Below are 55,132 nucleotides of genomic sequence, written 5' to 3'. Positions count from 1 at the left end.
TCGAGACCATCGTCCGCGAGGAAATGAACGCTGCCGGCGCCCTGGAAGTGCTGATGCCGGCGGTGCAGCCGGCCGAGCTGTGGCAGGAGTCGGGGCGCTGGGAGCAATACGGCCCTGAGCTGCTGCGCCTGAAGGACCGCCACGAGCGCGAATTCTGCGTAGGCCCGACCCACGAAGAAGTGATCACCGACCTCGCGCGCAACGAGCTGAACAGCTACAAGCAACTGCCGATCAACTTCTATCAGATCCAGACCAAGTTCCGCGATGAGATCCGCCCGCGCTTCGGCCTGATGCGCGGACGCGAATTCATCATGAAGGATGCCTATTCCTTCCACCTGAGCCAGGACTCGCTGCAGCAGACCTACGACGGGATGTACCAGGCGTACAGCAAGATATTCTCCCGCCTCGGCCTGGATTTCCGTCCCGTGCAAGCCGACAACGGCTCCATCGGCGGCAGCGGCTCCCATGAGTTCCACGTGCTGGCCAACTCCGGCGAGGACGATATCGTCTTCAGCGACAGCTCCGACTACGCCGCGAACATCGAGAAGGCCGAAGCCGTGCCGCGCGAGAGCGCCCGCGGCAGCGCCACCGAGGACATGCGCCTGGTCGACACGCCCAACACCAAGACCATCACGGCCCTGGTGGACGGCTTCCAGCTACCGATCGAGAAAACCATCAAGACCCTGGTGGTGCATGGCGCCGAAGAAGGCACCCTGGTCGCCCTGATCGTCCGCGGCGATCACGAACTCAACGAAATCAAGGCCGCCAACCAGCCGCTGGTCGCCAGCCCGCTGGTATTCGCGTCGGAGGCCGAGATCCGTGCCGCCATCGGCGCCGGCCCCGGCTCGCTGGGCCCGGTCAACCTGCCGATCGCCTGCATCGTCGACCGCTCCGTCGCCCTGATGAGCGATTTCGCCGCTGGCGCCAACATCGAGGACAAGCACTACTTCGGCGTGAACTGGGAGCGCGACCTGCCGCTGCCCGAGGTCGCCGACCTGCGCAATGTCGTCGAAGGCGACCCCAGCCCGGACGGCAAGGGCACCCTGGTGATCAAGCGCGGCATCGAGGTCGGTCATATCTTCCAGCTTGGTACCAAGTACAGCGAAGCGATGAAGCTGAACGTCCTGAGCGAACAGGGCAAGCCGGTCAACCTGATCATGGGCTGCTACGGCATCGGCGTATCCCGCGTGGTCGCCGCCGCCATCGAACAGAACCATGACGAGCGTGGCATTCTCTGGCCAAGCGCACTGGCGCCGTTCCAGATCGCCCTGGTACCGCTGAAGTACGAAACCGAGAGCGTCAAGCAGGCGACCGACAAGCTCTATGCCGAGCTGACCGCAGCCGGTTTCGAAGTGCTGCTGGACGATCGCGACAAGAAGACCAGCCCCGGGGTGAAATTCGCCGACATGGAGCTGATCGGCATTCCCCACCGCATCGTGATCAGCGACCGCGGCCTCAACGAAGGCGTCCTGGAATACAAGGGCCGCCGTGACAGCGAGTCGCAGAACCTGCCGATCGGCGAACTGATGTCGTTCATCACCGAAAAACTCAGCCGCTGAGCGTAACGATGCCCACCGGAAGACCCCTGCGCCTATTCGCCGCCGCCCTGTGCGGCGGCCTTCTGCTGAGCGGCTGCGCCAACCAGTTGCCGCAGCGTAGCGAGCATGAGGAGCGCGTCGAGCGGAAGCTGCTCGAACATACCCTGCAAGTCGATGTCGGCCAGCCCGATGTGCTCGAACTACCGCAGCGCCGGGTCCGGATCAACGACCAGAAGTCCTTCGAGGTCACCGAGTTCGAGGTGACGCGCCGTTACGACCGCTATACGCCGTACCAGGCCTGGCGGGAGATCTACGAGATCCCGTTGGGCGCGGTGGCGCTGGTGGCCGGCGTCGGAGCGAACATCGTCAACGTGGTGACCTTCGGCAGCGTACCGGACAACATCACCCACGGCTGGATCAACTATGGGCTGGCCGGGGTGAATCCGTTCATGAACGTGGAATCCAACGGTCGCGCCGAACAGAATCTCGCGAGCATCGACGAGAAACAGCGCGACAAGCGCCTGGAGTACTCCAGCCTGCCCTGGGCGGAGCGTCCGGTCATGGTCAGTTCCGGCAAGGAACTCAACGAACTGCTTACCGACCGTCATGGCGTGCTGCGCCTCAACCTGCTTGACAGCCCCTTCGCCGAACAGGACATCAGCCGCATCTCGCAGATACATCTTTCGGTGAGCGACCCGCAGGATGGTACCCGCGCCGATGCCAGCCTCCGCGTCAGCCGCAGCCTGCGCGGCAAGCTCCTGGAAGCTCACGCCCTGATCTATGACGACCTGGAAGGCGATGACGTCCACCACTGGGTCCATCGGGTGAAACGCCTCGCGGAGCTGGGCCTGGAAGAAGAAGCCAGCGAACTGGAACAGAGCCTGATCGAACTCACGCGCAACGACCCCGAACTGCAGCAGCAGTTCATGCATGCCCTGCTCCGGGATGCCGGACGCCTGGCCGCGGACCCTGGCGAGACGCCCTGACGGCGAACTCGCCTCGTCAGCGACGGACGACGAAGCCAGCGATCCCCTGCAGCGGCATTTGCTCGACCTCGACCGCAGAGACCTCCGCGTGCCGCGGGCCCCGCCCCAGCCATCGCTCCAGGGCTTTCGCCCGGTCCTCCTCGCCCTCCCAGACGACCTCGACACGCCCGTCATCCAGGTTGCGCACCCAACCGTCGAGTTCGAGGCGATCAGCCTCTTCCCGGGTCGCCTGGCGGAAACCGACGCCCTGTACCCGGCCGCCGACATAGGCATGCAAGCAGATCCTCGCCATCAGCGTCCCTCCCGCAAAGCCTCGAGCTGTTTCAATATGCCATCGGCCGTCTGCTCGCCCAGCAGACGCTGACGCATTTCCCCCCGAGCATCGACGATATAGGTGACAGGCAACGCTTCGCTGCGAGGGAGCTTGAAGCGAGGCGCCGGATCATCGGCCAGCACGGTGAAGCGAATCCCCATGCCATCGGCCGACTTCTTCAACTCGGCATCGCGCAGGCCATCGAAATTCACGCCAATGACGCGCCCGCCCTGCCCTTCCAGCACCTGCGCAAGGCGATTCATCTCCGGAATCTCGGTCCGGCAGGGCGCGCACCAGTCAGCCCAGTAATTGACCACCAGCCAATGCCCGTCCAACTGCTCCGCAGCGACAGGACGCCCGTCCTGGTCGACTCCGTAATCCGCCGAACAGCCCGCGAGAAACAACACCGCAGCAGCGCCCAGCGGGCGTAGCCAACTCCCCATGTCAGGAACCTCTCGAGTCAGGAAAACTTCGGCCGGACCAGGGCAACCCGGCGCGGCACTATGGCGAGACCTTACTGGAAGCCATCCACCTCTGCAAAACCGAGTGGAGACGAATATGGGAAGAAGAAGCCCCGATACTTCCTACAAGGCACAAAGTGCGAGAAGAGTCACGACAATCGCCGTCGAACCGCACAGTTTGACGCAAAGGACCACCCCTATAATCCGCGTGCCACACACGACGCGACGACTCAACCGGCCGTATGCCCAGGCATCGGCAGGATCGACTTGGGGAGAAGTCGAGAGCGACGAGTCCGAAGCCCTTTTTAACGGACACACTGCTGCTTATGAAAGACCATCTGATCGGAAGCGTCCCCCCACACCTGGTGGATGCCGCACGCCCGACCCTGACAGCCCACGAGGGCCTGGTCGCGGACTACAACATTGCCGCCTGGCTACATCTTCCGGATGCCTGCGACCTGCTGGTGTCACTGGTGGTCAGCTATCTGGATGGCGGGCGCCAACGCGAAGTGGCGGTGGATCACGGACGAATCGACCGCCAGCAACGCATCCTGCTTTCCGGCATTGCCCGCCTGCCCGTACGGCAGAAAGTGGAGAACATGCAGGTACGCCTGAAGTCGGCGACGGCCTTTTCCCGACTGGTCGTGGAGGAGTTCTTCGTACAAGCGGTGGAGCAGGAAAACAGGTCACAGCAGGTGTCCGAAGCTTGAGCCGGATCGCTCAGCCCTGGCGTACCTGATCGAGCAGGGGTTCGTCCCGCTCTTTCTCAGGCGACGGTTCGCTGACGCTACGCGCCGGCACCAGCGACTCCGGCCAACTGCTGAACTGCAGCCCGGTAATCCGGTTCAAACGCTCAAGCGCTGCCTGCTCATCCTTGTGATGCAAATGGACGACCTTGTTCGACATTGGGAGCATGAACGGGAACCTCGGCGGAACTACGGAGTGAAACGACTGTCACACGAGGGTTTGCCAGAAGCGTGCCAACAGCGCTTTCCCTGCGCTTGCTGGGATTCCTCCGGCAGAATGCAGCGCCTCATGCACATCGTTCGCCGCAAACTGACACTTTACGTCACCTTCGCTCCCGAGGTTCCGTCCGCCAGCCAGTGGGCCAGGCTTTCTCCGAACAGCGCCTCCTGCTCCACCTGCAAGCGCTCCATGGCCTGCTGGAACGGCGGATACCACGCCTCGTCCAGATTCGCAGGCATGCGCTCTCGGCTAGGCATGGGCCAGGGGCAGCGATTCAGCAAGCGGTGCACACTGTAGGCGCCAAGATCCCGGCACAGCACCCACTCACCTCCGCCGGCGCGGCAGACGAACTGCTCCTTCTCGAGAAAGTCCAGCAGTTCCTCCCACTCATCCTCGGGCAACAGCCAACCCGCACGATGCAAGTGGGTCAGGCGTAGCGACTGTCCAAGCTGCTGGCGCTGGTGGAACACCCTCAGCACGCCGAGCAGAACGATCAGCTTGGGCAGCGAGCGCCGCCGCCAGAGACGGGAAGAAGAGAGATTGCAGACCAGCACCGCGCCGAACAGAACGATCATCCAGGAAAGATAGATCCACAGCAGGAAGATAGGCACGGTGGCGAAGGCACCGTAGATCAACTGGTAGCCGGGAAACAGGCTTACGTACAGCCCGAACAGGGTTTTCGCGGCTTCGAACAGTACCGCGGTGAACACGCCGCCCATCAGGGCATGGCGCACCGGGACCCGGGCGTTCGGGACCGCCGAATAGAGCAGGGTGAAGGCCGCCACGCTGAACGCCAGCGGCATCAGCCCTAGCAGCGTCTCCGCGCCCGGCAACGCGTCCGGGCCATGGAGCAGCGACAGCGAAGTGATGTAGGTGGTCACGGCGAAGCCGGCCCCCAGCAACAATGGGCCCAGGCTGAGGATCGCCCAGTAGAGGAGGAACCGCCCGACACCCCGGCGTGGCTGGCGAACCCGCCAGATCTCGTTGAAGGCTTTCTCGATGGTCACCAGCATGGTGAAGGCGGTGACTGCCAGAAAGACCACCCCGACCCAGGTCAGGTGCCGGGCCTGGGTGGTGAAACTCTTCAGGTAGGTTTCCACCGCTTCTCCAGCGGAAGGCACGAAATTGCGAAAGATGAAAGTCTGGATCGACTCGCCCATGCCATGGAATGCCGGAATCAGCGAAAGCATGGAAAACATCACCGTCATCATCGGCACTACCGCGAACAACGTGGTGTAGGTCAGCGCCGCCGCGCTGTTGGGAGCCTTGTCGGTGACGAAGCGATGAGCGAGGAAGCGAGCGAACTCGACCCCATCGTTGAAATGTTCGCGCATGCCCTCTCCTTGAAGTCGCGCCGGTTCTTCGCCTCTCGGGGCGGTACTTCGCGCCGACGGGTTCAGTCCTGGTCGACGAGGCGGTTAGAATAGCCGTCACTTCACCGGCCATGCGACCCCTGACATGAGCGAACTGATCCTGTTGCACAATCCGCGCTGCTCGAAATCCCGCGCAGCGCTCGAACTGCTCGAAGCCCGCGGCCTGGAACCGCAAGTGGTGCGCTATCTGGAGTCCCCGCCGAGCGCCGCCGAGCTGAAAGCGATCCTGGCCAAGCTCGGCATTCCCGCCCGCCAGTTGCTGCGGACCGGGGAGGACGAATACAAGGCCCTCGGCCTGGATGAGCCCAGTCTTGGCGAAGAGGCCATCATCGAGGCAATGGCCAGACATCCGAAGCTGATCGAGCGCCCGGTGCTGGTCGCGGGTGACAAGGCGGTGGTTGGCCGGCCTCCGGAAAGAGTCCTGGAGATCCTCGCTTGAGCAGTCCCTACATCCTGGTGCTGTACTACAGTCGCCATGGCGCTACCGCGGAAATGGCCCGGCAGATCGCCCGTGGCGTCGAACAGGGCGGCTTCGAGGCGCGCGTACGCACGGTTCCCGCGGTATCCACCGAATGCGAAGCGGTCGCCCCGGAGATCCCCGCGGAGGGGGCGCTGTACGCAACCCTGGAGGACCTGAAGAACTGCGCGGGCCTGGCCCTCGGCAGCCCGACCCGCTTCGGCAACATGGCTTCCCCGCTGAAATACTTCCTCGACGGTACCAGTAGCCTGTGGCTGACCGGCGGCCTGGTCGGCAAGCCGGCAGCGGTCTTCACCTCCACCGCCAGCCTGCACGGCGGCCAGGAGACCACTCAGTTATCGATGCTGTTGCCGTTGCTGCACCACGGCATGCTGGTCCTGGGCATTCCCTACAGCGAACCCGCCCTGCTGGAAACCCGCGGCGGCGGCACGCCTTACGGCGCCAGCCACTTCGCCGGCGCCGATGGCAAGCGCAGCCTCGATGAGCACGAACTGACCCTGTGTCGCGCGCTGGGCAAACGCCTGGCGGAAACCGCCGGCAAGCTGGGGAGTTGAAATGGCCCGCAAGAACAAACCGCTGCCCGAAGTAGCGTGGCTGCAGCCGCGCCTGGCGCTCAGCCGCGCCATCAGCCTGGGAAGCTTCGTCGGCCTGGTCCTGCTCATCCTCATTCGCGACCTGATCTACGCGGACGCCCATGGTGCAGCGAGCTGGGTGCCCTGGCTGGTCCTCGCCTTCAAGCTGCTGCCGCTGCTGGTGGTGGCCCCCGGACTGCTCATGGGCAGCGCGCGCGGGCATGCCTGGGCCTGCTACGTGGTCAACCTGTATTTCATCCTCGGCGTACTCGCCGCCTTCGATCCCACGCAGCGCCTGTTCGGCTGGGCCGAAGTGCTACTCAGCGTGACCTTGTTCTGCGCCGCGCTGCTCTATACGCGCTGGCGATTCCAGTACGACCGAAGGGTCGCCGGGGAACGCTGATGGTAAGGCAGGAGCCCCCTCCTGCCCTGCCTGCGCCGCTTTCCAGTGCCGACCGCCGGTAAGCCTGCGGACAACCAGCGCTCCGGTATTGCCGGCGCATGGATGGAGAGACGGATAGAAGGCGGTCACTTCCTGCTGCAAGCGAAACCCAAGGACTGCGGCACGGCCATGCGGGAGTTCGCCGACGGACTGTCGACGCTTACCAGCCGAGGGTTTCCTTGAGGAAAGGAATGGTCAGCTTGCGCTGAGCCTGGAGCGAAGCGCGATCCAGTTGCTCCAGCAGATCGAACAGAGAGTTCATGCTGCGCGAACCGCGGTTGAGGATGAAACGACCGACTTCATCGGTCAGATGCAAGCCACGACGGGATGCCCGCAGTTGCAGGGCACGAAGCTTGTCCTCGTCGGAAAGACCGTGCAACTGGAAGATCAGCGCCATGGTGAGGCGGGACTTCAGGTCCGGCAGCTTGACCTGCAGCTCCCGGGGCGACTTCGATGCCGCCAGCAGCAGGCGCCGACCGGTATCGCGCAGTCGATTGAACAGGTGGAACAGCCCCTCTTCCCACTCTCGCTTGCCAACCAGCACATCCAGGTCGTCGATGCAGACCAGCTCGCACTGCTCGAGATCGTCGAAGATTTCCGGGCCGTACTGCACCAGATCTGCCATCGGCAGGTAGATGGTTCGCTCTTCGAACTGCTCGAAACGCAAGCAGGCCGCCTGCAACAGGTGGCTGCGACCGACGCCGTCGTGTCCCCAGAGGTAGATGAGGCTTTCCGCCCAGCCAGCCTCGGCTTCGCACAAACGCTCGACATATCCCAGTGCCGCGGCATTGGCACCGGGATAGTAGTTGGCGAAGGTGGCGTCGTCGCGCAGACGCACACTGAGGGGAAGCTGAATAGGTTTCATGCCAGGCTGGGCGGACAATCCGAAAACGCCGCAGGAGTCACCGTAAAGGCTGCAAAGTTTATACGCCTCGGCAAGGCCGCACAATGAGCAACTAGGCAAGCAAAATCAAAGGTTTGCCGATAGCCGAGGCTCCTTGCCCAGAGCATCGGCCGGTCGCGCGCCGGCCCGCTCCGTTGCATAGGAGCGGATCGGCGCGCCGACTCACTGCCAGCGGAAATTCAGTTGGGACGACGACGGCACCGCCGCGCTGGGCGCTGCGGGCTGGCCAGAGGCATCCAGCGGTACGCTGTCGGCCGGGATTTCCTGCAACTGCGCCAGGCCCAGCTGGGCACGTAATTGCTCGGGACTGGCCTTCACGGAATAGTCGAGGCGATCGCCCCGCACGCCTACCAGACGCGCGCCGAACGGATCGAGCAGGCGTTGCAACTCGGCATAGCGTGCCAGTGTCGCGCCCTGGACCTGGAGGGTCAGGCCGGTCGCCGCTCCCGGCGTGGCAACGAAACGGGTAGACAGGCGGTTGCCGACGGCCAGCATCACGCTGTCTGCCAACGCGTCGGGCGTAGCGCCTTCAGCCTGGCCTTGCTCCCGCGAATCGCCCATCCACAGCCGCCATTGCGCCTGCCATTTGCCGTCCGCCTCCTTGGCGTCCACTGCCAGCAAGGCATCGGCGGCATAACGCTCGGAGGCTGCGCGCAGGGCATCGGGTTGGGCGGCGGTGAGGTTCTCCGGGGTACCGACGATCTGTTCGTCGAGATCCGCCAGAGGCAGGCGCAACGGCAAGCCGCGGTTCTGCGCCGCACGCTTGAGCGGTTCGGCCGAGGCCTGGTTGTCACCGACCAGGGTGCTGCCATCGGCGCTTTCGTTCAGCCACCAGGCCAGCACCGCCGGGCGGTTGGCGCCCCAGCTCGGCAGGCCGGCGGCACGCAGCGCATTACCGGTGGCGGTTGGATCGAAATCGACCACCAGCGCCAGCGGCGGACCATTTTCGAAGGCGTACTGGCTGATCAGTTGCTGCGGATCCTTCAGGTACCCCGCCAATGCCGGGTTCTGCGGCGCCTGCGGATTGCCGGTCAGGCGCACCAGCAGGGTCTGCAGGGCTCGCACCAGTCCGGCATCGCGCTCCCCGGGCTGCTGCGACGAAACCGGCTCGTGGACCTGGTAGAGATTGGGGACCGTTGCCGCGAAGACGGGCAAGCCTAGCAGGGAAAAACAGAGAACGAAGAGTCGGGCTATGCGCATGGAGGGCTCTCGACGAACGGATGGGAACGGCGGCGACGAGCTGTGAGGGCCGCGCAAGTGGACCTATACCTTAAACAGCAGTCCGTCCAGCGGCAACCGAGATGGCCGCTGCGTGGCAAGCCTGATAAAATCGCGCGCCTTCAAAACCGGCAAACAGCGTTGCACGCCTGGGCGGCCGGCCGATCTCCGAATTACCCCTATAGGCCTGGATTTATGAGCAGCAAGCAACCCTCGTTGAGCTACAAGGACGCTGGTGTGGACATCGACGCCGGCGAAGCCCTGGTGGAACGCATCAAAGGCGTGGCCAAGCGCACCGCACGCCCGGAAGTGATGGGCGGCCTCGGCGGCTTCGGCGCCCTCTGCGAAATCCCGGCCGGCTACAAGCAGCCGGTGCTGGTATCCGGCACCGACGGGGTGGGCACCAAGCTGCGCCTGGCGCTCAACCTGAACAAGCACGACAGCATCGGCCAGGACCTGGTGGCGATGTGCGTCAACGACCTGGTGGTCTGCGGCGCCGAGCCGCTGTTCTTTCTCGACTACTACGCCACCGGCAAGCTCAACGTCGACGTCGCCGCCACCGTAGTCACCGGCATCGGTGCCGGTTGCGAACTGGCGGGCTGTTCCCTGGTCGGCGGCGAGACCGCCGAAATGCCCGGCATGTACGAAGGCGAAGACTATGACCTGGCCGGCTTCTGCGTCGGCGTCGTGGAAAAGGCCGAGATCATCGACGGCTCCAGGGTCCAGGCCGGCGACGCGCTTATCGCCCTGCCCTCCTCCGGCCCGCACTCCAACGGCTACTCCCTGATCCGCAAGATCATCGAGGTTTCCGGCGCCGACATCGAGCAGGTCCAACTCGACGGCAAGCCGCTGGCCGACCTGCTGATGGCGCCGACCCGCATCTACGTCAAGCCGCTGTTGCAACTGATCAAGCAGACCGGCGCGGTCAAGGCCATGGCTCACATTACCGGCGGCGGCCTGCTGGACAACATCCCGCGCGTCCTGCCGGACAACGCCCAGGCCGTGATCGATGTCGCCAGCTGGAACCGTCCGGCGGTATTCGACTGGCTGCAGGAACAGGGCAACGTCGACGAGACCGAGATGCATCGCGTACTCAACTGCGGCGTCGGCATGGTCATCTGCGTGGCCCAGAGCGACGCCGAGAAAGCCCTGGAAGTCCTGCGTGCCGCCGGCGAGCAACCCTGGCAGATCGGTCGCATCGAAACCTGCGGCGCGGACGCCGAGCGCGTGGTCCTGAACAATCTGAAAAACCACTGATGCCGAAACTCTGCAATGTCGTGGTGCTGATTTCCGGCTCCGGCAGCAACCTGCAGGCGCTGATCGACAGCCTCCGGGAGGGCGCCACGCCGGCCCGGATCCGCGCGGTGATCTCCAACCGCGCGGACGCCTATGGCCTGGAACGCGCGCGCCAGGCCGGCATCCAGACCGAGGTGCTCGATCACAAGGCCTATGCCGATCGCGAAAGCTTCGACCAGGCCCTGGCACAACGGATCGATGCCCATGAACCGCACCTGGTGATCCTTGCCGGGTTCATGCGCATCCTCAGCGCCGATTTCGTTCGCCATTACCAGGGGCGACTGCTGAATATCCATCCCTCGTTGCTGCCGCGCCACAAAGGGCTGCATACCCATCAACGCGCCCTCGAAGCCGGCGACCGCGAGCACGGTTGCAGCGTGCACTTCGTGACGGAGGAACTCGATGGGGGGCCACTGGTCGTACAGGCAGTAATCCCGGTAGAGTCGCAAGATACGCCGGAACGCCTGGCCAGACGGGTTCACGAGGAAGAACACCGGATCTACCCGCTGGCCATGCGCTGGTTCGCCGAGGGCCGCTTGCGCCTGGGCGAACAGGGCGCCCTGCTGGATGGCCAGGCCCTGCCTGCCACCGGCCATCAGATTCGCACCAAGGAGATTCGCAATGCGTAAAGCCATGCTGTTCCTGCTGACGCTGCTGACCCTGCCGGCCTATGCCTTCGAGCTGAAGCCGTTCACCGCCAGCTATACCGCCGACTGGAAACAGATGCCCATCAGCGGCAATGCCTCCCGCAGCCTGAAGGCTCTCGGCGACGGCCGCTGGCAACTGGACTTCGAGGCCTCCATGCTGCTGGCCAGTCTCAACGAAGTCAGCACCTTCAAGGTCGAGAACGACACCTTCCTGCCACAGACCTACCGCTTCGCCCGCCAAGGTCTGGGCAAAGGCAAGCAGATCGAACTGGACTTCGACTGGTCGCAGAAGCAGGTGCTCGGCAGCGACCGCGGCGATGCGGTGCGGCAACCCCTGAATCGCGGTCAACTGGACAAGTCCACCTATCAACTGGTCCTGCAGCATGACGTTGCCGACGGCAAGAAGAGCATGAGCTACCAGATCATCGAGGGCGAGGATGTCGATACCTACGACTTCCGGGTTCTCGGCGAGGAAAAGGTACGCACCCAGGCCGGCCTGATCAACGCGATCAAGGTCGAGCGCGTGCGTGATCCGGGCAAGAGCAACCGCAAGACCATCCTCTGGTTCGCCAAGGACTGGGACTATCTGCTGGTCCGCCTGTACCAGATGGAAACCGACGGCAAGGAATACCAGATCATGCTCAAGGAAGGCACCATCGACGGCAAGACCGTCACTGGCGAAAAGAGCTGACCCCCTCTCCCACGAAAAGCCGGGCCATTGCCCGGTTTTTTATTGCCCGCGGGTCAGCCGCAGGCCTGGTGCTCGCGGCAGATCAGCTCGGCATCGACAGCGCTCAACGGCTCCCCGGTTAGACCGCAGAAGGGCGAACCCGCACGCCGTTGATGGAACCGGCAGGACCGACAAAGGCCGAAACCAGGCACATCCTCCTGACGCTGGATGACGACCAGAAGATCACGCAACAAGCCTTGCAAGTGTTCGCCCTTCTCGCCCAGTGCCGTGACGGCCTGCTCGAGGAACTGCGGCGGAATCACCGCCTCGATCAGCGCGCGCCCCGCATCGGTCAGCCGCAGATGAACGCTGCGCCGATCCCGCGCATCCGGCAGCTTGCTGATCAGCCCCCGCCCTTCCAGCACCTTGAGCGATTGCGACACTGTGCCCTTGGTCAAGCCGAGGTATTCGGTCACGCCCAGCGGAGTATCCGAATAGCGATTACAACGCGCCAGGTAATGCAAGGCGCTCAACTGCACCGGCTGCAGCTCAGCCACCAGCGGCTGCTCGCGGGACCAGGCACGCATCAGGCTGGTCAGCCTTTCCAGGTAATCGTAAAGGGCGATGGCGGACATGGGATACCTCCTTGCCAATATAGTATCGACTAAAAACATGTTTGACAAAGAGGTCACCTCTTGTTTAGGCTGAAAAAGTATCGTATCGATACTAAATTCCTACAGGAGAATCAGCATGACCAAAGCCATCTACTACCACGCCGGCTGCGCAATCTGTGTCGAAGCCGAACGTTCCTTGCTGCCATTGCTCGATCGCAAGCAGGTGGACATCGAAGTGGTCCATCTCGCCGAACAATCGGCACGCATCGCCGAGGCGGAAAAGGCCGGGGTCAAGTCGGTTCCTGCCCTGGTTGTCGATGGACAGGTACTGCACCTTAACTTCGGTGCGGCGCTCAGCGATCTGAAATAAGGAGAACGGCCATGGAGGTGAAGATCTTCGACACCCATGTGCGAACCCGCGACGGCCGCTACCTGCACTTCGATGTCCTGGTCACGGAGGAGCTGGGGGCTCGCGCCGGCGAGTTCGCTCGACGCTGGCTCGCCGGAAGAGGCATAGACGAGGCCGATATCAGCCAGGGGCATTGCAGCTACTGCCATAGCGAGATTGCGACAGCAGAGGTTGCCGAAGCCATTCGGCTCCATGGCCATTACATCCTTCCCCTGGAAGGCTGTTGAGGCCAATGGACAGCTACCACCCGATCGCCTGCGATCTCCATGACTACCTGGAGATCGCCTGCCTCTACCGCTACCGGTTGCTCCTCGAACTCGAGGATGGTGTTCGCTTCGAAGCCGAGGCGCGCACGACGCATACCCGGGCCGTTCGGCCAGGCGGCGGCAAGGAGGAATACCTTGAGGTGGCCGTCGAAGGAGCGACTCTGCTGCTGCGCCTGGATCGCCTGTTGGCGATTACCGCCCTCACGGAAGCGGCCTTGTTCGGCCGCATACGCCTGAGGGAAGAGGCCTGTTCCAGAGCATCCGGCATGCCACCTTCACACCTTGGAAACTGAAAAGGTTTTTCTCAATTCCAGGACTATTTGATTAGCCTGCTATTGAAATAGGCTGGATTTGCCTTGATGCAGATCAACCCTGGAGCAGAAAAGATGAGTGTGACAGTGACCGAGCGTGACGATGACCACAAATCCCGCGAGCTGCGTGCGCTTGGCCGCCGCTGCTGGGACGTGCATCAGCAGGGACTGCTGGTTGGCGTCTTCCATAACGAGGATGACGCCCACGCCTATCGGATCAAACTGGAGAAAGAAGAAGAACTGCGGCAGATAGGTAAATCGGCCTGAACCATGCGCCCCCGCGTACTTCGGGGGCGCACCTTTGGTCCCAGGTCCCGGAAAGGCTCCGGTCGAGGCTGACGACTCCCGGCGGCAGGCTATCTTCCTGTACCCGTTGCCGTGGGGCACGCAACATCGCCCGAACCAGAGCCACCAGCACGCCGAGCGCCAGCCCACCCAGGAGGCCCAAGGCCACCACCAGGGCCTTGCGTGGCTTGATCGGCCTCAGAGGCGTTGCAGCTTTCTGGTCGACCCGTACCAGTTCGATCTTAAGGTCACTTGCCCTCAAGGTCTGTAGACGCGCCTGCTCTCCACGCAGCTTGTCGATGTTTTCGAAGAAACGCTCCTCGCCCTTTCGAGCCTGCAGGTATTGCACTTCACGGTTGTTCTCCAGTTGCTTCAGCTCCTGCTGGATCTTCGCCACGCGGGGCTCGGTGAAGTCATCGCCCTTGCGCTTGAGCAAGGTATCGCGCTCGGCGGTCAAGGCATCGACACCCATGAAATACAGGGGAATCTGCTGGTTATTCACCTCGGTGCGGAAAACGCTGCGCGAGCCATCCTGCCCGACCTCTCCCAGTGCGCCCGGGGTCGTCGGCTTGACGATCCCCAGCCGCGTGGCGATCTGGATGGCTTCGTTGAGCTGCTGGATACGCGAGTCGCGCACCATCTTCAGCCGCCCGCGCAACGCCCTGAGCTCATCCTCCAAGCCAGCCCGCCGGATGCTGTCCGCTTCCAGCAACCGGGCGATCTTGCCTTCCTTGCTAGCCTGGTAACTGGCACGCTTGCCTTCGATATCCTGCTCGAGGAATTGCAGGCGGCCGTCGATACGTGCCTGGAGGTCGTCCAGGATTCGCTGGCGCTCGTTCTCGATGGTCGACGCGAGCATGCCGTTGAGAATGGCGGCACCATCCATGCCCTGGGGATACTGCATGGACAAGCGGAAGAAAGGCGCCGCCTGGGGGTCCTTCTTCAAGTCCGTCTGCTGCATGCTGAAGGCATCCTGGTTGAACTTCCAGAAAGCCTGCTCGGGGGACAGGCCCTCGGCGTTCAATTGCTGGAATAGCTCTGGATGGGCTTCGAAATACTCCAGCCTGCCGGAGTAGGCTGCCAGCTCGTTGCCGACGCGCTCCAACGCTTCCCGCGGAGTCATGGCGTAAAGACCTTCGATGTTGACAGCCTCCAGGGCCTTGGTCTGGATCGGCCGCAACAGGACATCCACCTGGTAGGTCGGAACGACCAACAGCGCATAGGCGAGCGCAGCGGCGGTCGCCAAGGCCGCGATCAGCGCTATCAGCCACTTCGACGCCCACAATTGCTGGAACAGCTGAACGATATCGATCTCCGAGGGCGAAGCCCCCGGAAGCTGTGAGGAAGGCATACCAACGTCCTTTTCGATAGGCGGCTAGCCCACAGATGCACGCAAAGGCAGCCGTAGGAGATTTCTGAGGAAAGGCATTATGCTATCGAAACGAAATCATCGGTAGTTATTTTAGAACTGCTTCGCATTCCAGAATTGGTAGTTGACCGGCATCCGTACCGGTCAAGCGACACTCCGGATGCGGACCTCACCACATGAGATCGTCGGGCACCACATAGTCCTTGTAGGGATCGTCTTCGTCCGGCTCCTGGCTCTGTACGTTGAGCAGCACCACCCGCCGCGGATCGCGCTCCTGGATCTTCACCGCCGCATCCCGGGGCACGATCTCGTAGCGTCCGTCATAGCTGACGATAGCCAGGCTGCCTCGGCTCAGCTTGTCGCGGATCAGGTCGTTGACCGCGATCCGCTTGACCTTCTTGGCGTCGACGAAATTGTAGTAGTCGTCGCTTTCCAGCTTGGGCAGGCGCGTCCCTTCGATAAGTTGCTTGATCTGCGCGGCCTTGGCCTTCTTCTCGGCTTTTTCCTGCTGCTGGCGGTTCAATTCCTGGTCGCGCGCCAGCTTTTCCGCCTTGGCCTGCTCCGCCGCCTGGCGCTGGGAGTCGTCCTTGTCGACCTGGTTCTTGTGCTCCAGGCGCTGCTGTTTCTGTTTCTGCTTGGTGGCCTGCTTGGCCTGTTTCTCATTGACCAGCCCGGCTTTCAGCAACTGGTCACGCAATGACATGCTCATTCGTCAACGACTCGCTCGCGTGGCACGCCCGGTGGGGTGCGGCATAATCTTCCAGCCGACTGGGGTTCAGCCGGCCCTCGCAGGGGGTATAATCCTCCAGCCTCAGCCGCCTCAACGCAAGTCTCGGCGGCTCGCAAACTGCCACGCATGCCCTGGAGACCCCTCCCTACCGTCCCGAGCACCCGCAGGCACTCCTCCCGGCCCCTGATATCGAAGGCATGGAAAGCAAGGCATGAGCGTTTCTCTCCTGGTAAAAGTCACTCTGGTGGGCCTGTTCGTCGCCAGCGTCCTGTTCGTCCATTTCCGTGGGCGCGCGCGCTTGCCCTTCCTGCGTCAACTGGTCAACCACTCCGCCTGGTTCGCCCCCTACAACTCGCTGATGTACCTGTTCTCCAGCGTCCCCTCGAAGCCCTATCTGGATCGCAGCCGTTTTCCGGAGCTGGACGAACTGAAGAACAATTGGCAAACCATCCGCGAAGAAGCCCTCAACCTGTTCGACGAGGGTTATATCCGGGCTGCCCTGAACAACAACGAAGCCGGCTTCGGCTCGTTCTTCAAGAAAGGCTGGAAGCGCTTCTACCTGACCTGGTACGACGGCCCGCTGCCCTCCGCCCAGCAGCTCTGCCCGAAGACCGTAGAGCTGGTGAGCCGCATCCCCAACGTCAAGGGCGCGATGTTCACCCTGCTTCCCGGCGGCAGCCACCTGAATCCGCACCGCGACCCCTTCGGCGGCTCGCTGCGCTATCACCTCGGCCTGTCCACGCCGAATTCGGACAACTGCCGCATCTACGTCGACGGCCAGCCCTACGCGTGGCGTGATGGCGAAGACGTGATGTTCGACGAAACCTTCGTCCACTGGGTGAAGAACGAGACCGAGCAGACCCGGGTGATTCTCTTCTGCGATATCGAGCGGCCGCTCCGTTCCCGCCTGCTGACCCGGCTCAATCGCTGGATCAGCGGCATTCTCGGGCGTGCGACCGCACCGCAGAACGTCGAAGGCGAACGCGTCGGCAGCATCAACCAGGCCTACTCGGTCGCCATTCGCGGCGGCAATGCCATCGGCGCCCAGGTGAAGCGCTTCAAACGCGCCTACCCGAAGGCCTACCGAATCCTCCGCCCGGTGCTGGCGGTGATCCTGCTGGTCATCCTCTATCGTTGGATCTTCGGCTGATTCAGATGCCGTGGCAGCCCGGCTGCCACGGTAATTTTCCCCATCAACAGCCAGGCGCGCTCCTCTCCGCTTTCTTGGCCTCGCCCCAGAGGCTGTCCAGTTCCTCCAGCGAACATTCTTCGGCTTTCCGGCCGGCTTCGCGCAGGTTCCGCTCGATGAATCGGAAGCGCCGCTCGAACTTGCCGTTGGCCTGGCGCAGAGCAGCCTCCGGATCGACCTTGAGATGCCGGGCCAGGTTGACCACGACGAACAGCAGGTCGCCAACCTCCTCGCCCACGGCACCCTCGTCACCCTCTGCCATCGCCTCGAGGACTTCGTCCAGCTCCTCGCGAACCTTGTCCACCACCGGCAGCGCTTCCGGCCAGTCGAAACCGACCTGCGCCGCGCGCTTCTGCAGCTTCGCCGCCCGTGACAACGCCGGCAGGGCGACAGGAACGTCATCCAGCAGCGACAACTGCTGCGGCTCCTTGGCCTTGGCGGCACGCTCCTCGGCCTTCAGTTCTTCCCAGCGCTGCTTGACCGCCGCTTCGGCGAGCTTCGCCGCATCGGGCTTGCCATAGAGATCGCCATCGAGGAATACGTGGGGATGTCGACGGATCAGCTTGCGGGTGATGCCGTCCACCACCTCGTCGAAAGCGAAGCGATCCTCTTCGCGAGCCAACTGGCTGTAATAGACCACCTGGAACAGCAGGTCGCCCAGTTCCTCGCGCAATTGCGGGAAATCCCCCTGCTCTATGGCGTCCGCTACTTCGTAGGCTTCTTCCAGGGTGTGCGGGACGATGGTCGCGTAGCTCTGCTGGAGATCCCAGGGGCAGCCGAATTCGGGATCGCGCAGGCGCGCCATGAGGTGGAGCAGGTCGTCGAGTCGGTACATGGGTATCTCGGGTCTTCAGTGAACGGTCCGGGCATTCTGCCCTTTCCGGAAACGAAAAGGCCACGGGCAGCCTGCGAGCGCCCGTGGCCTGTTTCCGCCTCGCCTCAAGGCGTACGGTTGCGCCGCGCCTCGATGATGTTGGGCAGTTGCGAAACGCGCGCCAGCAGGCGTCCAAGAGCGTCCAGACCGGGAATCTCGATGGTCAGTTGCATGGTCGCGGTGTTGTCTTCCTTGTTCGAACGGGTATTCACCGCCAGAACGTTGATCCGCTCGTTGAGCAGCACCTGGGACACGTCGCGCAACAGGCCGGAACGATCATAGGCACGGATCGCGATATCCACCGGATAGGTGCGAACCGGCTCCGGCCCCCAGCTGACCTGGATCATCCGCTCCGGTTCGCGTCCCGCCAGTTGCAGCGCGGTGGCGCAATCCTGGCGGTGGATGGTGACCCCACGGCCCAGCGTGATGTAGCCGACGATGGGATCTCCCGGCAGCGGCTGGCAGCAGCCGGCCATCTGCGTCAGGAGGTTGCCGACGCCCTGGATCTGCACGTCGCCGCGCTTGCCGTGGCCGATCTTGCTCGGCTTGCGCGGGATCAGTTCGAGTTGCTCGCTGTCGCGGTCCGGCTCGACCAGTTGCTGGGCATAGTTGACCAGGTGCGCCAAGCGCAGGTCGCCGGCGCCGAGAGCGGCGAACATATCCTCGGCGGTACGCACGTTGGCCTTCTCCGCCAGCCGGTCGAAATCCACCGGCGGCAGCGCCAGGCGCGACAGTTCGCGTTCGATCAGGGCCTTGCCGGCAGCGACGTTCTGGTCCCGCGCCTGCAGCTTGAACCAATGGACGATCTTCGCCCGCGCCCGGGAGGTGGTGACGTAGCCCAGGTTGCTGTTCAGCCAGTCACGGCTCGGACCGCTGTGCTTGCCGGTGATGATCTCGACCTGCTCGCCGGTCTGCAGGCTGTAGTTCAGCGGCACGATGCGTCCGTTGATCTTCGCCCCGCGGCAGTTGTGCCCGACCTCAGTGTGGACCCGATAGGCGAAATCCAGCGGGGTCGCGCCCTTGGGCAGGTCGATGGCGTGGCCGTCGGGAGTGAAGACGTAGACCCTGTCCGGCTCGATATCGACCCGCAGTTGCTCCGCCAGGCCACCGATGTCGCCCAGTTCCTCGTGCCATTCGAGCACCTGGCGCAGCCAGGAGATCTTTTCCTCGTAATGGTTGGAGCTGGCCTTGACGTCGGTCCCCTTGTAGCGCCAGTGCGCGCAGACCCCGAGTTCCGCCTCTTCGTGCATGGAGTGGGTACGGATCTGTACTTCCAGCACCTTCCCCTCGGGGCCGATCACTGCGGTGTGCAGCGAGCGATAGCCGTTTTCCTTGGGGTTGGCGATGTAGTCGTCGAATTCCTTGGGAATGTGCCGCCAGAGGGTATGCACGATGCCCAGCGCGGTGTAGCAGTCGCGCATCTCCGGAACGAGCACGCGCACGGCGCGAACGTCGTAGATCTGGCTGAAGTCCAGGCCCTTGCGCTGCATCTTGCGCCAGATCGAATAGATGTGTTTCGCCCGCCCGCTGAGATCGGCCTGTACGCCGGTGGCCGCGAGAGCTTCCTTCAACTGGCTCATCACGTTGGCGATGTACTGCTCGCGATCCAGCCGGCGCTCGTGCAGCAGCTTGGCGATCTGCTTGTACTGGTCGGGCTCGAGGTAGCGGAAGGACAGGTCCTCCAGCTCCCACTTGATATGTCCGATGCCCAGGCGGTGGGCCAGCGGCGCGTAGATATCGAAGACTTCCCGGGCGACGCGGTGGCGCTTTTCCTCGTCGGCGTTCTTCACCGCGCGGATGGCGCAGGTGCGCTCGGCCAGCTTGATCAGGGCGACGCGAACGTCGTCGACCATCGCCACCAGCATCTTGCGCAGGTTCTCCACCTGCGCCTGGGTACCCAGCACCATGGAATGGCGCGGATTGAGGCTGGCGCTGATCGCGGCCATGCGCAGCACGCCCTCGATCAGCTTGGCCACCACCGGCCCGAAATGCTTGTTGACCGCTTCCAGGGTGATCTTGCCTTCCCGCACGCCTCGATAGATGACCGCGGCGACCAGGGACTCCTGATCCAGCTTGAGGTCCGCGAGGATCTCGGCGATTTCCAGTCCGGTCTGGAAGCTGGACGTGCCTTCTGCCCAGGAGTTCTGTGCGGCGATCGCTCGCTGCTCGGATTCGCGAGCGAACTCGCAAGCCTCCAGCAAGCCCTGACGATCGAGCCCGGGGACGAGGTTCTGGACGTGGTCCAGCCAGGCCTCGAGGTTGATACTGCCGTCGGTGTTGACCGGCTGGTGCGCTCTCACCTGTACCATCTTGCCTACCCTTTACCACGGTGCGCGTAGCCCACCGATGACTGCGCCAGCCTTCGAACGGGCTGGTCGGATTACGCAGGCATCCTAGCCTGCCTCGAACAAAGCCATGGCCTCGACATGTGCGGTCTGCGGAAACATATCGAGGATTCCGGCGCGCTTCAGACGATAGCCCTGCCTGGCCATTTCGCCAGCATCGCGCGCCAGGGTCGCCGGATTGCAGGATACATAGACTACCCTCCGGGCACCCAGAGAACTCATTTCGCGTACCGCCTCGAACGCGCCGTCGCGCGGCGGATCGAGCAGCACAGCGGTAAAACCTTGCTCCGCCCAGGGCGCTTCGGCAAGCGCTTTGGACAGGTCGGCCTGGAAAAAGTGCGCGTTGCCAAGGCCATTGGCCAGCGCGTTGGCGCCTGCCCGCTCGACCATCGCCGCCACGCCCTCCACCCCGACTACCCGCGCCACCCGGCGCGCCAGCGGCAGGGAGAAATTGCCCAGCCCGCAGAACAGGTCGAGGACCCGCTCGTCGGCGGTCGGTGCCAGCCAGTCAAGGGCCTGGCGGATCATCGACTCGTTCACCGGCGCATTGACCTGGACGAAGTCTCCGGGTCGGTACGCCAGAGTCAGTTGCCAGTCACTCAAGGAGTAGCCCAGTTCGGCGGCCGGCTCCACCGGCAAGGGCTGTTCCGCACCTTGCAGCCAGAGCTGGGCCTGGTGTGCGGAACAGAAAGCGGCCAGGCGCTGGCGATCCTCGTCGACCAGGGCAGTCGTATGCCGCAACAGCAATGCACTGGCCGTGCCATGGAAGAGTTCCACGTGGCCGATGCTTTCCGGCTTGCGGAAGTCCTGCAGAAGAGCAGGCAGGGCACGGGCAATCGTTTGCAAAGGCGGCACCAGGACCAGGCACTCATCGAAGGGGACGATCTCCTGGCTGGCCGAGGCACGGAAGCCGACATCCAGACGCCGCGCCCTGGCATCCCAGCGCACGGCGATCCGAGCGCGGCGCCGATAGCCGAATTCGGGCCCGACCAGGGGGGCGGCCCATTCTTCCGGCTCGATCCCGGCGAAACGCTGCAACTGCTCCTGCAAGGTACGCTGCTTCAGGGCCAACTGCTCGCCGTGTTCCAGGTGCTGCAGGGTGCAGCCGCCGCAGCGACCCGCTACAGTGCAGGGCTCGCGGCGACGCAGGTCGCTACTGCTGAACAGGCGCTCGCTGCGCGCGTCGACCACCTTGCTTCGCGCGCCCAGCACCCGGGCCTCAAGTTCCTCGCCAGGCAGCCCGCCGCTGACGAACCAGGTCATCCCCGCCTCGTGGGCGATACCTCGGCCGTCATGGGCCAGGCGCTCGATGGTCAGGCGCTGCTTCTTGCCTACCGGTATCGCGGGACCGCGCGCACCACCGCTGGGCTGGAAGCGCAGCCCGCCCTTATTTCTGGCCATGGACATGCTCAGCGCGGGTCATAGACGCCGGAAGACAGGTAGCGGTCGCCGCGGTCGCAGATGATCGCCACCAGCACGGCATTCTCCAGTTCGCGGGACAGGCGCAGCATCGCCGCCACCGCCCCGCCGGAGGACACGCCGCAGAAGATGCCTTCCTCGCGGGCCAGCCGGCGCATGATGTCCTCGGCTTCGTCCTGGTGCATGTCGACGACCCGGTCGACGCGACTGGCGTCATAGATCTTCGGCAGGTATTCCTGCGGCCAGCGTCGGATTCCCGGGATGGCCGAGCCCTCCATGGGTTGCAGGCCGACGATCTGCACCGCCGGGTTCTGCTCCTTGAGGTAGCGCGATACGCCCATGATGGTCCCGGTGGTGCCCATGGAGCTGACGAAATGGGTGATGCTGCCGCCGGTCTGCTGCCAGATTTCCGGGCCGGTGCTGTGGTAATGGGCTTCCGGGTTGTCGCCATTGGCGAACTGGTCGAGGACCTTGCCGCGGCCTTCGCGCTGCAGCTTGTCGGCCAGATCGCGCGCGCCCTCCATGCCCTCTTCCTTGCTGACCAGAATAAGCTCGGCGCCATAGGCGGTCATCGCCGCCTTGCGTTCAGCCGTGGAGTTGTCCGGCATGATCAGGATCATCTTGTAACCCTTGATCGCCGCCGCCATGGCCAGGGCGATGCCGGTGTTGCCGGAAGTAGCCTCGATCAGCGTATCGCCGGGGCGGATGTCGCCGCGCAGTTCGGCACGGCTGATCATCGACAGGGCCGGGCGGTCCTTCACCGATCCCGCGGGGTTGTTGCCTTCGAGCTTCACCAGCAGGGTATTGGAGGTTTCCCCGGGAAGGCGCTGCAGACGCACCAGAGGGGTATTGCCAACGCAGTCGGCGATAGTCGGGTACTGCACGGTCATGGAGGCACTCGTTCGGCACTGACGGTAAAGGCTGAGCATGATACCGGGAAACTGGGGCCGGACCCTAGCACCGCAATATCCGGTCATGCATGCCGATTCAGCCGAAAGACCGCCCGAAACGGCATGCGATGCGATGACCAGAGGCGTCCGAAGAGAAAACCTGGCGTTGGACAGCCGATGCCTGACCAACGCCAAAGAAAGGTCCGACAGGCGTTGCGCCTGCCGGTGAAAGCGCGTTGGCCGCGGCGATCAGAACGAGGTGGTCATCGAAACGTAGTAGGCGCGACCCGGCTCGTTGTAGGTTGCCGCGCCGGCGTCGAAGGAGTTGCCCTGGCGGTACAGGCGCTTGTCGAAGAGGTTGCTTACCCCGCCCCGTACGCTCAGGTTCTCGCTGAAGGTGTAGCCGGCGCTGACGCCCCAGATGCCATAGGTACCCACCTCTTTTCGCGAGACCACCGGCGTGTTGCGGCTGGTGCCATGCTTCGGCGGCTCCTGGCGGCCGTAGATGGTGCTGGTCAGTTGGGTGGAAAGACGCTCGCTGGCCTGCCAGTCCAGGGTCGAGTTCAGGGTGTACTCGGGGATCACCGAAAGCGGGTTGCCGGTGTCCTTGTCCTTGGATTGCAGCATATAGGTCAGGTTGGTGCTCCAGCTCAGGTCCTCGTGCAGGGGGACCAGCAGGTTGCCTTCCAGGCCTTCGACCACCGCCTTCTTCGCGTTGCTCCATTGCAGGATGTTGTTACCGGTCCCGGTCTGTCCCATGACATCCAGCGGCGCGACGATCTTGTTCTTGTAGTCGTTGCGGAAGTAGGTGAGCCCGGCGACCCAGCCATCGCGCCGGAACTCGATGCCCAGTTCCTTGTTGACGCTGGTCTCGGCGTCCAGGTTCTCGTTGCCGACCAGGTAGCAGCCGCCGCTGCTGGTCTGGATCGGGCAGCCGTTGCCACGGGTATAGAGCAGGTAGTTCGGGTTGCTCTGGTACAGGTTGGGCGCCTTGAAGGCCCGTGCGATACCGGCCTTGACCGTGAAGTATTCGCCGAGCGTCTGGGAAGCGTTCAGGCTCGGGCTCCAGTTCAGGCCGAAGTCGCTGTGATCGTCCAGGCGCAGCCCGGGGGTGAGCATGGTGCCGGGGCGCAGTTCGATATTGTCCTCCACGTACAGCGCCCGGATCTCCGCCTTGCTTTTCGGGCTTCGCGAGCCGGCCGCGGGGGTCCCCGGCAAGCTATCGCTTCCCACGAAGCCCTGCTTGAGCGAGGACGGGTCGTTGAGGGTTTCCTTGTTCCACTCCGCGCCCACCGTCAGCACCTGCTCGAACAACGCATGCAACGGAAGGTTGAGTTCGCCGCTGAGGCGATAGTTCTCCAGCTTGCTGGTGCTGAACGAACGGTCGGCGCCGATCTGCCCCTCGACGGAACCGGCCAGCCCCTCCTCCAGACGGTTGTTGCGGGTGGAGTCGTACTGGGCGACGAACCTGGAAGTACCGAACGACCAGGTCCCGTTGTGGGTGATGGCGTAGTTCTCGCGATACATGCGGTTGGTCTCCGCACCGTCGTCGGCGAGTCCCTGGGTATTGGCGGTGCCGTTGTTGTTCTGGGTATCGCCGGCATAGATGTTGCCCTGTCGGCTGAAGCCCGCTTCGAAATCGACGACCTGGTCGGGGGTCACCTGCCACGACAGCATCCCGCTGAGATCGCGATTGCGTACCCCTTCGCGTCCGGCCACGGTACGGCTCGGGTTGACGGTATGTCCGAGGTTGATGTCGGTATCGTCCGAATCGATCTTGTTCGCGCTGCCGTACGCGCGGAAGCTCAAGGCTTCGGTCAGCGGCCCGCTGAGGCTGAAGTTGGCGCGGCGCGTGGCGCCATCCTTGGAGCTTTCCGGAATGTTGGTGAACACCGTCATGGAGCCACGCAAACGATCGGTCGGGCGCTTGGTGATGATGTTGACTACCCCGCCCGCCGCGCCGGAACCGTAGCGTGCCGCCGCGGGCCCACGGAGGACCTCGATGCGCTCGACCTCCTCCGGCGGCACCCAGTTGCTGTCGCCGCGGGTGTCGCGTTCGCCACGCCAGCCGTAGCGTACCGAGTTGCGCGAGCTGACCGGCTTGCCGTCGACCAGGATCAGGGTGTTCTCCGGCCCCATGCCGCGAATGTCGATCTGCCGGTTGTTGCCGCGCTGGCCGCTGGAACTGTTGCCGGTGAGGTTGACCCCGGGCATGGTGCGGATGATCTCGGAGAGATCGTTCACCGGCGGGCGCTTCCTGATGTCCTCGGCGGTGATGATGGATACCCCCGGTGCCTGCTTGAGCTCCTGTTCGGCGGTGCCCAGCACCACCTCGTCACCCAGCTGGACCACCGATTCGGCGCGTTCGTCCAGTTCTTCCAGGCGCTCGTCCTCGGCCAGGGCCTGCCCGCCCAGCAGGTTCGATGAAGCGAAAAGGACGGCAGCGGCGAGATGGCCGCGACGGAATTGGGGGTACATGCGTGACTACTCCTGTCGAGGGAAAACGGGTAGCAGGCGAGCCACGAGGGATACGTTGACGTTTTTTCTGAAGCCTGGGTCGCCGGCGTTGCGCGGGTGACGTCTCGGCACGGGTAGGACAGGGCGCAGACCCGGAACAAGGCCGGCCGAGGAGATCGGCACGGATGATAATCATTCACAAAGGAGAGTAAAGATCATTTACATCTAGGTAAAATGTAAAGGCACCTGCGCCTCGCTAGGCAGAAGGCAGCACCAGGCACAGGCGCAGCCCCGGATCGGCGGCTTCCGCCCATAGGCGGCCGCCCTGGAGCACCACGGCGCGACGGGCAATGCTCAGTCCCAGGCCGAAGCCCTTGCCGGTACGTGCCGAAGACAGTCGGGTGAACGGGCGGAAGATGGTCTCCAACTGGTGCTCGGCCACACCCTCGCCTTGGTCTTCCAGGCAAAGCCACCAGCAACTTCCTTCGCGCCGACCATGCAGGCGGATCACGCCGCCCTCCGGCGAATGCCGGATGGCGTTGCGCAGCAGGTTCTCCAGGGCCTGGGCAAGTGCATTGAGGTTGCCACGCACGACACAATCCTCGGGCAGATCGCTGCGGAACCGCTCGGCGGCCCAGCCGCTTTCGAAGCGTGCGTTCTCCACCAGCAGGTCCCATAACGCCGGGATGGAAATGTCCTCCAGCGCCAATACCGGGCGTTCGGTGTCCATCCAGGCCAGCTCCAGGGTGTTGTCCACCAGTTGCTGCATGCCCTGTACCTCCTGCTCCAGGCGCTCGCGCAGGAGCTGCGCGGACAGCGTGCCCTCTGCCGCCACCTGCAGGCGCGCCAGCGGCGTGCGCAGCTCGTGGGAGAGATCGCGGAGCAGTTGGCGCTGCAACACCATGTGCTCGTCGAGTCGCTCGGCCATATGGTCGAACGCCCGCCCCAGATCGCCCAGCTCGTCGCTGCGCCGGCTGATCTCTGCCTGCGTACGCGCCGTCAGGTCGTTGCCGCGCAGGGCATTGGCCTGCGCTCGCAGGCGTCCCAGCGGCACTACCCAGCGCCGATACAGCAACACTCCCAGCAGCAGGGCCAGCCCGGCCGGCACCAGGCCGTGGGTGACCAGGCGCTTGGCCGGCGACAAGCCGGGAGGGACGAACTCGGCGGGAAGACGCAGGACCACCCTGCCTTGCTCCGGATGTTCGGGGAAGCGCAGGTTGATGAATGGCCGCGACAGCGAGCGGGAACTCATCGGCCAGTCGACGCCCCGCAGGAAAGTCAGGCGCTCGGCTTCCTCCGTGGTGAGCGGACGACTGCCCAGCGATTGCAGCCGTCCGTCGAGCACGACCACCCAGTCCAGCGCCTGCTGGCGCGGCTCGGCCAGCCAACGGTCGATGCCCTCGCGGCCATCGTCGAGCCAGGCACGCTCGGCTCGCCGCGCATAATCCGCCAAGGCGGAGCGGGCTTCGGCGGACAGGTAGTAACCCTTCAGTTCGGCACTACGTCCCCAGGTCCAGGACAGCCATACCGATAGCAGGAAGAACGCCACCAGCACCAGGGCCAGGCGCCAGAACAGCGAATGGCGGTTGGGCATCATGGCGCCGGTGTCAGGACGTAACCCTTGCCCCAGACGGTATGCAACTGGTGACCGGCGTAACCGAGGCGTTGCAGCTTGCGCCGCAGGTGACTGACGTGCATGTCCAGGCTGCGATCATGCTGGGTATGACCGCGGTGCAGGACATGCTGGTAAAGGAAGGCCTTGGTCAGGGTCTCGCCTTCCGCGGCGAGGAAGGTTTCCAGCAGGCGGTATTCGGTCGGCGTCAGGCCGGCGAACCGCTCGCCAAGGCTGACATCGCAGACATCGGCAGAGAATTGCAGCGAGGGCCGCGCCAGCGGTTCGGCGCAGCGGCCCGGCGCGCCCCCCCGCTCCAGGGCGATCCGGCGCAGGATGGCATCGATGCGTACCCGCAGCTCGGCCAGGCTGAAAGGCTTCGGCAGATAATCGTCGGCGCCCTGGCTGAACCCGGCGATGCGGTCCTGCTCGGCGCCCAGGGCCGACATCAGGATCACCGGCAGCGCCTGCTCCTGGCGGAGTTGGCGAAGAATCTCGAGGCCATCGCGCCCCGGCAGCATGATGTCCATCAGGATCAGGTCATAGGCGCCGCTGCGCGCAGCCGCCAACCCCTCTTCCCCGTCTCGGCACCAGGTCACCTCGAAACCGCTGCCATTGAGGTGCTGGAACAGATGTGCGCCCAGTGTCGGATCGTCCTCGATGGCCAGCAGTCGGGGGTCGGGCGTCAGGGATGGGAACATGGCAGCCAAATAAGATTGATTAGCAATCGTGCCAGTATTCACGATCTTTCCGCTTCGTCGCAAGCCGAATCCGCCGGGCTGCGCACATCGGTGCAGATTCCCCTTCCGCGACCCGCTAAACTGCGCGGGGTAAACGTATGGCCGGGGAGCGTCGGCCATCCCGATCTGGCTCGACGGAGAGACGTGTGTTCAAGGATCTCGGCATCAAGGGGCGCGTACTGCTGCTCACCCTGCTCCCCACCAGCCTGCTGGCGATGGTGCTTGGCGGTTACTTCACCTGGGTCCAGCTGTCCGACATGCGCGCCCAGTTGATCGAGCGCGGGCAACTGATCGCCGAACAACTGGCGCCGCTGGCCGCCACCGCGCTGGCGCGAAAGGATACCGCCGTGCTCAACCGCATCGCCAACGAGGCGCTGGACCAACCGGACGTGCGCGCGGTGACCTTCCTCGACGCCCGCCAGGAACGCCTCGCCCATGCCGGGCCAAGCATGCTCACCGTCGCCCCGGCCGGCGACGCCAGCCATCTGAGCATGTCCACCGAACTGGACACCACGCACTTCCTGCTACCGGTTCTTGGCCGCCACCACAGCCTGTCCGGCGCCACCGAGCCTGACGACGAGCGCGTACTCGGCTGGGTCGAACTGGAACTGTCGCACCACGGGACCCTGCTGCGCGGATATCGCAGCCTGTTCACCAGCCTCTTGCTGATCGCCGCCGGCCTCGGCGTCACCGCCCTCCTCGCCCTGCGCATGAGCCGCGCGATCAACGCGCCGCTGGAACTGATCAGCCAGGGCGTCGCCCAGCTCAAGGAAGGCCGCATGGAAACCCGCCTGCCACCGATGGGCAGCAACGAGCTGGACGAACTGGCCTCCGGCATCAACCGCATGGCGGAAACGCTGCAGAGCGCCCAGGAGGAAATGCAGCACAACATCGACCAGGCCACCGAGGACGTACGCCAGAACCTGGAAACCATCGAGATCCAGAACATCGAGCTGGACCTGGCGCGCAAGGAGGCCCTGGAGGCGAGCAGGATCAAGTCCGAGTTCCTCGCCAACATGAGCCACGAGATCCGCACCCCGCTCAACGGCATCCTCGGTTTCACCAACCTGCTGCAGAAGAGCGAGCTCAGCCCGCGCCAGCAGGACTACCTCACGACCATCCAGAAATCGGCGGAAAGCCTGCTGGGGATCATCAACGAGATCCTCGACTTCTCGAAGATCGAGGCCGGCAAGCTGGTTCTGGAAAACCTCCCCTTCAATCTCCGCGACCTGATCCAGGACGCCCTGACCATGCTGGCTCCGGCCGCCCACGAGAAGCAACTGGAACTGGTCAGCCTGGTCTACCGGGATACCCCGATCCAATTGCAGGGCGACCCGCAGCGGCTGAAGCAGATCCTCACCAACCTGGTCGGCAACGCCATCAAGTTCACCCAGGGCGGCACCGTCGCCGTACGCGCCATGCTCGAGGACGAAAGCGACGACCGCGCGCAGCTGCGGATCAGCGTACAGGACACCGGTATCGGCCTCTCCGAGGAGGACCAGCAAGCCTTGTTCAAGGCCTTCAGCCAGGCCGACAACTCACTGTCGCGGCAAGCCGGTGGCACCGGCCTGGGCCTGGTGATCTCCAAGCGCCTGATCGAGCAGATGGGCGGCGAGATCGGCGTCGACAGTACGCCTGGGGAAGGTGCCGAATTCTGGATCAGCCTGAGTCTGCCGAAAAGTCGCGACGACAACGAGGAGCCAGGCGCCTCCTGGGCCGCGGGCCAGCGCGTGGCGCTGCTCGAACCGCAGGAGCTGACGCGCCGCTCGCTGCACCACCAGCTCACCGACTTCGGCCTGGAAGTGAGCGAATTCGCCGACCTCAACAGCCTCCAGGAAAGCCTGCGCAACCCGCCGCCCGGCCAGTTGCCGATCAGCCTGGCGGTGCTCGGCGTCTCGGCCGCGATCCATCCGCCGGAAGAGCTGAGCCAGTCGTTCTGGGAATTCGAACGGCTCGGCTGCAAGACCCTGGTGCTCTGCCCGACCACCGAGCAGGCGCAATACCACGCGACCCTGCCCGACGAACAGGTCGAGGCCAAGCCCGCCTGCACCCGCAAGCTGCAACGCAAGCTGCAGGAGTTGCTGCAGGTCCGCCCGACGCGCAGCGACAAGCCCCACGCCATGGTTTCCGGACGGCCGCCACGGCTGCTCTGCGTCGACGACAACCCGGCCAACCTGCTGCTGGTGCAGACCCTGCTCAGCGACCTCGGCGCCCAGGTCACCGCGGTGGACAGCGGCTACGCAGCCCTCGAGGTGGTGCAGCGCGAGCGCTTCGACCTGGTCTTCATGGACGTGCAGATGCCCGGCATGGACGGCCGCCAGGCCACCGAGGCGATCCGCCGCTGGGAGGCCGAGCGGGAAGTCAGCCCGGTGCCGGTGATCGCGCTCACCGCACATGCGCTTTCCAACGAGAAGCGCGCATTGCTGCAGGCCGGCATGGACGACTACCTGACCAAGCCGATCGACGAACAGCAATTGGCCCAGGTAGTGCTGAAGTGGACGGGACTGAGCCTGGGCCAGTCGCTGGCCAGCATGAGCCGTGCGCCGCAGCTCGGCCAGTTGAGCGTGCTCGACCCCGAGGAAGGGCTGCGCCTGGCCGCCGGCAAGGCCGACCTCGCCGCCGACATGCTGGCGATGCTGCTGGCCTCGCTGGCGGCGGACCGCCAGGCGATTCGCCAGGCCCGCGACAACGACGACCGCACCGCTTTGCTCGAGAGGGTCCACCGGCTGCATGGCGCCACCCGCTACTGTGGCGTGCCGCAGTTGCGCGCGGCCTGCCAGACCAGCGAAACCCTGCTCAAGCAGAACGATCCGGCGGCGGCCGCGGCCCTGGACGAGCTGGACAAGGCCATCGAGGCCCTGGCCGAGACTGCCTCGGCCACCACCCACCTCTCCTCCACCAGCCTCGACTCCAGCGAACTCTGACCATGCGCATCCTGTTCTTCAGCACCCAGGCCTACGACAGCGAGAGCTTCCAGGCCAGCAACCACCGGCACGGCTTCGAACTGCACTTCCAGCAGGCCCACCTGCAGGCGGACACGGCGGTCCTCGCCCAGGGCTTCGAAGTAGTCTGCGCCTTCGTCAACGACGACCTCTCGCGGCCGGTGCTGGAACGCCTGGCCGCCGGCGGCACGCGCCTGGTCGCCCTGCGCTCGGCCGGCTACAACCACGTCGACCTGGCCGCCGCCGAAGCGCTCGGCCTGCCGGTGGTGCACGTCCCGGCCTATTCGCCGCACGCTGTCGCCGAGCACGCGGTCGGCCTGATCCTGACGCTCAACCGGCGCCTGCACCGCGCCTACAACCGGACCCGCGAGGGCGATTTCTCGCTGCATGGGCTGACCGGCTTCGACCTCCACGGCAAACGCGTCGGAGTGATCGGCACCGGACAGATCGGCGAGACCTTCGCCCGCATCATGGCCGGCTTCGGCTGCGAGCTGCTGGCCTACGATCCCTATCCCAATCCGCGCATCCAAGCGCTCGGCGGCCGCTACCTGGCGCTCGACGCCCTGCTCGCCGAGTCCGACATCGTCAGCCTGCATTGCCCGCTGACCGCCGACACCCGCCACCTCATCGACGCGCAGCGCCTGGCGACGATGAAACCCGGCGCGATGCTGATCAATACCGGCCGTGGCGCCCTGGTGAACGCCGCGGCGCTGATCGAGGCGCTGAAGAGCGGACAACTGGGCTACCTCGGCCTGGACGTCTATGAAGAGGAAGCGGATATCTTCTTCGAGGATCGCTCCGACCAGCCCCTGCAGGATGACGTGCTGGCACGCCTGCTGAGCTTCCCCAACGTGGTGGTGACCGCCCACCAGGCCTTCCTTACCCGCGAGGCCCTGGCGGCGATCGCCGACACCACCCTGGACAACATCGCCGCCTGGCAGGACGGGACGCCACGCAATCGGGTCCGGGCCTGATGGCGTGGTAGCATGCGCGGCTGATTGGAGGCTCCATGGCTGAACACGATTTCCGTTACACCCTGCTCAACCCGCAATACACCCTCAACGAATGCCGCGCGCTCTCCCCGGGGCGCTACCAGGTCACCGGCACCGGCGGCTCGATCAAGGCCGACGACGTGCTGCTGGTCAGCCTCAAGGGCAGCAAGACCCTGAGCATGCGCCTGACCGTGGAAAAGGTTCGCCACCTGATCAACCCACCCGGCCAGTGGCTGGCGGTCGCCCGCGGCCCGGCATTCCGCGAACTGGCGATCCATACCTGGCAGGTCGACTGCGACCAGTGCCAGGCTCGTCTCGACTTCGAGTTCGCCGTGGACGCCAGTCTCGGTCGCAAGGCCCTGGCGCCGGCCGCCGAAGAGCGCATTCACGAACTGGGCTGGAGCAGCCGCGAAGGCAAGCACCTGTGCCCGAAATGCCAGTAGGGCGAACGCTCCGTCCGACCGACGGTCTGTGAACTATCGCCCGTACGAAATGCGCAAAGGAAACGCCATGAAACCCTCTCTCGCCCTCTTCGCCTCCACCGCCCTGGTACTGGGCGGTTGCGCCAGCCAGGAGACCACCCTGGAAACCGAGCAGGCCTACCAGGTCGACTGGGTCGGCGCACAACCGACGATGGACTACAGCCACATCAGCCTGACCTTCGACGGCCAGGGCCGTGCCTTCGGCAACGGCGGCTGCAACCACTGGTTCGCCAGCTACACCCTGCAGGACGACCTCCTTCAGTTCGGCGCCATCGGCAGCACCCGCCGCCTGTGCGCGGCGGAGATCATGGAGCAGGAACGGCGCTTCCTGGCCCTGCTGCAGAGCGTCCAGCACTGGGACATTTCGCCGTCCGACGAGCTGCGCCTGTGGCCGGCCGAAGGCAAGCCGCTGCGCCTGGTCCCCGAGCACGACTGAAGCCTGAAGCGGCGCTACCCGGCGCCGCCCGTTTACATTTTTTTGACATCCATTTCATTCCCGCTTGACCACCACGTCCCTAGGCTTCCGCATCCTCGCCCGGAGACGCTTGATGTTCGCCCCACCCAGCACCGAGACACTCAACCGCTTCTTTCTGTTGTCGTGGCTGGTGGTGCTCTGGCAGGTGCTGCGCCTGCAGGACGGGATCGTCTTCGACGACGCCTGGCTGCCGCTCTGGAGCGTCGCTGCCAGCCTGAGCTACGCCTTCCTTTATATAGTCCCGGTGTACCTCGCCTGCCGACTGCTCCTGCATTTCCATGATCGCCTTCCCGTGCGCCTCAGTCCGTGGCTGGCAGGCGTGCTGGCCATCGTCGGCAGCGCGGCGGTACAGATACTGCTCTACGCCGACCGCACCCTCTACGACCTGTACGGATTCCACCTCAACGGTTTCAGCATCGGCCTGCTGGTCTCGCCCGGCGGCCTCTCCAGCCTCGGCAGCGGCGACGGCACCCTGCTCAGCGCAAGCCTGGCGGCCCTGGCCCTGCTCTGTCTGCAGGTGCTGCTGTACAGCGCCTGCCAGGTCAGCCGCGAACGCCTTCCCGCGCTCCCTCGGCGCGCCTGGCGCTACCTGTTGGCGGCCTTCCTCTGCCTGGCCCTGGGCGAACGCCTGACCTATGCGTTCAGCTCCCTGCGCGACTACCGGCCGATCCTGCTGGCCAGCGAACGCTATCCGCTGTACCTGCCATTGACCGTCCGCAGCCTGGCGCGAAGCCTGGGCATCCAGCCGACGCCCACCCAGCGCGAGCTGCTCCAGCAGCAGAGCGACCTGCACTATCCGCTCCGGCCGCTGGAGATCAGCGCCCCGGCGCACCCATTGAACATCGTCTGGATCGTCGCCGAGTCGCTCCGCGGGGACATGCTCGATCCGCGCTACATGCCCAGGCTGTGGGACTTCTCCAACCGGGCGATCCGCCTGGACAACCACTACAGCAGCGGCAACCTGACCCAGATGGGCGTCTTCGGCATGTTCTACGGGCTGCACGGCGGCTACTGGGACGCCGTGCTGAAGGCCGGCCAGCCGCCGGTGCTCATGGAGGTACTCAGGCAGCAGAACTACCAGTTCCGGATCAATGCCGCGCAACGTTTCAGCTATCCGCCCTTCGACCGCAGCGTGTTCGTCAACCTGCGCCCCCAGGACCTGCACGTGCTGGATAGCCCGGAGCCTGCCTGGCAGCGCGACGCCCGGAACACCGACGACCTGCTGCGCTTCGTCGATCGCCGACTACCCGACCGGCCGTTCTTCGCCTGCCTGTTCCTCGAGTCGAGCCACGCCAACTACAGCTTCCGCGACGAGACCGCGAAAATCCGCCCCTATCTGGTCAACTTCAACTACCTGACCACCGATTTCCAGGCGCAGATGCCGCTGATCAAGAACCGCTACCTGAATGCCGTGCGCGAAGTCGATACACAGATCGGCCGCCTGCTGCAGCACCTGGAAAACCAGCACCTGCTGGAAAACACCGCGGTAGTGGTGCTCGGCGACCATGGGGAAGAGTTCATGGAACGCTCGCGCTGGGGCCACAATACCGAGTTCAATCGCTACCAGACCGGCACCGTCGCCGTGCTGAGCATTCCCGGACAGGCGCCCCGTGCCGTCCGCGGCATCACCAGCCACATCGACCTGCCCGCAACGCTCCTGCCGCTGCTGGGCGTACGCAATCCGCCCCGCGACTACTCGCTGGGACAGGACCTGCTCGCAGCGGACTACCATCGCGACTATGCGGTGAGCGCCGATACCACGCGCATCGCCTACCTGGGCGAAGGCTTCAAGGTGAGCTTCCCACTGCGTGGCGCGGACCGTCACCACGGTCCGGTGAGCGATGGCGACGACCGCCCGCTCGACGTGGAACAACAGGAAGCCATACGCGGCCCGCTCCGTGCAGCACGCCTGGAACTGCTGCAGGATCTCGGCCGTTTCAGCGCCTTGCCGGTAGGGGAAGAGCCGTCGCCGCGGAACCTCGCGACTTCGTTGAGGCCATGAGGAGCATCAGAACAACCTGAGTTGTTCGTGGGCGCCCTGCAGGTCGAGCAGGCGCACGCCGACGCCGATCAGGCGCACCGGACGATTGCCACGGGCAAAGGCCTGGCCGAGCAATTGCCGGTAGCTCTCCAGGTCGCGCCCGGCGCCGGACTGTTCCACCGTGGTCTGGGTGAAATCGTGAAACTTCAGTTTCACGAACGGCTTGTCCGGCCGATAACTGCCATCCAGGCGTTGCAGGCGTCCGTCCAGCTCCTCGAGCAGGGTCGGCAGTTCCTCCAGGCAAGCCGCCAGGTCCGGCAGGTCGCGATCGAAGGTACATTCGACGCTCACCGACTGGCGCCGGCTGTCGACTTCCACCGGTCGCTCGTCGATACCATGGGCCAGTCCCCACAGGCGTTCGCCGAAGCTGCCGAACTCGCGCACCAGGCTCAGCTTGCTGCCCTGGCGCAGGTCGGCGCAGGTGCGGATGCCCATCCGCGCCAGGCGCTCCGCCGTGACCTTGCCAACGCCATGCAACTTGGCCACCGGCAACTCGGCGACGAACCCGTCGACCTGCTCCGGGGTAATCACGAACAGCCCGTCCGGCTTGCGCCAGTCGCTGGCGATCTTGGCCAGGAACTTGTTCGGCGCGACGCCCGCCGAAACGGTGATGTGCAGTTCCTCGGCCACCCGGCGGCGGATGTCCTGGGCGATCCGCGTGGCGCTACCGGCGAAATGCGGCGAAGCGCTGACGTCCAGGTAGGCCTCGTCCAGCGAAAGCGGCTCGATCAGATCGGTATAGTCGCGGAAGATCGCATGGATCTGCTTCGACACCGCCCGGTAGACATCGAAACGCGGGCGCACCACCAGCAGATCGGGACACAGCTTGAGCGCCGTGCGCATGGCCATCGCCGAGCGCACGCCATAGGCCCGCGCCTCGTAGCTGCAAGTGGCGACCACTCCGCGCTTGTCCGGCGAACCGCCAACCGCCAGCGCCTTGCCGCGCAGGCTGGGGTCGTCGCGCATCTCGAGGGCGGCGTAGAAACAGTCGCAGTCTATATGGATGATTTTCCGCACCGGAATCTCGCTACAAGCCCCGCCGGGCCTGCCCCGGAGCGCTGAATTCTAACATTGGGCAAGCGCTAAGCATTTGAAGAAAAAACACTTTTTTCGAAAAATCGATTGACAGCCCGACGAGAGTCCGTAGAATGCGCCCACACAGACGCGGGATGGAGCAGTCTGGTAGCTCGTCGGGCTCATAACCCGAAGGTCGTTGGTTCAAATCCAGCTCCCGCAACCACATTCGAAAAGCCCCGGCACTAGCGATAGCGCCGGGGCTTTTTGCATTCCGCCCCTCCTGTTCCACTGCATCGCCTCGCCCTCCGTTCGCTCGCATCATCGCACATTTAACTGTATATTCGTACAGCCAGCTCAGCCTTCGATGAATGCTCGGTAACGGATACGGAAAGGACAGACAGATGCTGAACGTCGAACAATTGAAGCGCAGCGTGAACCGGATGGAACTCGACGACATCCGCCAGGCAGTGGACGAACTGCAGATGGACGGCCTGGTCACCGACGGCAAGACGCCGTTCACCCGCGTGCACTTCAACACCTGCTTCGCCGAGATCGAGGCGCTGTTCCAGCGCGCCGGCTTCCACCGGCCGCTCGATGTGGTCGGCTACCAGGGCGAGATCTATGCGTTGTACGACCCCTCTCGCTGGGAGGCCGTGGAAGTGCTGCGCTGGTTGAAGGAATACCGCGAGGAATCGCGTCACCTGACTCCGGCGTGAGCGCAACGCCTGCGTCAGCGCAACTCGTGTGCCAGGCGCGCGCAGGCCATCCCCACGACCAGCATCACCAGCGGACCGAAGGCCCGCATGGAGATCCGCGCCAGGCTCCAGGACTCTTTCGCAGCGAACAGGCTTGCCGGATTCACCGAATAGACCAGCAGGGAACCGCAGAACAGCCCCAGGCCCAGTTGGCCCAGGCGGCGCAACCAACCGTCATGGCGGAGCAACACCACCAGCAGGACGCCGTACAACAGGCAATCGACCCGCGCCACCGAATCCTTGACCTGCAACGACTGTTCCCAATCCCCCAGCCACCATCCAGCGGCCACGCCCAGCACGACTCCGGCGCCGACATGAATGCCCGCCTGGATCATCGTCACCCTTCCCCCCTCGGAAATGGTCGGACAGTGCAAGCCGCCACTATGCCCACGGCAAGCTGAACCATCGCTGAACGAATACCAGCAAATGGCCTTCGGCCACTTCGCCGACGCAACTCCTGCAAAACCCGGCGGTCTTCTCCCTGTGACAGGACGCCGCCCCGCACAGAAAAAATCTGCTGCGACCACTTGGGAACTCGCCCGAGAGGCCATACTCTGTCGCGCAAATTCCCATGAGGTGGCTGATGCGCACCGACGCTCCCGTTCCAGAACATCCCGCTCCACCCAGCTCTCCCGCGTCCCCACAACGCATCCGGCTGATCGATCGGATTACCGCCTACCGCCAGCCCATCGGCCTGGTCTTCACCTTGCTGCTGTTCGGCCTGGCGCTGGTGGCCTGCTACCACCTGCTACGGGAGATCGATCCCGGCGCCCTCCACGATGCCATCGCCGACGTGCCCAGGCCGGCGCTGCTCGGCGCCCTGAGCGCGACCGCCCTCGGCTTCGTCATCCTGCTCGGCTACGAGTGGTCGGCCAGCCGCTTCGCTGGCGTCACGCTGCCCATGCGCAGCCTGGCCACCGGCGGCTTCAGCGCCTTCGCCATCGGCAATGCGGTAGGCCTGTCGCTGCTTTCCGGCGGCTCCGTACGCTACCGACTGTATTCCCGGCATGGCATCGGCGCTGCCGAAATTGCCCGGATGACGCTATTTGCCAGCCTTTCCCTGGGCTGCGCACTGCCGGTGCTGGCGGCACTCGCCGCACTCTGCAATCTCGACGATGCGGCGTCGGCGCTGCACCTGCCCCACGCCCTGGTCGCCGTCATCGCGATCGCCGTCCTGTTGCTGGCTGTCGGCCTGGTGGCGTTCCTGGCCCGGCACCGTCTGCCGGGAGAACGGCCGTCCCCCGACAGCCTGCTGGTCCGCCTCGGCCGCCGCAGCCTGCGCCTGCCAGGCCTGCGCCTGTCGCTGCTGCAACTGCTGATCACCGCCCTCGACGTCGCCGCCGCCGCTACCGTCCTTTATCTGTTGCTGCCGGAAACCCCACCCTTCGCGGCGTTCCTGCTGGTCTACCTGCTCGCCCTGGCCGCCGGCGTACTCAGCCACGTACCGGGCGGAGTCGGGGTGTTCGAGGCGGTGCTGCTGGCCGCGTTCGCCGGCCAACTGGGCGCCGCGCCGCTGGCCGCGGCCCTGCTCTTGTACCGCTTGATCTACGTGGTGCTGCCGCTGCTGCTGGCCTGCCTGTTGTTGCTGTTCCTCGAAGCACGCCGGTTGTGGGTGACACGCCAGGCGATCCGCGTCGCCTCGGGTTTCGCCGCACCGATCCTGGCGATCCTGGTCTTCCTCTCCGGTGTCGTGCTGCTGTTTTCCGGCGCCACACCGGCGATCGACACCCGCCTGGAGCACCTCGGCTTCCTCATTCCACATCGCCTGATCGATGCCTCGCACCTGGTCGCCAGCCTGATCGGCGTGCTCTGCCTGCTGCTCGCGCAGGGTTTGCGCCGACGGCTGTCGGCCGCCTGGGCCCTGACCCTGGTGCTGTTGCTGGTGGGCGCCCTGCTTTCGCTGCTGAAAGGCTTCGACTGGGAAGAAGCCAGCCTGCTGAGCCTGACCGCCGCGCTGCTCGCCATGTTCCGCCGCTCCTTCTACCGTCCCAGCCGGCTGATGGAAGTACCCTTCTCGCCGCTCTATGTAGGCGCCAGCATCTGCGTGGTCGGCGCCTCGGTCTGGCTGCTGCTGTTCGCCAACCAGGACGTGCATTACAGCAACCAGCTCTGGTGGCAGTTCGCCCTGGACGCCGACGCCCCGCGCGCCCTGCGCGCCGCCCTCGGCAGTTGCCTGCTGCTCCTGGCCCTGGCCCTTGGCTGGCTGCTGCGCGCGGCACCGCCGGCGATCCGCGAGCCGAACGCGGAAGAGCTGCAGCGCGCGGCGCGGATCATCCGCCACTCGGACCAGCCGGATGGCGGCCTGGCCCTGACCGGCGACAAGGCCCTGCTCTTCCATGAGAGCGACGACGCTTTCCTCATGTACGCCCGCCGCGGTCGCAGCATGATCGCCCTGTACGACCCGATCGGCCCGGCCATGCAGCGCGCCGAACTGATCTGGCAGTTCCGCGACCTCTGCGACCTGCACCATGCCCGCCCGGTGTTCTACCAGGTGCGTGCCGAGAACCTGCCGTTCTACATGGACATCGGCCTGACCGCCCTCAAGCTCGGCGAAGAAGCGCGAGTCGACCTGCTGCGCTTCGACCTGGAGAACAAGGGCAAGGAAATGAAAGACCTGCGCTACACCTGGAACCGCGGCCAGCGCGACGGCCTGGCCCTGGAGTTCCATGAACCGGGCCAGGCTCCGCTGGACGAGCTGAAGGCGATATCGGACGCCTGGCTGGGCGGCAAGCAGGTGCGCGAGAAAGGCTTCTCCCTGGGCCGCTTCACCCCGGCGTACCTGAACTTCTTCCGCATCGCCATCGTCCGCCACCAGGGCAAGCCGGTGGCCTTCGCCAACCTGCTGGAAACCGACAGCCGCGAACTGGCGAGCCTCGACCTGATGCGCGTGCACCCGGAGGCGCCGAAGCTGACCATGGAGTTCCTCATGCTCGGCCTCATCCTCCACTACAAGGCCCAGGGCCACGCGCGCTTCAGCCTCGGCATGGTGCCGCTGGCCGGGCTCCAGCCAAGGCGCGGCGCGCCGTTGACCCAGCGCCTGGGCGCGCTGGTCTTCCGGCGGGGCGAACAGTTCTACAATTTCCAGGGGCTGCGACGCTTCAAGGACAAGTTCCAGCCCGACTGGGAACCCCGCTACCTGGCCGTGCCAGCCGGGCTCGACCCGCTGGTGGCCCTGGCCGATACCGCCGCGCTGATCGCCGGCGGCCTGACTGGATTGGTGAAACGCTGATATGTCTGTCGTGAAACGTCACTGGCGCCGTTTTCTGGTCGCCGCCCTGGTGCTGATCGTCGGTGCCGCCCTGCTGCTCTGGAGCCGACCGGCGGCCCAGGCGAAACTGGAAGCCCTGGACCTCGACGACGGCGGCCACGCCACCCTTGCCGAACCCGGCGAGAAGCCGCGCTCGCGGGTGGTGGTGATCGCCGCCCCCGAACAGCAACTGAACGACGCCCAGATGCTGAACCTGGCTCACGACAGCGCCGCCCGGGTGATCCAGTACTTCCCCCCGGAAAACAGCGATTGCAGGGCGCAGCAGTCCCGGCTCGAAGCGGTCATTGCCCGCCTCGGCGGCAAGCCGAACCTGGTCGCCGGCATCGGCCCAGGCTCGACCACCGCCTGGCGCTGGCTCGCCAGCCAGGACGACGACAAGGCCAAGGCGCTCTCGGTCGGCTTCGACATTGCCCTGGCCGAGCGCGACTGCGACGCCCCGCTGCCGCACCAGGCGTCGCACGGCCAGTGGCTGCTGGCCTGGAACGACAACCCGGACGACGACACCGCGGTCTTCGTCCGCAAGCAGTCGAGCGCGGAAACCAGCATCAGCGACTACGACACCCCGCTGTCCGACGTGCTCGCCCATCAGTTGCGCCTGCAACTGCAAGGCAACGCCGAGGCCCTGCCGGTACTCGAGGTCCCCGCGGCGCAACCCTCGGACATCGTCACCCTGTTCTATTCCGGCGACGGCGGCTGGCGCGACCTGGACAAGGACTCTGCCGAGCATATGGCGAGCATGGGCTACCCGGTGGTCGGCATCGACACCCTGCGCTACTACTGGCAACACAAGAGCCCGGAACAGAGCGCCGCCGACCTCTCCAAGCTGATGCAACACTACCGCGAGAAGTGGGGCGCGAAACGTTTCGTCCTGGCCGGCTACTCGTTCGGCGCCGACATCCTGCCGGCGATCTACAACCGCCTGCCCGGAAAGGACCAGCAACAAGTGAAAGCCATGCTGCTGCTGGCGCTGGCGCGGACCGGCAGCTTCGAGATCGAAGTGGAAGGCTGGCTGGGCAAGGCCGGCGAGGAAGCCGCCACCGGCCCGGAAATGGCCAGGTTGCCGGCGGCCAAGGTGTTCTGCATCTATGGCGCCGAAGAAAAGGACGAAAGCGGCTGTACCCAACCCCAGGCCGTCGGCGAGAAGCTCGAACTGCCGGGCGGCCACCACTTCGACGAGGACTACCTGTCCCTGGCGAAGAAGATGCTCCAGGCCATCCGCGACCGCGAGAACGCTCCCGACGCCTGATCGCGATCAAGCTCTCCCCGCTCCGCCGTTCTTGTCCCCGGCCGACGCCAGCTAGACTGAGCCTGCCGGGGGCATTCAGGCTGGCTTCAGCGGAGCCGCCGAGAATACCGGCCGACCCGCCGCAGAGCGGGCTCCCGAGAGCCGAAGAGAAGGAACCGTGATGAGCTGGAAAAACACCGAATCCCGTTATGGGAGCCTGACCATTGCCCTGCACTGGCTGACCCTGCTGCTGATCGCCGGGGTCTACGCCTGTATCGAACTGAAGGGCAATTTCCCCAAGGGCAGCGAAACCCGCGAACTGCTCAAGCAATGGCACTTCATGCTTGGCCTGAGCGTTTTCCTGCTGGTCTGGTTGCGCCTGCTGGTGCGCCTGGCCAGCCCTACCCCGCGCATAGAGCCCGCCATCCCCGCCTGGCAGGCGACGCTGGCCAGGCTGATGCACTACGCCCTCTACTTGATGATGATCGGCCTACCCTTCGCCGGCTGGCTGATCCTCAGCGCCGCCGGCAAGCCGATACCGTTCTTCGGCCTGGAGCTACCGCCGCTGGTCGACAAGAACCCCGACCTCGCTGGGCAAATCAAGGAATGGCACGAAACCATCGGCAACGCCGGTTATTTCCTGATCGGCCTGCACGCCGCCGCGGCGCTCTTCCATCACTTCGTCAGCCGCGACAACACCCTGGTACGGATGCTGCCGCAACGGCGCTGAGAAACGTGCAAAAAAACGCGCCCAGTCGGGCGCGCTTTTTTTGCAGCGGAACGGATCAGATCTCGACCTGGGTTCCCAACTCGATCACCCGGTTGAGCGGCAGGTTGAAATAGCGCAGGTTGCCGTTGGCGTTCTTCAGCAGGAAGGCGAACAGCCCCTCGCGCCAGCGCGCCATGCCGATGCGCTTGGATGGAATCACCGTCTCCCGGCTGAGGAAGTAGGTGGTGCGCATCGGGCTGAAGTCCAGTTCGTTGAGATGGCACAGGCGCAAGGCCGCCGGGATGTCCGGCTCTTCCATGAAGCCGAAGTGCAGGATCACCCGGAAGAATCCGTCGCCATAGGCCTCGACCTCGAAACGGCGATCCGGCGAAACCCGTGGGCTGTCTTCGTTGACCACGGTGAGCAGCACCACCTGCTCGTGCAGCACCTGGTTGTGCAACAGGTTGTGCAGCAGCGCGTGAGGCACCGCGTCGGTACGCGCGGTAAGGAACACCGCGGTCCCCTGGACCCGGTGCGGCGGCTGCACGCGCATGCTGGAAATGAACACCGAGAGCGGCAGAGAGCCCTCGTCGAGACGCTCCACCAGCAGTTGGCGGCCACGCTTCCAGGTGGACATCAGGATGAAGATGACGATACCCGCGATGACCGGGAAGGCGCCGCCCTGGATCACCTTGGGCAGGTTGGCGGCGAAGAACAGGCTGTCCACCGCGAGCATCACGCAGAAGAACGGGACGCCCAGCCACAGCGGCCATTTCCACAGGCGCCAGATCACCACGCCCATCAGCAGGGTGGTGATCAGCATGGTTCCGGTCACCGCCACGCCGTAGGCCGCCGCCAGCGACGCCGAGGACTCGAAACCGAGCACCAGCAGGACCACGCCGACCATCAGCGCCCAATTCACCCCGCCGATGTAGATCTGCCCCTGCTCGTGGCTGGAAGTGTGCTGGATGGTCATCCGCGGCACGTAGCCGAGCTGGATCGCCTGACGGGTCAGGGAGAAGGCGCCGGAGATCACCGCTTGGGAGGCGATCACCGTGGCCAGGGTGGACAGCGCCACCATCGGCAGCAGCGCCCAGCCGGGCGCCAGCAGGTAGAAGGGGTTGCGCGCCGCCTCGGCGTTGGAAAGGATGGTCGCGCCCTGGCCGAAGTAGTTCAGCACCAGCGCCGGCAGCACCAGCAGGAACCAGGCACGGGCGATCGGCTTGCGACCGAAGTGGCCCATGTCGGCGTACAGCGCCTCGGCGCCGGTCAGCGCCAGTACGGTGGCGCCGAGGATGGCGACACCGATGCCGGGATGCGAGCCGAAGAAACGCACGGCCCATACAGGGTTCATCGCCCGCAGCACTTCCGGCTGCTGGATCACCCCGTAGACACCCAGCGCCGCCAGGGCGCCGAACCAGAGCACCATGACCGGGCCGAACAGGATGCCGATCCGCGCGGTGCCGTGCTTCTGGATCAGGAACAGGCCGATCAGCACGATAAGCGCCAGCGGTACCGTCCAGTGCTCCAGGCCGTCGAAGGCGATCTCCAGCCCTTCTACCGCCGACAGTACCGAGATCGCCGGGGTGATCATGCTGTCGCCGTAGAACAGCGCCGCGCCGATCAGGCCGGCAACCACCACGAAGGTCTGCAGCCTGCCGAACGGCGCCGCCGCCCGGCGCGCCAGGGCCGACAGCGCCATCACCCCGCCCTCGCCCTGGTTGTCGGCACGCAGGACGAAGATCACGTACTTGATGGAAACGACCCAGACCAGCGACCAGAAGATCAGCGACAGCACGCCAAGGACGCCATCGTGGTTGGCCTGCACCCCGTAGCCGCCGATGAAGACCTCTTTCAGGGTATACAAGGGACTGGTGCCGATATCCCCATAGCAGACTCCAACCGCCCCGACCATCAGGCCGATGGCAGAGCTGGAATGCCCCTCCGACGTCTCCTCGGCACGCGTCGCTGCATCACTCATGAAACGCTTTCCCCCGGAAAAATTCGGCAAATGCTGCGCCCATGCCGTCCGCGATGCAAGCGCCGAGGCCCCGGACTGCTATGACTATAGATAGAAGGCCGGGGAGCCGATTGCCGAGCGCCCGCGGAGAGTTTTTCCAGGGCCGGAAAAGAGCTGCACGGGAGACTGGAAAAGCCGCGGCGCTGCCGCTAGAATTGCGCACTTTTTGATCAGAGGCGCCAGCAAGCGCGCCCGCCTACCGAGGTTAGCCATGTCCACCCCCACTCCCAAAGTCGGCTTCGTCAGTCTTGGATGCCCCAACGAATAGAAAAGTAAACTAGCTTTCAGCGCAGTTCATCGGCACGCCCTGGCACAATGGGCATCTCTCGAATACTGTACAAACAAACAGTATTCAGAACTCCCAAACCGTGATCCACCCTCCCCACTCCGCAGGCCTCTGGCACGCCGCTCTAGGCGATAAACAAGCCCTGATGACCGCCCCTGAATGGCACTGCGAAATGCTACGCAGAGCTGCCGACAACCTCCTTCAGGCAGGCAATGTCAGCCAGTCTGACTATCTCGATATGCACGACCTAGTTACCGGCGCACTCTCGCACGCCCAGGAGGAACGTGCCGCTCAATGGTACAAACCCAATCGGACGTACAAAGTGGCGCTGAACGGCCGCGAGGTTGGCCAGATTGCCCGCGGCGCATTCAAGTCTTCGGCGCCAGAGCTAAGTGACGGGTTGATTCGATACGACAGGCGCGGACAGCTAGCAATGTTCCACCAGTACACCATTTATGGGGGCGAGATTAGGGGACGACGCTGGACATGTACGAACGGCCAAACCTACGCATTGACGGTGATCGGTTGCACCTGGCACGGCAGAGAGTGGCGGGCATTCGACCAACCTGACGAATATCGCCTTGCGGTAGATCTAGCCGAACAGGCCGAAGAAGACGGGGATAGCGCAGCCGCAGCACTATGGCGGGAGCGGCTAGATGCATGCGAACTGCGGCCATGCAGCACCTGTAGGAGCCACTTTGCTTTGATGGAGACCTGCGATGACTGCCACGGGACGGGCGTAGTAGCAACCGAGGCTATGCTGAAGGGAGTTGACGCGAGGGCAATTGGATGTGTGGACGACTCAGCCAATACTCCGGCCTGCATGAATTCGTGTCGGTCTTGAACCTACCGAACATGCTAACCAACCTAGTAGGAGAACAGCCGCAGCGCTACAACGTAGCGCCATCGACCCAAGTGACAACGCTCCGACTCGAAGGGGACGCGCTGGTCGCCCAGGCGATCAAATGGGGATGGAGGCCAGGCTGGGCCAGGGATCGCGCAGCGCCGATCAACGCCAGGGCCGAGAATGTGGCGCATGGACGCTTCTTCAGCGCAGCCTGGCGCCATCGCGCGCTTTGCCCCGTTTCAGGCTGGTTCGAATGGGTGGCCGATGGCGGGGCGCGGAAACAGCCGTATCACATCCAGCACGCCGACGGCTCTCCGGTCTTGTGCGCAGCGATCGGCCAGTTCCCCGGGCTTGAAGATGAGCAGGCCGAGCAGCACGGGTTCGTCATCATAACCGCCGATAGCGCCGGCGGTATGGTCGATATTCACGACCGGAGACCGGTGGTGCTGCCGCCCGAGCTGGCCCGGGAGTGGATTGACCCGGCGACAACACCGGAGCGCGCGGAGCAGATCGTGCTCCACCAGGGCGAGCCGAGCGAGTCATTCCGGTGGTACGCAGTCGACCCAGCAGTTGGGAACGTCCGAAACCAGGGACCGCAGTTGATCGAGCCTCAGCGCTCGGCCTCATAAGCCGCGACGCCGGTCCCTACCGCCCGCCATTCGTCCTGCGGCATACGCGAATCACAGATGAGCACCTCGACCTCGGCGCCCTCCTTCGGCTCCGCCGGCCGAATAGCTGCATGCCGGAGAATCGTCTCCATGTCCGGTACGTAGCTGCTCTCCGAGCCGTGGAACGACCAGATGCCGAACTTCCCTGCTCCACCCACCTGGTGGTCGAGTTTCACCGACCAGCCCTTGAATCGAATGACCAGCATGCCCTGCCCTCGTAGGAAAAGGCCGTAGTCTACTCCTAATCCTGACAGGCCCTGTTGGCCGCCAGCAGTTGCGCCTCGTAACCGATCCGCTGCCGCCGCTCGGCGAGCAGTGCGCGGACCTTGGTCTGTAGGTCGTCGCCTTTCCGCAGCCCAGCCGCTGCCCATGCCGGCACTTCTACCGCCGGCACTCGGCACGGCACGGCAACGGGCACTTCTACGCGCACCGTGCGCGGCTCAGGCTCGAACTGGCCGGCGCATCCCGCCAGCGCGACCGCGAAAATCAAAATCATCGAACGCATGGTCAACTCCGACGAACGGTTGTTGTGGTGTACGTTGTTACCCATTACTCTAAGCCCATGCCAGCCAAACGGCGAGGCGCCAACAAGGAGAGACACACGAAAGTCCCCGCATTCTTCGCTGCTAATATCCTGACCATCGAGCAAATCATTGAAGCGATCAACAATGACGGAAGCGCTATGACCAGCGCACCGGAAATCGCCGGCTACTACGCCTGGGATGCCGCCACTGACGCACTGGAAAGCGAGAATGATCTTGAGCAACTGACGGAGGATGACTTCGTTGCTCATCTGGAAGTTCTGGAAGAAAGAGGCGCCAAGATCAACCGCGATGCAGCCATCGCAGTTGCGCTCCAATTCCAGGCCGCAGCAGTGAACGACCTGCATTCTGGTGACGAATGAAACCAGATTCAGCCAATCACAACCCTGACCCGCGCTACCTGCGCGGGCTGGTCGATAGGTCTGGCATAAGTCAGCGGCAGGCAGCCGAATTGCTCGGTCTTTCATGGCCAGGCTTCCGCAACTATCTGCGCGACGAGTCCCACCAACTCTACCGGGCTGCACCGTACACGGTTCAGTTCGCACTGGAGTGCCTGGCAGAAAGCCCTAGCTCCTGATCAATGACCACCTCGGCGGCCGCACACTGCTCACCGGCGGTTCGCTCACGTACCAGGCGCTGGGCTTTGGCATACTGCTCCGCGGCCTGCTGCCGTCCCCGATCCACAGCCAGCGCGGCATCCCGGGCCCGCTGTTCGCCGGCCACGCGCAGCGCGGCAACCTGCCGGACCTGCTCCGCCACTGCGGACTCCAACTCTCCCCGGGAGGCACGGCAGGCAGCCAGATCCGCGCTCGCGGCATCCAACTGCGGCCGGTAGTGTCGCGCGCCGAGCCAGACACCGCCGGCGGCGCCGAGGCCGACCAGAAGCAGGCAGGCCAGCGCGACCGATAAAGCACGGGCGGAGATCACGACAGCACCCTCGTCGCCCGCTCCCACAACTCCAGGCGCTCCACCTGGCCGTTCATGCCGCCGTTGATCCGGCGGGTAATGGCAGCGAAATCGCCCCGGTCGGCCAGACCGTTGAGCCCATTCGCCGTCCACCACCAGGCGCTCGACCTAGCCGCGTGCTCGGGCTGCTCCAGCAACTCGGGCTCAGCCTCCAGCGGCAGGCCGAGGCCGGCGCCGGCAGCCCGGTAGTTCTTACGGCCGGTGATTTGCAGCAACCCTCGACCGCGGAACCGCCAGCCGTCTCCGCTGGACTCATCGCCGTTGCCATTGCGGTTGGCATAGGTGTTATTGGCTATGGCCTCGGGGTGGCGGGCCAGGTTCAACGCCAAAGCGTTTGGGCGTCCGTCGGCGCCGCGATATCGACTCGGCCAGATATTCGCCAACCCCTGCGCCGAGTAATTCAGGTTCTCTACCAGCCGCGTGAGCTGGGCGCTTTCATGTCCGACCTGTGCAAGGAACGCCGCTTGCCTGGCTCCGCCCTGGATATCGAACTGCAACATGGCGCGGTTCAGCGCGGGCAGGAAGACCCCAACAACCGGGCGGCACCTAGGGAGGATGTACAGCAGTTGGCTTTCAGTGATAGGCATGTCGAACTCCAATGAAAAAGCCCGCATGCGCGGGCTTTGGGTACTAATGGATAGGTTCTGATGGCACAATGCAGCCCGCCAGGAACCGCGAGCTAGAGAGGAAGGAGAACAGTGAGCGTAAGGAACATCGCTAAACGGTACGCCGAGAAACAACTAACCGGCGCTGAAGCGCTGGCCGAACTGAAGGAAAAAGACCTCCTCGGCGACGCCCTTATGACCCTGCTGGTCGACCACTTCGAACAACGCTGGGAACGGGAACAGTCCCTGCCCGACGAGTACAGGTCAGAGGACTGGTGACCCAACCGCCCGCCTGCTCATACAGGCGGCGGGCCCTTCACGATGCTTTCCCGATGGCCACTACCTGAAGTGGCTTTTTCTGTTTCTTCTTGCCGGCGGCCTTGGCCTTGCCCTTCTTGCCGGCGTTGCACTCAACCGTCGTGCTCCAGCCAGCCTGGGTAAATACCTGTTCCACCGACTCCACCAGGTAGGAACCATCGATTCCCGACTTGATGCCGGCGACGACTATTGTTCGTTCCGCGAAGAGATCCGTTCGCCCTGGCATTTCCAGGCGCACCCCAGCCGTGGAGCGGTTGAACGCAGCCAACCGCGCCTTGGCGGCCTGCTCAGCGGCGCTCTTGTTCGGATGAATGTGGCGGTCGGTATGCACGGGCGGAAGCCCGGCCGGAGCCTCTGCATTCGCCAGCTCGACCACCTCCAGCTTGCCAGTCGTCTTGTCCTGATACGCCGCCTTGACCGCCTTCTGCGTGGCCCGGTCACTGAACCGAAACTGAAACCGGGTGATCTCCGGCCGGGTCAGCGTGACGGTCGTCAGTGGCGCGCCGGATGCTCGCTCCCCGCCTTCGCGAGGCAGTACAAGCAACTTGTCCGCCGCCACCTTGGCCGTGCAGCCGTACTGTCTGGCCAGCCGCGTGATCAGGTTAAAATCCGATTCGCCAATCTGGTCGACACGCGGAACCACCGTCTGCACCGGGCACTCGCTCTGCCAGCCGTTGCGTGCGGCAATGTCCGCCACTATCCGCGCGAGCGTCACCCCCTCCCAGCCTCCGTCGCGGATCGTCTTGCCGCTGCCGCGCATGCTGCTGGCCTTGCCGCGGATGACGATGGTATCCGGCGGGCCGGATAACTCCACCTCGTCCACGGTGTAGATGCCAATCCGGGTCAGCCCGCGCCCGTCATAGCCTATCTGGATCTCGACCGACGCCCCCCGCTCCGGCAACACCACGGCACCGTCGCGGTCGTCAATGCGCAACTCGAACTCGTCGGACTCCATTCCCGGCTTGTCGACCGTGCGCAGCAGCAACAACCGGTCGTTGATACGCGCGGTGATATCGGCCTTATCCGCGATCACCCGAAATATCGGCTTCATTCATCCTCCAGGGTCAGCCCCACAACTGCACCTCGCCGGTCACCGGCACCTCGACCTCGGGCATGACGATCAGCAGGCCGGCCCGGAAGGGCTGCGGCTCATCGGCGAGCCACTGGTTCGCGTCGTAGACCGCCTCCACAGTCCCCACCAGATGCCCGTAATACTGGACGCAGAGCGTGTCCAGCAGATCCCCGTCAGACGTTCTGCAGATCGTCTCCATAGCGGACAAACTCCAGGCTAAATGCTTGTTTGCGAGGGGCGCCGCCTTGAACAAGGGCCGACTGCTCCTCCTCGATACTCGCCAGACACCAGAGGCCGAGCACCTGGCCGTAACCCGTGGTCAGGCTGAGCGGCACCTGGCGCCGCCCGATTTCACGTAGCTGCTCGATTTGCCCCAGGCCGACCCGAACACCGAAGACAGCCCCCTTCAACGTCAGCTTGTCCTCCCCCTCCCCGACCGCCTGTTGCGCCGGCCGCCGGGTAAGTCGTTCCTGAGCTGCCCAACGAAACGCCGTCTGTCTCCGCAGTTCATCGAACGCGGCCGTGTCGAGATTGAAGTAGAACGGGCTACTGTTCACGTCCCGCGGCTGCATGACCAGCAGATGCGCAAACGGCTTGGAGGCGGCCGCACTCGGCGTCATGCTCGAACGCAAGCCGGTCGGGATGATGTTGGCCAGCTTGGGACTGGCAACGCCGGCGAGCCGCCCGACCTGCCCGGTAACCTTCGACACGGCGTCGGACAACGCTCCATACCGCTGATCGAGCCCAGATAGCGCACGGGCAGCACTGCTGTAGGTATTCATGACGCCACCCACCTTTGCCTGTGCCACGCCCAGGCTGCGAGTCAGTCGCAGCGCCCGGTCGCCCAACCCGGCCGGGAAGCCGGGCAGCGTGGACAGCTCATCGGCAGCGCCCGTGAGATCGGAAACCGCACCCGTGATGGGCGCCAACATGCCGTCGACACTCCTACGCCCCTCCTCCCCGGCCCGCACAACTTGGCGCAGGCCGGATTCCATCATTTCGATATACGGCATTCCCCCTCCTACACATTGGGCTCATCGAACAGGGACACCCGCTGCATCTGCCCGGCAAAGTCGGCGAGCTGCCGGCGAAGCTCTGGCATGATCGCCTGGAGCAACGCCTGGGGATCTTTCGCATCCCCCTGGACAGTGAGACTGATGTTCGGCGAGAAACTGAACTCTTGTTTCACCGGCACCGGCGCCGGTTTCGCCGGCTCCGCCACCACCGCAGTGACAGGCGGAACAGCGGGCTTCGCGGGCTCTGCCGGTGGAGACCCACCGAACAGGCCGCCGCTGCCGAACAGCGCTTTGCCGCCGGCGGCCCCCAACTCGGAACCACCCCAGGCACCGATCATCCCGCCGATCAGGCCACCAATCGCAGTTCCAATGATCGGAACGACAGATCCAATCGCAGCTCCCGCCGCAGCGCCGGCGAGCGTGCCACCGAGGCCACCCAGGGCCGCGCCGTAGCCTTCGGCCTTTTCGTCTCGCGTCTCCGCGTTCACGAAGGTGTCGGCCGCCTGGAGGCCTGCACCGACAAGAGCCAGCGGTCCCGCCCCTTTGGCGAAGCGCCCAGCGCCCCGGAGCACACCCCAGGCACCGCGCCCTGCGGCGCCGAGGCGCCCACTGCGACCACCACCTGCCCGGCCACGCCGACCAGAACCACCGCCCACATCACCACCCAAGCCGCCGGCGCCGGGGTTGGTCACGAACACACGTTGAACGATATTCGGATTGCCCATCATCGAGCGGCCCCGGGCAATATCCATCAGGCCACGGCCAATCCTCCAGGCGTTGACTATCCCCCGGAGCACGACCAACGCGGCACCGACGCCCACGACTCCGGCAGTTACCCCAGGTGCCGCATCGGTGAGTCGAGTAAGCCCCTGGAACAATGGCCGCAAGGCGTCGGCCGCCGCATCAGTCATCGGACGAATCGCGTCACCAACCGCCCGCATCCCTTCGTTCGCGGCCTGGGCGACTTCAGCCCAGCGCTGGGCTGAGGCCTCCCGACGCTCCCTCAGGTTCTGGTCCAGAATGCCTGTGGCCGATGCCGATTCCCTCTTCAGCGACTCGTACAGCGCCTTGTTCTGCGTGTAGGCGGTGAGAGCCGCCTTGACTTGCATATCCGCGAAGATATCGCCGGTGCGCAGTGTCTGCTCCAGGGCCTCCATCATCGCCCTGGCCTTGGCCGGGTCCGCCTCCTTGCTGATGGCTGCGGTTGCCTCGGCCATCTTCTTGGCCTTGGCTGGATCGGTGCGCTGGATGTACTGCTGGGCCAATGCAAAGCTGGCTTCCAGCGTCGACATTCCGCTTTGCAAGCCAGTATTGAGCGAGCCTTGATAGTCGATGCCAGCCTTCTGGTAGGCTCGCACAACATCGCTGGAGCCGATCTTGGCCATCCAGTTCTTCAGGTTGTTGGCCGCCTCATCGGCACCGCCGGCGGTCTTCATTTGCACCTGAAGCATCGAGCCCAGTTGCGTGACGGCATCCATGCCGAAGATCTCCAACTTGCCCATTTCCGCGAGCAGTTGGGGAAACCATCGGGCCATGTCACTGGCCTCGAACGAGCCGGCCTGCCCCTGGAAGGCGATAGCCTCCAGCGCTTTCTCCATCACCCTGGGATCGGAGATCTTCGCGTTCTGCTGGAGCGCCTGCATCATCCTCGCGGTATCCACGCCGCCGGCGCCCTGCCCCACCACGAACTTGGCCGCGACCGGAGAGAACCCCGACGCCACGTCCAGATCCATGCCCGCGCTGACCAATTGGTTGATCACATCGGCCACTTCGTTGCGCGCCATCCCGGTGTCGCGGGAAGTGGTAATGACCGTGCGCGACAGATCCCGCTCTTCAGCGGAACCGGCCACCCCAGCCTTGATCGCGATATCCCGAACGATTGCCTGGTAGTCCGCGCTGATCTTCGTAGGCACAGCCAGAGCGGCAGTACCGGCGACCGCCTGGCCGACCGTCGAGCGCATACCGGACTTCCCGGCCTCCAGGCGAGCCATGCCGCTGGCTTGGAGCTTGATGCCCTGCGCCTCGCGGGCGGCCTGGCGGAAGGCATCGCCGAGTCGCCCCGCCTCCCTGGCGTTGTCTCGCAGCACGTTACGCAGCCGGCCCATTTCCGTTTGCTGGTCCGCCAGGCTGCGCTTGGCTTGCTGGGCTTCACGCTGTGCCACCTCGATCCGGCGCTGAATCCCCCGGACCTTTTCCGCGTCGGCCTTGTTGTCGGCCGCCGCCTGGGCTTGGCGTTGCTTGTACAGTTCGGCCGCCGCCTGAGCCTGGCCCCGCAACCGCTTCGCCTCCCCCTTGTTGCCGCCCTCGGCTTGCCGGTTGGCCTCTTGTGCGAGCTGCCACTGGAGGTAGCGCAGGCGGTCCATTTCCGTCGACTGCGTAGCCAGTCGCCGGGTCCGAGCCTGATCCGCCGCAGCCAACTCGCGATTGAGCGATGCCAGCCGGGCGGTGGCTGCTGCATGCTGAGACTCCAGCGCCGCGCCGACCCTCTGCTGCTCGCCATAGGCCCGCAAGGTGCTGCGGCGCTGTGTGTTGCCCAACTCCAACGCCGCCTTGGTCTGGGCCTTGAACAGATCCAGCTCCCGACCTTTGGCCTGGAGCTGGTCGATACTGCCCTCGACGGTGCGGAATGCTGCATTCAGCGAACTGCTCACGGCGCCGCCGATCAGCAGCCCGAGGGAGAGTTGATTGGACGCCATAGGATTCTCTGTCGGTTGAAAGTGGCTCAGTCACTGAGCCACCAGATCATGCGAGCCAACGGCATAGCCTCGATATCGGCGACGGAGAAATGGAACTCCGCCGCCAGACGCCTGGCCATGCGCTTGTGGTGCTGAACGCTATACCCCGTCGTCCTGCACCAGGCGAAAGTAGGCGGTTTGCAAGCGCCGGTAATCGACCATGGTCAGCCCCTCCAGATCCTTTCGGCCAACCTCGGCCAGGGTCGAGAACAGGGCCAGCTCGCGCTGTGCCTCTGTCTCAGCGCCCTGCTCTTCCGACGCCAGGATGTCACGGACTGTCGGCGCGCGAAGGGTCAGCTTGTCGACCTTCACGCCGTTGACCTCGGCCGTGGAACGCAAGCTGACCGTGGCGCCGGTGGCACGCAATTCCAACCACTCGGGGGTTTTCTCTTTCATATTCACTCCTTAAATGCCCAGCGCTGCGCGCGTTTCAGCCAGTTGATCGACACCGTTGATAACCCGCAACGGCGCCAAGGGATCGATCTCGAAGACCACGCGGCCGTCGACTTCGAGCTTGTAGTAGGTGACACCCACCGAATACTTGAATTCGGCCTTGTCGCCGGCCTTCCAGTCGCCCGGGTCAACCTCCTTGAGGGTGCCGCGGATTGTTGCGGTTACCGCCGTTACCTTGCCTTTCTGCGCCTTGAAGGCGCCGCGGAAGACGCCACGGAACGCGGTGCCATCGGCCAGGCCGAAGAAGTTCAGCGCCTCGCGCCGCACCCCGTTGGTGGTGAACGACGACTCCATGCGCTCAAGCCCCATGTCCATGTCGATGGAGCCATCCATGCCGCCGGCGCGGAACTCGTCGGTCTTCACGGTGACCTTGGGCAGGGTCAACGACGGCACATCGCCCTGGAAGCTGATACCGTCGATGAACAGGTTGGTATTGGTCAGTACCTGCGGAATCATTGCCATTGCGCGCTCCTTATGCTGCGTCGAGGACTTCGGTCAGCCACTGGTCGGTGACTTCGACGCGGAAATTGGGGTTCTCGGCCGGCGGAACGTCGGTGAATCGGATGTTCCAATACACTTTGCCTTGGGAGAGCTGGCTGGCCGTATTCAGGTCGGGGTCGGCGTAGACCTCGAAGTTGATGACCGCGCCCTGGTTCTTCAGGTCGCGCATGAAGGACTCCAACCCCTCGGTCACGTCAGACACATAGGTCTTGGTGATCGAGCGGTCGACCGCCCACTTGTGCCCTGCCAGGATCGCGTCCATCACGATATCCATCGTCCGCACGCGGGTGACGAATGCCCACTTCGCATCCGAAGACAAGGTGCGGTTGCCCCACAGGCGGTAGCCGTCATCGCGGATGATCGTGGTGATGTTGGCATTGTTCAGCAGGTTGGCTCGGCAGGTCGGGTCGCCGTCCAGATACTCGATGGGCCGCGTGGTGCCCGTGATCCCGACGAACTCCTTATTCGAGGGGCTGGCCCAGAATCCATACTCAGCATCGGTCCAGGCGAACAGACCCGCCACCCAGGCCGAGGCCGGAGCGTCGGTGGTGCTGCTGGTCTCGGTGTTCCAGACCTGCACCCCCGGATCGACCATGTACAGGCGCTTGCTGCCGAAGTTCGCGGCGTAGGCGATGGCGGTCTCATCATCCTTGCCCGGGCCGTCGATGATCGCGATTGCCCGCATGCGGCCGGCCAGGGCGTCCATCGCACTGGCCACTGCCTGCCGTGCGGAATGCCCAGGCGCAATCAACAGCCGCGGCTGAGCGTTGAAACGCGATTTGCCGTCCAGCAGCGCCTCCAGGCCGGTACGCTCGCCGGTACTGTTGATGCCGCCGATGATCGCGCTGGCCTGCTCTTCGGGCGTGCCCGCCGCTTCCACACCGACCGCCACGATGACAGCTTGGGCGCGCATGTAGATGGCCTCGCACGCAGCGTAGATCGGCGAACCGATCCCGAACGCCGCTGCCGCTTCCTTCTTGCTGCTGATCAGGACCGGCACGTTCGGCTTGGCGGTCGCTCCAGCTCCCGGAGTAAACACGTCACACAGACCGATGATCGAGCTGGAGGGCAAAGCAATGGTCCGCGCGCCCACGTCCACATTCGTTACCGTGACGCCATGGAAAAAGCTCATTGGTAGATCTCCTAGAATGAAAAACCCCGCACTAGGGCGGGGTTTAGTTGGTGCCTTCTTCGGCCAGCCAGGCAGGCGGCGCCGGCCTGGAGGCGGGGTCGGGGAATGCCGGGTCGTCCGGCCAATTGCGCAGGGCCTCGCGGTAGCTCATTACCTCGCGGAACTGTTCAGACGACAGGGAGGTGGCCAGCTTGCCGAGTTCGCGCTCGTCGCGATGCCGCGCCACTAGGCCATCGGTCACTATTAGTTGTGCGTCGCGCCATGCACGAGCCCGCGCGACGAGCCGCTGCTCGTCTGGCGGGGGAGGATCGACCAACATTGGAAGGCCAGAGGAATCGACGGAAATTCGCTTACCGGACTCCTGCCCGGCCAATATCCGCTCATAGAGCGCTGTACTGATCGGCACCGCATCGAGCGGCCAACCGCTGCCTTCCTCGTAGACCTTCCGCAACGAAACGGGATAGAACGCCACCGCAGACGGCGAGAAAACATAGTCACTGGAACTCATCGACCGAATGCCTCCCAGAACAATACGGATTGGAGTTGATAGCTATTTTCGAGGGTCGCCCCTGTCGTTGTCTGTCCATAGAACGCGGTGCTCGCGTCGGTGCCCGGATGGAAATAGGCGGTCTGACCCGCGAAACCGCCTAGGCATTCGTTCGGGAAAGGAATCGGAAACGTGATAGTCGCC

The 55,132-nt window shown here is 64.5% G+C and carries 58 protein-coding genes, 1 tRNA gene and 1 pseudogene (2 of these 60 only partly in view); 28 read left to right on the top strand and 32 right to left on the bottom strand.

Going from position 1 to position 55,132, the window contains the following annotated elements:
• Positions 1–1,559 carry the 3' portion of a proline--tRNA ligase gene (locus VQ065_RS09055; RefSeq protein WP_003086089.1) on the top strand. It extends 157 nt beyond the left edge of the window, so the window shows 1,559 of its 1,716 coding nt (coding positions 158–1,716); its start codon lies off the left edge, out of view; its stop codon occupies positions 1,557–1,559.
• 8 nt (positions 1,560–1,567) lie between these two features.
• Positions 1,568–2,524 carry a hypothetical protein gene (locus tag VQ065_RS09050; RefSeq protein WP_003086088.1) on the top strand — a complete coding sequence of 319 codons (957 nt, stop codon included), beginning with the start codon at positions 1,568–1,570 and terminating at the stop codon, positions 2,522–2,524.
• A 16-nt stretch (positions 2,525–2,540) separates the two neighbouring features.
• Here VQ065_RS09050 and VQ065_RS09045 read toward each other — a convergent pair whose 3' ends face one another.
• On the bottom strand, positions 2,541–2,816 hold the full coding sequence (locus VQ065_RS09045) for an acylphosphatase (RefSeq protein ID WP_003102385.1): 276 nt from the start codon (positions 2,814–2,816) through the stop codon (positions 2,541–2,543).
• A complete protein-coding gene (locus VQ065_RS09040; RefSeq protein ID WP_003102387.1) occupies positions 2,816–3,280 on the bottom strand; it encodes a TlpA disulfide reductase family protein in 465 nt (154 codons plus the stop codon). Before VQ065_RS09040 ends, VQ065_RS09045 begins: the two co-directional genes overlap by 1 nt.
• A 344-nt stretch (positions 3,281–3,624) precedes the next feature.
• Between VQ065_RS09040 and VQ065_RS09035 the strand changes: the two genes are divergently transcribed.
• Positions 3,625–4,008, top strand: a complete 384-nt coding sequence (locus VQ065_RS09035; protein WP_014603632.1) for a hypothetical protein — start codon at positions 3,625–3,627, stop codon at positions 4,006–4,008.
• Between the two features lie 10 nt (positions 4,009–4,018).
• Here the strand turns inward: VQ065_RS09035 and VQ065_RS09030 are convergent, their stop codons facing one another.
• The gene (locus VQ065_RS09030; protein WP_003086081.1) at positions 4,019–4,204 is read right to left on the bottom strand and encodes a hypothetical protein; all 186 of its coding nucleotides are present in this window, start codon (positions 4,202–4,204) and stop codon (positions 4,019–4,021) included.
• Positions 4,205–4,362: 158 nt separating this feature from the next.
• A complete protein-coding gene (locus VQ065_RS09025) occupies positions 4,363–5,598 on the bottom strand; it encodes a YihY family inner membrane protein (protein ID WP_003086078.1) in 1,236 nt (411 codons plus the stop codon).
• 124 nt (positions 5,599–5,722) lie between these two features.
• On the opposite strand from VQ065_RS09025, the gene arsC reads away from it, so the two are divergent.
• Genes arsC through VQ065_RS09010 form a run of 3 tightly spaced genes read left to right on the top strand, consistent with a single transcriptional unit; the run spans position 5,723 to position 7,090 of the window.
• Complete coding sequence (gene arsC / locus VQ065_RS09020) at positions 5,723–6,076, top strand: arsenate reductase (glutaredoxin) (RefSeq protein ID WP_003086076.1); 354 nt, start codon at positions 5,723–5,725, stop codon at positions 6,074–6,076.
• Positions 6,073–6,669: an NAD(P)H:quinone oxidoreductase gene (gene wrbA / locus VQ065_RS09015; RefSeq protein WP_003086074.1), complete on the top strand. Its 597-nt coding sequence runs from the start codon at positions 6,073–6,075 to the stop codon at positions 6,667–6,669. The genes arsC and wrbA overlap by 4 nt, the downstream gene beginning before the upstream one ends.
• Position 6,670: 1 nt before the next feature.
• Positions 6,671–7,090: a DUF2069 domain-containing protein gene (locus VQ065_RS09010; RefSeq protein WP_003086072.1), complete on the top strand. Its 420-nt coding sequence runs from the start codon at positions 6,671–6,673 to the stop codon at positions 7,088–7,090.
• Between the two features lie 199 nt (positions 7,091–7,289).
• On the opposite strand, the gene hda is transcribed toward VQ065_RS09010, so the two are convergent.
• Together hda and VQ065_RS09000 are read right to left on the bottom strand one after the other, a co-directional pair.
• Positions 7,290–7,994, bottom strand: a complete 705-nt coding sequence (gene hda / locus VQ065_RS09005) for a DnaA regulatory inactivator Hda (RefSeq protein WP_003102398.1) — start codon at positions 7,992–7,994, stop codon at positions 7,290–7,292.
• 201 nt (positions 7,995–8,195) lie between these two features.
• Positions 8,196–9,233: a DUF2066 domain-containing protein gene (locus VQ065_RS09000; protein WP_003123220.1), complete on the bottom strand. Its 1,038-nt coding sequence runs from the start codon at positions 9,231–9,233 to the stop codon at positions 8,196–8,198.
• A 213-nt stretch (positions 9,234–9,446) separates the two neighbouring features.
• Between VQ065_RS09000 and purM the strand changes: the two genes are divergently transcribed.
• The 3 genes from purM to VQ065_RS08985 are packed head-to-tail and all read left to right on the top strand — an operon-like array spanning position 9,447 to position 11,885.
• Complete coding sequence (gene purM, locus VQ065_RS08995; RefSeq protein ID WP_003109942.1) at positions 9,447–10,508, top strand: phosphoribosylformylglycinamidine cyclo-ligase; 1,062 nt, start codon at positions 9,447–9,449, stop codon at positions 10,506–10,508.
• The gene (gene purN, locus VQ065_RS08990; protein WP_003086063.1) at positions 10,508–11,176 is read left to right on the top strand and encodes a phosphoribosylglycinamide formyltransferase; all 669 of its coding nucleotides are present in this window, start codon (positions 10,508–10,510) and stop codon (positions 11,174–11,176) included. The genes purM and purN overlap by 1 nt, the downstream gene beginning before the upstream one ends.
• Positions 11,169–11,885, top strand: coding sequence for a DUF3108 domain-containing protein (locus VQ065_RS08985; protein WP_003086061.1), 717 nt, complete (start codon positions 11,169–11,171; stop codon positions 11,883–11,885). Before purN ends, VQ065_RS08985 begins: the two co-directional genes overlap by 8 nt.
• A gap of 53 nt (positions 11,886–11,938) precedes the next feature.
• Here VQ065_RS08985 and VQ065_RS08980 read toward each other — a convergent pair whose 3' ends face one another.
• A complete protein-coding gene (locus VQ065_RS08980; protein ID WP_003086060.1) occupies positions 11,939–12,499 on the bottom strand; it encodes a MarR family winged helix-turn-helix transcriptional regulator in 561 nt (186 codons plus the stop codon).
• Positions 12,500–12,614: 115 nt separating this feature from the next.
• Here VQ065_RS08980 and VQ065_RS08975 point away from each other — a divergent pair, with 115 nt between their 5' ends.
• From VQ065_RS08975 to VQ065_RS08960, 4 genes are all read left to right on the top strand, one after another.
• On the top strand, positions 12,615–12,848 hold the full coding sequence (locus VQ065_RS08975) for a glutaredoxin family protein (RefSeq protein ID WP_003086058.1): 234 nt from the start codon (positions 12,615–12,617) through the stop codon (positions 12,846–12,848).
• 11 nt (positions 12,849–12,859) lie between these two features.
• Positions 12,860–13,114 (top strand): DUF2024 family protein, encoded by a 255-nt coding sequence (locus VQ065_RS08970; protein ID WP_003086057.1) that lies wholly within the window; start codon positions 12,860–12,862, stop codon positions 13,112–13,114.
• A gap of 5 nt (positions 13,115–13,119) precedes the next feature.
• On the top strand, positions 13,120–13,446 hold the full coding sequence (locus VQ065_RS08965) for a Rho-binding antiterminator (protein ID WP_003086055.1): 327 nt from the start codon (positions 13,120–13,122) through the stop codon (positions 13,444–13,446).
• Positions 13,447–13,539: 93 nt separating this feature from the next.
• Positions 13,540–13,731, top strand: coding sequence for a hypothetical protein (locus VQ065_RS08960; protein WP_003454532.1), 192 nt, complete (start codon positions 13,540–13,542; stop codon positions 13,729–13,731).
• Between the two features lie 43 nt (positions 13,732–13,774).
• Here VQ065_RS08960 and VQ065_RS08955 read toward each other — a convergent pair.
• Together VQ065_RS08955 and VQ065_RS08950 are read right to left on the bottom strand one after the other, a co-directional pair.
• Positions 13,775–15,100, bottom strand: a pseudogene (locus VQ065_RS08955) (Wzz/FepE/Etk N-terminal domain-containing protein); the annotation flags it as partial.
• A 187-nt stretch (positions 15,101–15,287) separates the two neighbouring features.
• Positions 15,288–15,827, bottom strand: coding sequence for a DUF2058 domain-containing protein (locus VQ065_RS08950; protein WP_003086049.1), 540 nt, complete (start codon positions 15,825–15,827; stop codon positions 15,288–15,290).
• 232 nt (positions 15,828–16,059) lie between these two features.
• Here VQ065_RS08950 and lpxO2 point away from each other — a divergent pair, with 232 nt between their 5' ends.
• Positions 16,060–16,998: a lipid A hydroxylase LpxO2 gene (gene lpxO2, locus VQ065_RS08945; RefSeq protein ID WP_003086047.1), complete on the top strand. Its 939-nt coding sequence runs from the start codon at positions 16,060–16,062 to the stop codon at positions 16,996–16,998.
• A gap of 43 nt (positions 16,999–17,041) precedes the next feature.
• On the opposite strand, the gene mazG is transcribed toward lpxO2, so the two are convergent.
• The 7 genes from mazG to pirR all read right to left on the bottom strand — a co-directional run bounded on the left by mazG (position 17,042) and on the right by pirR (position 27,335).
• On the bottom strand, positions 17,042–17,872 hold the full coding sequence (gene mazG, locus VQ065_RS08940; protein WP_003086045.1) for a nucleoside triphosphate pyrophosphohydrolase: 831 nt from the start codon (positions 17,870–17,872) through the stop codon (positions 17,042–17,044).
• A gap of 104 nt (positions 17,873–17,976) precedes the next feature.
• Positions 17,977–20,220: a GTP diphosphokinase gene (relA, locus tag VQ065_RS08935; protein WP_003086042.1), complete on the bottom strand. Its 2,244-nt coding sequence runs from the start codon at positions 20,218–20,220 to the stop codon at positions 17,977–17,979.
• 84 nt (positions 20,221–20,304) lie between these two features.
• Positions 20,305–21,657, bottom strand: a complete 1,353-nt coding sequence (gene rlmD / locus VQ065_RS08930) for a 23S rRNA (uracil(1939)-C(5))-methyltransferase RlmD (RefSeq protein ID WP_003086039.1) — start codon at positions 21,655–21,657, stop codon at positions 20,305–20,307.
• Positions 21,658–21,665: 8 nt separating this feature from the next.
• On the bottom strand, positions 21,666–22,565 hold the full coding sequence (cysM, locus tag VQ065_RS08925) for a cysteine synthase B (protein WP_003086037.1): 900 nt from the start codon (positions 22,563–22,565) through the stop codon (positions 21,666–21,668).
• A 249-nt stretch (positions 22,566–22,814) separates the two neighbouring features.
• Positions 22,815–25,043, bottom strand: a complete 2,229-nt coding sequence (gene pirA / locus VQ065_RS08920; protein WP_003086036.1) for a TonB-dependent siderophore receptor PirA — start codon at positions 25,041–25,043, stop codon at positions 22,815–22,817.
• Positions 25,044–25,278: 235 nt separating this feature from the next.
• Positions 25,279–26,616 carry a sensor histidine kinase PirS gene (pirS, locus tag VQ065_RS08915; RefSeq protein WP_003140795.1) on the bottom strand — a complete coding sequence of 446 codons (1,338 nt, stop codon included), beginning with the start codon at positions 26,614–26,616 and terminating at the stop codon, positions 25,279–25,281.
• Positions 26,616–27,335 (bottom strand): response regulator transcription factor PirR, encoded by a 720-nt coding sequence (pirR, locus tag VQ065_RS08910; protein ID WP_003109933.1) that lies wholly within the window; start codon positions 27,333–27,335, stop codon positions 26,616–26,618. Before pirR ends, pirS begins: the two co-directional genes overlap by 1 nt.
• Positions 27,336–27,520: 185 nt before the next feature.
• On the opposite strand from pirR, the gene gacS reads away from it, so the two are divergent.
• The 5 genes from gacS to VQ065_RS08885 all read left to right on the top strand — a co-directional run bounded on the left by gacS (position 27,521) and on the right by VQ065_RS08885 (position 34,267).
• On the top strand, positions 27,521–30,298 hold the full coding sequence (gene gacS / locus VQ065_RS08905; protein WP_003086029.1) for a two-component system sensor histidine kinase GacS: 2,778 nt from the start codon (positions 27,521–27,523) through the stop codon (positions 30,296–30,298).
• A 2-nt stretch (positions 30,299–30,300) separates the two neighbouring features.
• Positions 30,301–31,290, top strand: a complete 990-nt coding sequence (locus VQ065_RS08900) for a 2-hydroxyacid dehydrogenase (RefSeq protein WP_003086027.1) — start codon at positions 30,301–30,303, stop codon at positions 31,288–31,290.
• Positions 31,291–31,325: 35 nt separating this feature from the next.
• Positions 31,326–31,751 carry a hypothetical protein gene (locus VQ065_RS08895; RefSeq protein ID WP_003086023.1) on the top strand — a complete coding sequence of 142 codons (426 nt, stop codon included), beginning with the start codon at positions 31,326–31,328 and terminating at the stop codon, positions 31,749–31,751.
• 67 nt (positions 31,752–31,818) lie between these two features.
• Positions 31,819–32,226, top strand: a complete 408-nt coding sequence (locus VQ065_RS08890; RefSeq protein ID WP_003086021.1) for an META domain-containing protein — start codon at positions 31,819–31,821, stop codon at positions 32,224–32,226.
• A 112-nt stretch (positions 32,227–32,338) separates the two neighbouring features.
• Entirely contained in the window at positions 32,339–34,267 is a 1,929-nt protein-coding gene (locus VQ065_RS08885) for a sulfatase-like hydrolase/transferase (RefSeq protein WP_003086020.1), read from the top strand.
• 6 nt (positions 34,268–34,273) lie between these two features.
• Here the strand turns inward: VQ065_RS08885 and dinB are convergent, their stop codons facing one another.
• Positions 34,274–35,323, bottom strand: a complete 1,050-nt coding sequence (gene dinB, locus VQ065_RS08880; protein WP_003086018.1) for a DNA polymerase IV — start codon at positions 35,321–35,323, stop codon at positions 34,274–34,276.
• Positions 35,324–35,469: 146 nt separating this feature from the next.
• Between dinB and VQ065_RS08875 the strand changes: the two genes are divergently transcribed.
• Positions 35,470–35,546 (top strand) — tRNA-Met (locus VQ065_RS08875).
• A gap of 178 nt (positions 35,547–35,724) precedes the next feature.
• Positions 35,725–36,039 (top strand): hypothetical protein, encoded by a 315-nt coding sequence (locus VQ065_RS08870; RefSeq protein WP_003086015.1) that lies wholly within the window; start codon positions 35,725–35,727, stop codon positions 36,037–36,039.
• A 14-nt stretch (positions 36,040–36,053) separates the two neighbouring features.
• On the opposite strand, the gene VQ065_RS08865 is transcribed toward VQ065_RS08870, so the two are convergent.
• Positions 36,054–36,413 (bottom strand): hypothetical protein, encoded by a 360-nt coding sequence (locus VQ065_RS08865; RefSeq protein WP_003086013.1) that lies wholly within the window; start codon positions 36,411–36,413, stop codon positions 36,054–36,056.
• Between the two features lie 248 nt (positions 36,414–36,661).
• Between VQ065_RS08865 and mprF the strand changes: the two genes are divergently transcribed.
• The 3 genes from mprF to VQ065_RS08850 all read left to right on the top strand — a co-directional run bounded on the left by mprF (position 36,662) and on the right by VQ065_RS08850 (position 41,301).
• A complete protein-coding gene (mprF, locus tag VQ065_RS08860) occupies positions 36,662–39,307 on the top strand; it encodes a bifunctional lysylphosphatidylglycerol flippase/synthetase MprF (RefSeq protein ID WP_003086011.1) in 2,646 nt (881 codons plus the stop codon).
• Position 39,308: 1 nt separating this feature from the next.
• Positions 39,309–40,592, top strand: coding sequence for a virulence factor family protein (locus VQ065_RS08855; protein WP_014603631.1), 1,284 nt, complete (start codon positions 39,309–39,311; stop codon positions 40,590–40,592).
• A 160-nt stretch (positions 40,593–40,752) separates the two neighbouring features.
• Entirely contained in the window at positions 40,753–41,301 is a 549-nt protein-coding gene (locus tag VQ065_RS08850; protein WP_003086007.1) for a cytochrome b, read from the top strand.
• A 55-nt stretch (positions 41,302–41,356) separates the two neighbouring features.
• On the opposite strand, the gene VQ065_RS08845 is transcribed toward VQ065_RS08850, so the two are convergent.
• Positions 41,357–43,261: a potassium transporter Kup gene (locus VQ065_RS08845; protein ID WP_340080390.1), complete on the bottom strand. Its 1,905-nt coding sequence runs from the start codon at positions 43,259–43,261 to the stop codon at positions 41,357–41,359.
• Positions 43,262–44,375: 1,114 nt separating this feature from the next.
• Here VQ065_RS08845 and VQ065_RS08840 point away from each other — a divergent pair.
• Positions 44,376–45,062 carry an SOS response-associated peptidase gene (locus VQ065_RS08840; protein ID WP_031691689.1) on the top strand — a complete coding sequence of 229 codons (687 nt, stop codon included), beginning with the start codon at positions 44,376–44,378 and terminating at the stop codon, positions 45,060–45,062.
• Here VQ065_RS08840 and VQ065_RS08835 read toward each other — a convergent pair.
• On the bottom strand, positions 45,044–45,307 hold the full coding sequence (locus tag VQ065_RS08835; protein ID WP_031691690.1) for a hypothetical protein: 264 nt from the start codon (positions 45,305–45,307) through the stop codon (positions 45,044–45,046). The two genes, VQ065_RS08840 and VQ065_RS08835, sit on opposite strands and share 19 nt — an antisense overlap.
• Before the next feature lie 35 nt (positions 45,308–45,342).
• A complete protein-coding gene (locus VQ065_RS08830) occupies positions 45,343–45,606 on the bottom strand; it encodes a hypothetical protein (protein ID WP_031691691.1) in 264 nt (87 codons plus the stop codon).
• A 27-nt stretch (positions 45,607–45,633) separates the two neighbouring features.
• Here VQ065_RS08830 and VQ065_RS08825 point away from each other — a divergent pair, with 27 nt between their 5' ends.
• Complete coding sequence (locus VQ065_RS08825) at positions 45,634–46,005, top strand: hypothetical protein (protein WP_152993137.1); 372 nt, start codon at positions 45,634–45,636, stop codon at positions 46,003–46,005.
• The gene (locus VQ065_RS08820; protein ID WP_031691693.1) at positions 46,002–46,220 is read left to right on the top strand and encodes a transcriptional regulator; all 219 of its coding nucleotides are present in this window, start codon (positions 46,002–46,004) and stop codon (positions 46,218–46,220) included. Before VQ065_RS08825 ends, VQ065_RS08820 begins: the two co-directional genes overlap by 4 nt.
• Here the strand turns inward: VQ065_RS08820 and VQ065_RS08815 are convergent.
• Together VQ065_RS08815 and VQ065_RS08810 are read right to left on the bottom strand one after the other, a co-directional pair.
• A complete protein-coding gene (locus tag VQ065_RS08815; RefSeq protein WP_031691694.1) occupies positions 46,178–46,570 on the bottom strand; it encodes a hypothetical protein in 393 nt (130 codons plus the stop codon). The genes VQ065_RS08820 and VQ065_RS08815 overlap by 43 nt on opposite strands.
• Positions 46,567–47,196, bottom strand: a complete 630-nt coding sequence (locus VQ065_RS08810; protein WP_031691695.1) for a glycoside hydrolase family 19 protein — start codon at positions 47,194–47,196, stop codon at positions 46,567–46,569. The genes VQ065_RS08815 and VQ065_RS08810 overlap by 4 nt, the downstream gene beginning before the upstream one ends.
• Before the next feature lie 111 nt (positions 47,197–47,307).
• Between VQ065_RS08810 and VQ065_RS08805 the strand changes: the two genes are divergently transcribed.
• Positions 47,308–47,493, top strand: a complete 186-nt coding sequence (locus VQ065_RS08805; RefSeq protein ID WP_014603877.1) for a hypothetical protein — start codon at positions 47,308–47,310, stop codon at positions 47,491–47,493.
• A 37-nt stretch (positions 47,494–47,530) separates the two neighbouring features.
• Here VQ065_RS08805 and VQ065_RS08800 read toward each other — a convergent pair whose 3' ends face one another.
• The 9 genes from VQ065_RS08800 to VQ065_RS08760 form a co-directional block, all read right to left on the bottom strand.
• Positions 47,531–48,583 carry a phage late control D family protein gene (locus VQ065_RS08800; protein ID WP_031691696.1) on the bottom strand — a complete coding sequence of 351 codons (1,053 nt, stop codon included), beginning with the start codon at positions 48,581–48,583 and terminating at the stop codon, positions 47,531–47,533.
• 13 nt (positions 48,584–48,596) lie between these two features.
• On the bottom strand, positions 48,597–48,803 hold the full coding sequence (locus tag VQ065_RS08795; RefSeq protein ID WP_015649042.1) for a tail protein X: 207 nt from the start codon (positions 48,801–48,803) through the stop codon (positions 48,597–48,599).
• Positions 48,778–49,617, bottom strand: a complete 840-nt coding sequence (locus VQ065_RS08790) for a phage tail protein (RefSeq protein ID WP_014603880.1) — start codon at positions 49,615–49,617, stop codon at positions 48,778–48,780. Before VQ065_RS08790 ends, VQ065_RS08795 begins: the two co-directional genes overlap by 26 nt.
• Before the next feature lie 8 nt (positions 49,618–49,625).
• The gene (locus VQ065_RS08785; protein ID WP_031691697.1) at positions 49,626–52,316 is read right to left on the bottom strand and encodes a phage tail tape measure protein; all 2,691 of its coding nucleotides are present in this window, start codon (positions 52,314–52,316) and stop codon (positions 49,626–49,628) included.
• Positions 52,317–52,454: 138 nt separating this feature from the next.
• On the bottom strand, positions 52,455–52,751 hold the full coding sequence (locus VQ065_RS08780; RefSeq protein ID WP_023107126.1) for a phage tail assembly protein: 297 nt from the start codon (positions 52,749–52,751) through the stop codon (positions 52,455–52,457).
• Between the two features lie 9 nt (positions 52,752–52,760).
• Complete coding sequence (locus VQ065_RS08775; RefSeq protein WP_015649045.1) at positions 52,761–53,270, bottom strand: phage major tail tube protein; 510 nt, start codon at positions 53,268–53,270, stop codon at positions 52,761–52,763.
• A gap of 10 nt (positions 53,271–53,280) precedes the next feature.
• Complete coding sequence (locus VQ065_RS08770) at positions 53,281–54,441, bottom strand: phage tail sheath subtilisin-like domain-containing protein (protein ID WP_023107128.1); 1,161 nt, start codon at positions 54,439–54,441, stop codon at positions 53,281–53,283.
• A 43-nt stretch (positions 54,442–54,484) separates the two neighbouring features.
• Entirely contained in the window at positions 54,485–54,949 is a 465-nt protein-coding gene (locus VQ065_RS08765) for a hypothetical protein (RefSeq protein ID WP_031691699.1), read from the bottom strand.
• Positions 54,946–55,132, bottom strand: the 3' portion of a protein-coding gene (locus VQ065_RS08760; RefSeq protein ID WP_033964221.1) for a phage tail-collar fiber domain-containing protein. It continues 1,895 nt past the right edge of the window; 187 of the gene's 2,082 nt are visible here — the last part of the coding sequence; its start codon lies beyond the right edge, outside the window — the gene reads right to left on this strand; it ends in the stop codon at positions 54,946–54,948. The genes VQ065_RS08765 and VQ065_RS08760 overlap by 4 nt, the downstream gene beginning before the upstream one ends.

Source organism: Pseudomonas sp. KBN10P06128, from assembly GCF_037574945.1.
Taxonomy (GTDB): domain Bacteria; phylum Pseudomonadota; class Gammaproteobacteria; order Pseudomonadales; family Pseudomonadaceae; genus Pseudomonas; species Pseudomonas aeruginosa.
Note: the sequence above shows the minus strand (reverse complement) of the source record. Positions and strands in the feature narration are given on the sequence as shown.

Coding starts and splice junctions, on each gene's coding strand:
- VQ065_RS08845 (WP_340080390.1), bottom strand. CDS start 43,261: ATGAGTGATGCAGCGACGCGTGCCGAGGAGACGTCGGAGGGGCATTCC.
- VQ065_RS08980 (WP_003086060.1), bottom strand. CDS start 12,499: ATGTCCGCCATCGCCCTTTACGATTACCTGGAAAGGCTGACCAGCCTG.
- VQ065_RS08835 (WP_031691690.1), bottom strand. CDS start 45,307: ATGCTGGTCATTCGATTCAAGGGCTGGTCGGTGAAACTCGACCACCAG.
- VQ065_RS08810 (WP_031691695.1), bottom strand. CDS start 47,196: ATGCCTATCACTGAAAGCCAACTGCTGTACATCCTCCCTAGGTGCCGC.
- VQ065_RS09010 (WP_003086072.1), top strand. CDS start 6,671: ATGGCCCGCAAGAACAAACCGCTGCCCGAAGTAGCGTGGCTGCAGCCG.
- VQ065_RS08765 (WP_031691699.1), bottom strand. CDS start 54,949: ATGAGTTCCAGTGACTATGTTTTCTCGCCGTCTGCGGTGGCGTTCTAT.
- VQ065_RS08790 (WP_014603880.1), bottom strand. CDS start 49,617: ATGCCGTATATCGAAATGATGGAATCCGGCCTGCGCCAAGTTGTGCGG.
- VQ065_RS09000 (WP_003123220.1), bottom strand. CDS start 9,233: ATGCGCATAGCCCGACTCTTCGTTCTCTGTTTTTCCCTGCTAGGCTTG.
- VQ065_RS08960 (WP_003454532.1), top strand. CDS start 13,540: ATGAGTGTGACAGTGACCGAGCGTGACGATGACCACAAATCCCGCGAG.
- VQ065_RS08840 (WP_031691689.1), top strand. CDS start 44,376: ATGTGTGGACGACTCAGCCAATACTCCGGCCTGCATGAATTCGTGTCG.
- mazG (WP_003086045.1), bottom strand. CDS start 17,872: ATGTACCGACTCGACGACCTGCTCCACCTCATGGCGCGCCTGCGCGAT.
- relA (WP_003086042.1), bottom strand. CDS start 20,220: ATGGTACAGGTGAGAGCGCACCAGCCGGTCAACACCGACGGCAGTATC.
- VQ065_RS08900 (WP_003086027.1), top strand. CDS start 30,301: ATGCGCATCCTGTTCTTCAGCACCCAGGCCTACGACAGCGAGAGCTTC.
- VQ065_RS08895 (WP_003086023.1), top strand. CDS start 31,326: ATGGCTGAACACGATTTCCGTTACACCCTGCTCAACCCGCAATACACC.
- VQ065_RS08820 (WP_031691693.1), top strand. CDS start 46,002: ATGAAACCAGATTCAGCCAATCACAACCCTGACCCGCGCTACCTGCGC.
- VQ065_RS08775 (WP_015649045.1), bottom strand. CDS start 53,270: ATGGCAATGATTCCGCAGGTACTGACCAATACCAACCTGTTCATCGAC.
- VQ065_RS08870 (WP_003086015.1), top strand. CDS start 35,725: ATGCTGAACGTCGAACAATTGAAGCGCAGCGTGAACCGGATGGAACTC.
- VQ065_RS08770 (WP_023107128.1), bottom strand. CDS start 54,441: ATGAGCTTTTTCCATGGCGTCACGGTAACGAATGTGGACGTGGGCGCG.
- rlmD (WP_003086039.1), bottom strand. CDS start 21,657: ATGGCCAGAAATAAGGGCGGGCTGCGCTTCCAGCCCAGCGGTGGTGCG.
- VQ065_RS09025 (WP_003086078.1), bottom strand. CDS start 5,598: ATGCGCGAACATTTCAACGATGGGGTCGAGTTCGCTCGCTTCCTCGCT.
- lpxO2 (WP_003086047.1), top strand. CDS start 16,060: ATGAGCGTTTCTCTCCTGGTAAAAGTCACTCTGGTGGGCCTGTTCGTC.
- VQ065_RS08795 (WP_015649042.1), bottom strand. CDS start 48,803: ATGGAGACGATCTGCAGAACGTCTGACGGGGATCTGCTGGACACGCTC.
- pirA (WP_003086036.1), bottom strand. CDS start 25,043: ATGTACCCCCAATTCCGTCGCGGCCATCTCGCCGCTGCCGTCCTTTTC.
- hda (WP_003102398.1), bottom strand. CDS start 7,994: ATGAAACCTATTCAGCTTCCCCTCAGTGTGCGTCTGCGCGACGACGCC.
- VQ065_RS09030 (WP_003086081.1), bottom strand. CDS start 4,204: ATGTCGAACAAGGTCGTCCATTTGCATCACAAGGATGAGCAGGCAGCG.
- VQ065_RS08850 (WP_003086007.1), top strand. CDS start 40,753: ATGAGCTGGAAAAACACCGAATCCCGTTATGGGAGCCTGACCATTGCC.
- VQ065_RS08800 (WP_031691696.1), bottom strand. CDS start 48,583: ATGAAGCCGATATTTCGGGTGATCGCGGATAAGGCCGATATCACCGCG.
- VQ065_RS09045 (WP_003102385.1), bottom strand. CDS start 2,816: ATGGCGAGGATCTGCTTGCATGCCTATGTCGGCGGCCGGGTACAGGGC.
- VQ065_RS08885 (WP_003086020.1), top strand. CDS start 32,339: ATGTTCGCCCCACCCAGCACCGAGACACTCAACCGCTTCTTTCTGTTG.
- VQ065_RS08890 (WP_003086021.1), top strand. CDS start 31,819: ATGAAACCCTCTCTCGCCCTCTTCGCCTCCACCGCCCTGGTACTGGGC.
- purN (WP_003086063.1), top strand. CDS start 10,508: ATGCCGAAACTCTGCAATGTCGTGGTGCTGATTTCCGGCTCCGGCAGC.
- purM (WP_003109942.1), top strand. CDS start 9,447: ATGAGCAGCAAGCAACCCTCGTTGAGCTACAAGGACGCTGGTGTGGAC.
- VQ065_RS08830 (WP_031691691.1), bottom strand. CDS start 45,606: ATGCGTTCGATGATTTTGATTTTCGCGGTCGCGCTGGCGGGATGCGCC.
- VQ065_RS09040 (WP_003102387.1), bottom strand. CDS start 3,280: ATGGGGAGTTGGCTACGCCCGCTGGGCGCTGCTGCGGTGTTGTTTCTC.
- VQ065_RS08975 (WP_003086058.1), top strand. CDS start 12,615: ATGACCAAAGCCATCTACTACCACGCCGGCTGCGCAATCTGTGTCGAA.
- arsC (WP_003086076.1), top strand. CDS start 5,723: ATGAGCGAACTGATCCTGTTGCACAATCCGCGCTGCTCGAAATCCCGC.
- pirS (WP_003140795.1), bottom strand. CDS start 26,616: ATGCCCAACCGCCATTCGCTGTTCTGGCGCCTGGCCCTGGTGCTGGTG.
- VQ065_RS08855 (WP_014603631.1), top strand. CDS start 39,309: ATGTCTGTCGTGAAACGTCACTGGCGCCGTTTTCTGGTCGCCGCCCTG.
- VQ065_RS08965 (WP_003086055.1), top strand. CDS start 13,120: ATGGACAGCTACCACCCGATCGCCTGCGATCTCCATGACTACCTGGAG.
- VQ065_RS09050 (WP_003086088.1), top strand. CDS start 1,568: ATGCCCACCGGAAGACCCCTGCGCCTATTCGCCGCCGCCCTGTGCGGC.
- VQ065_RS08950 (WP_003086049.1), bottom strand. CDS start 15,827: ATGAGCATGTCATTGCGTGACCAGTTGCTGAAAGCCGGGCTGGTCAAT.
- VQ065_RS08865 (WP_003086013.1), bottom strand. CDS start 36,413: ATGATCCAGGCGGGCATTCATGTCGGCGCCGGAGTCGTGCTGGGCGTG.
- VQ065_RS08985 (WP_003086061.1), top strand. CDS start 11,169: ATGCGTAAAGCCATGCTGTTCCTGCTGACGCTGCTGACCCTGCCGGCC.
- VQ065_RS08785 (WP_031691697.1), bottom strand. CDS start 52,316: ATGGCGTCCAATCAACTCTCCCTCGGGCTGCTGATCGGCGGCGCCGTG.
- cysM (WP_003086037.1), bottom strand. CDS start 22,565: ATGACCGTGCAGTACCCGACTATCGCCGACTGCGTTGGCAATACCCCT.
- mprF (WP_003086011.1), top strand. CDS start 36,662: ATGCGCACCGACGCTCCCGTTCCAGAACATCCCGCTCCACCCAGCTCT.
- pirR (WP_003109933.1), bottom strand. CDS start 27,335: ATGTTCCCATCCCTGACGCCCGACCCCCGACTGCTGGCCATCGAGGAC.
- VQ065_RS08780 (WP_023107126.1), bottom strand. CDS start 52,751: ATGAAAGAGAAAACCCCCGAGTGGTTGGAATTGCGTGCCACCGGCGCC.
- VQ065_RS09035 (WP_014603632.1), top strand. CDS start 3,625: ATGAAAGACCATCTGATCGGAAGCGTCCCCCCACACCTGGTGGATGCC.
- VQ065_RS08970 (WP_003086057.1), top strand. CDS start 12,860: ATGGAGGTGAAGATCTTCGACACCCATGTGCGAACCCGCGACGGCCGC.